Origin of the sequence: Flavobacterium sp. RSP15 (genome assembly GCF_003968755.1) — a bacterium.
Classification (GTDB): domain Bacteria; phylum Bacteroidota; class Bacteroidia; order Flavobacteriales; family Flavobacteriaceae; genus Flavobacterium.
This window is the reverse complement of record NZ_RYDL01000005.1, coordinates 57,672-115,342: the sequence shown is the minus strand read 5'-3', so window position 1 is coordinate 115,342 and position 57,671 is coordinate 57,672. Positions and strand designations below refer to the sequence as shown.

The 57,671-nt window shown below is 34.4% G+C and carries 50 protein-coding genes and 1 pseudogene (2 of these 51 cut by a window edge); 19 read left to right on the top strand and 32 right to left on the bottom strand.

Features of this window, described 5'->3' with window-relative positions; genetic code table 11:
• Positions 1-147, top strand: the end of a protein-coding gene (locus tag EKM00_RS07665; protein ID WP_199734623.1) for an ABC transporter substrate-binding protein. 666 nt of this gene lie to the left of the window's left edge; 147 of the gene's 813 nt are visible here — the last part of the coding sequence; its start codon lies beyond the left edge, outside the window; it ends in the stop codon at positions 145-147.
• Here the strand turns inward: EKM00_RS07665 and EKM00_RS14800 are convergent.
• Positions 142-291 carry a hypothetical protein gene (locus EKM00_RS14800; RefSeq protein WP_199734621.1) on the bottom strand — a complete coding sequence of 50 codons (150 nt, stop codon included), beginning with the start codon at positions 289-291 and terminating at the stop codon, positions 142-144. The genes EKM00_RS07665 and EKM00_RS14800 overlap by 6 nt on opposite strands.
• A 106-nt stretch (positions 292-397) precedes the next feature.
• Between EKM00_RS14800 and EKM00_RS07660 the strand changes: the two genes are divergently transcribed.
• The gene (locus EKM00_RS07660) at positions 398-1,183 is read left to right on the top strand and encodes an alpha/beta fold hydrolase (RefSeq protein WP_126454115.1); all 786 of its coding nucleotides are present in this window, start codon (positions 398-400) and stop codon (positions 1,181-1,183) included.
• A gap of 273 nt (positions 1,184-1,456) precedes the next feature.
• Here EKM00_RS07660 and purU read toward each other — a convergent pair whose 3' ends face one another.
• Positions 1,457-2,311 (bottom strand): formyltetrahydrofolate deformylase, encoded by an 855-nt coding sequence (purU, locus tag EKM00_RS07655; RefSeq protein ID WP_126515786.1) that lies wholly within the window; start codon positions 2,309-2,311, stop codon positions 1,457-1,459.
• Positions 2,312-2,551: 240 nt separating this feature from the next.
• Between purU and EKM00_RS07650 the strand changes: the two genes are divergently transcribed.
• The 3 genes from EKM00_RS07650 (at position 2,552) to EKM00_RS07640 (ending at position 7,945) form a co-directional block, all read left to right on the top strand.
• Entirely contained in the window at positions 2,552-6,004 is a 3,453-nt protein-coding gene (locus EKM00_RS07650; RefSeq protein WP_126515785.1) for a methylmalonyl-CoA mutase family protein, read from the top strand.
• A 406-nt stretch (positions 6,005-6,410) separates the two neighbouring features.
• Positions 6,411-7,283: an alpha/beta hydrolase gene (locus EKM00_RS07645; protein WP_126515784.1), complete on the top strand. Its 873-nt coding sequence runs from the start codon at positions 6,411-6,413 to the stop codon at positions 7,281-7,283.
• A gap of 161 nt (positions 7,284-7,444) precedes the next feature.
• Entirely contained in the window at positions 7,445-7,945 is a 501-nt protein-coding gene (locus EKM00_RS07640; RefSeq protein ID WP_126454057.1) for a hypothetical protein, read from the top strand.
• A gap of 58 nt (positions 7,946-8,003) precedes the next feature.
• Here the strand turns inward: EKM00_RS07640 and EKM00_RS07635 are convergent, their stop codons facing one another.
• A complete protein-coding gene (locus tag EKM00_RS07635; RefSeq protein WP_126454056.1) occupies positions 8,004-8,969 on the bottom strand; it encodes a TerC family protein in 966 nt (321 codons plus the stop codon).
• A gap of 299 nt (positions 8,970-9,268) precedes the next feature.
• On the opposite strand from EKM00_RS07635, the gene EKM00_RS07630 reads away from it, so the two are divergent.
• The 3 genes from EKM00_RS07630 to EKM00_RS07620 all read left to right on the top strand — a co-directional run bounded on the left by EKM00_RS07630 (position 9,269) and on the right by EKM00_RS07620 (position 13,390).
• Positions 9,269-11,458, top strand: coding sequence for a glutamine synthetase III family protein (locus EKM00_RS07630; protein ID WP_126454054.1), 2,190 nt, complete (start codon positions 9,269-9,271; stop codon positions 11,456-11,458).
• Between the two features lie 331 nt (positions 11,459-11,789).
• The gene (locus EKM00_RS07625; RefSeq protein WP_126454052.1) at positions 11,790-12,968 is read left to right on the top strand and encodes an AIR synthase related protein; all 1,179 of its coding nucleotides are present in this window, start codon (positions 11,790-11,792) and stop codon (positions 12,966-12,968) included.
• Between the two features lie 62 nt (positions 12,969-13,030).
• Positions 13,031-13,390, top strand: coding sequence for a hypothetical protein (locus tag EKM00_RS07620; RefSeq protein WP_126454050.1), 360 nt, complete (start codon positions 13,031-13,033; stop codon positions 13,388-13,390).
• Positions 13,391-13,906: 516 nt separating this feature from the next.
• On the opposite strand, the gene EKM00_RS07615 is transcribed toward EKM00_RS07620, so the two are convergent.
• From EKM00_RS07615 to EKM00_RS07605, 3 genes and pseudogenes are all read right to left on the bottom strand, one after another.
• Entirely contained in the window at positions 13,907-15,751 is a 1,845-nt protein-coding gene (locus EKM00_RS07615; RefSeq protein ID WP_126515783.1) for a PLP-dependent transferase, read from the bottom strand.
• A gap of 249 nt (positions 15,752-16,000) precedes the next feature.
• Positions 16,001-16,468 (bottom strand): hypothetical protein, encoded by a 468-nt coding sequence (locus tag EKM00_RS07610; protein ID WP_126454046.1) that lies wholly within the window; start codon positions 16,466-16,468, stop codon positions 16,001-16,003.
• 81 nt (positions 16,469-16,549) lie between these two features.
• Positions 16,550-16,868, bottom strand: a pseudogene (locus EKM00_RS07605) (IS1595 family transposase); the annotation flags it as partial.
• Between the two features lie 295 nt (positions 16,869-17,163).
• Here EKM00_RS07605 and EKM00_RS07600 point away from each other — a divergent pair.
• The 3 genes from EKM00_RS07600 (at position 17,164) to EKM00_RS07585 (ending at position 19,652) form a co-directional block, all read left to right on the top strand.
• On the top strand, positions 17,164-17,556 hold the full coding sequence (locus EKM00_RS07600; protein WP_126454044.1) for a hypothetical protein: 393 nt from the start codon (positions 17,164-17,166) through the stop codon (positions 17,554-17,556).
• A gap of 635 nt (positions 17,557-18,191) precedes the next feature.
• Positions 18,192-18,983 carry a sensor histidine kinase gene (locus EKM00_RS07590; protein ID WP_126454041.1) on the top strand — a complete coding sequence of 264 codons (792 nt, stop codon included), beginning with the start codon at positions 18,192-18,194 and terminating at the stop codon, positions 18,981-18,983.
• Between the two features lie 3 nt (positions 18,984-18,986).
• The gene (locus tag EKM00_RS07585; RefSeq protein ID WP_126454039.1) at positions 18,987-19,652 is read left to right on the top strand and encodes a response regulator transcription factor; all 666 of its coding nucleotides are present in this window, start codon (positions 18,987-18,989) and stop codon (positions 19,650-19,652) included.
• Between the two features lie 153 nt (positions 19,653-19,805).
• Here EKM00_RS07585 and EKM00_RS07580 read toward each other — a convergent pair whose 3' ends face one another.
• Positions 19,806-20,504 carry a DUF547 domain-containing protein gene (locus tag EKM00_RS07580; protein WP_126454037.1) on the bottom strand — a complete coding sequence of 233 codons (699 nt, stop codon included), beginning with the start codon at positions 20,502-20,504 and terminating at the stop codon, positions 19,806-19,808.
• Positions 20,505-20,814: 310 nt separating this feature from the next.
• Between EKM00_RS07580 and EKM00_RS07575 the strand changes: the two genes are divergently transcribed.
• Complete coding sequence (locus tag EKM00_RS07575) at positions 20,815-22,074, top strand: asparagine synthetase B (protein ID WP_126515846.1); 1,260 nt, start codon at positions 20,815-20,817, stop codon at positions 22,072-22,074.
• A 194-nt stretch (positions 22,075-22,268) separates the two neighbouring features.
• On the opposite strand, the gene EKM00_RS07570 is transcribed toward EKM00_RS07575, so the two are convergent.
• From EKM00_RS07570 to EKM00_RS14720, 6 genes are all read right to left on the bottom strand, one after another.
• Positions 22,269-23,072, bottom strand: a complete 804-nt coding sequence (locus EKM00_RS07570; protein WP_126454035.1) for an endonuclease/exonuclease/phosphatase family protein — start codon at positions 23,070-23,072, stop codon at positions 22,269-22,271.
• A 353-nt stretch (positions 23,073-23,425) separates the two neighbouring features.
• The gene (locus EKM00_RS07565; RefSeq protein ID WP_126454033.1) at positions 23,426-23,842 is read right to left on the bottom strand and encodes a hypothetical protein; all 417 of its coding nucleotides are present in this window, start codon (positions 23,840-23,842) and stop codon (positions 23,426-23,428) included.
• A gap of 128 nt (positions 23,843-23,970) precedes the next feature.
• Positions 23,971-24,123, bottom strand: coding sequence for a hypothetical protein (locus EKM00_RS14725; RefSeq protein WP_158614731.1), 153 nt, complete (start codon positions 24,121-24,123; stop codon positions 23,971-23,973).
• A 1,131-nt stretch (positions 24,124-25,254) separates the two neighbouring features.
• A complete protein-coding gene (locus EKM00_RS07560) occupies positions 25,255-25,923 on the bottom strand; it encodes a response regulator transcription factor (RefSeq protein WP_126515782.1) in 669 nt (222 codons plus the stop codon).
• 10 nt (positions 25,924-25,933) lie between these two features.
• A complete protein-coding gene (locus tag EKM00_RS07555; protein WP_126515781.1) occupies positions 25,934-27,658 on the bottom strand; it encodes a tetratricopeptide repeat protein in 1,725 nt (574 codons plus the stop codon).
• Positions 27,659-27,714: 56 nt separating this feature from the next.
• Positions 27,715-27,879, bottom strand: a complete 165-nt coding sequence (locus EKM00_RS14720) for a hypothetical protein (RefSeq protein WP_156063249.1) — start codon at positions 27,877-27,879, stop codon at positions 27,715-27,717.
• A 338-nt stretch (positions 27,880-28,217) separates the two neighbouring features.
• Here EKM00_RS14720 and EKM00_RS07550 point away from each other — a divergent pair, with 338 nt between their 5' ends.
• On the top strand, positions 28,218-29,078 hold the full coding sequence (locus tag EKM00_RS07550; protein WP_126515780.1) for a hypothetical protein: 861 nt from the start codon (positions 28,218-28,220) through the stop codon (positions 29,076-29,078).
• 104 nt (positions 29,079-29,182) lie between these two features.
• Here EKM00_RS07550 and rplT read toward each other — a convergent pair whose 3' ends face one another.
• From rplT to thrS, 4 genes are all read right to left on the bottom strand, one after another.
• Positions 29,183-29,527, bottom strand: coding sequence for a 50S ribosomal protein L20 (gene rplT, locus EKM00_RS07545; RefSeq protein ID WP_126515779.1), 345 nt, complete (start codon positions 29,525-29,527; stop codon positions 29,183-29,185).
• A 171-nt stretch (positions 29,528-29,698) separates the two neighbouring features.
• Positions 29,699-29,896 carry a 50S ribosomal protein L35 gene (gene rpmI, locus EKM00_RS07540; RefSeq protein WP_022827375.1) on the bottom strand — a complete coding sequence of 66 codons (198 nt, stop codon included), beginning with the start codon at positions 29,894-29,896 and terminating at the stop codon, positions 29,699-29,701.
• Positions 29,897-30,034: 138 nt separating this feature from the next.
• Positions 30,035-30,592 carry a translation initiation factor IF-3 gene (infC, locus tag EKM00_RS07535; protein WP_370273076.1) on the bottom strand — a complete coding sequence of 186 codons (558 nt, stop codon included), beginning with the start codon at positions 30,590-30,592 and terminating at the stop codon, positions 30,035-30,037.
• 16 nt (positions 30,593-30,608) lie between these two features.
• Entirely contained in the window at positions 30,609-32,555 is a 1,947-nt protein-coding gene (gene thrS / locus EKM00_RS07530; RefSeq protein WP_126515778.1) for a threonine--tRNA ligase, read from the bottom strand.
• A gap of 430 nt (positions 32,556-32,985) precedes the next feature.
• On the opposite strand from thrS, the gene EKM00_RS07525 reads away from it, so the two are divergent.
• Positions 32,986-33,558 (top strand): FAD-dependent oxidoreductase, encoded by a 573-nt coding sequence (locus tag EKM00_RS07525; protein ID WP_126454022.1) that lies wholly within the window; start codon positions 32,986-32,988, stop codon positions 33,556-33,558.
• Positions 33,559-33,974: 416 nt separating this feature from the next.
• Here EKM00_RS07525 and EKM00_RS07520 read toward each other — a convergent pair whose 3' ends face one another.
• On the bottom strand, positions 33,975-35,036 hold the full coding sequence (locus EKM00_RS07520) for a DUF3810 domain-containing protein (protein ID WP_126515777.1): 1,062 nt from the start codon (positions 35,034-35,036) through the stop codon (positions 33,975-33,977).
• Positions 35,037-35,145: 109 nt separating this feature from the next.
• Between EKM00_RS07520 and EKM00_RS07515 the strand changes: the two genes are divergently transcribed.
• Complete coding sequence (locus EKM00_RS07515; RefSeq protein WP_126515776.1) at positions 35,146-36,609, top strand: aminoacyl-histidine dipeptidase; 1,464 nt, start codon at positions 35,146-35,148, stop codon at positions 36,607-36,609.
• A 354-nt stretch (positions 36,610-36,963) separates the two neighbouring features.
• Here EKM00_RS07515 and EKM00_RS07505 read toward each other — a convergent pair whose 3' ends face one another.
• The 7 genes from EKM00_RS07505 to EKM00_RS07475 all read right to left on the bottom strand — a co-directional run bounded on the left by EKM00_RS07505 (position 36,964) and on the right by EKM00_RS07475 (position 45,578).
• The gene (locus EKM00_RS07505; protein ID WP_126454015.1) at positions 36,964-37,731 is read right to left on the bottom strand and encodes a carboxypeptidase-like regulatory domain-containing protein; all 768 of its coding nucleotides are present in this window, start codon (positions 37,729-37,731) and stop codon (positions 36,964-36,966) included.
• Positions 37,732-37,819: 88 nt separating this feature from the next.
• Positions 37,820-39,742: a DEAD/DEAH box helicase gene (locus EKM00_RS07500; RefSeq protein ID WP_126454013.1), complete on the bottom strand. Its 1,923-nt coding sequence runs from the start codon at positions 39,740-39,742 to the stop codon at positions 37,820-37,822.
• A gap of 204 nt (positions 39,743-39,946) precedes the next feature.
• Positions 39,947-40,525, bottom strand: coding sequence for a non-canonical purine NTP diphosphatase (locus tag EKM00_RS07495; protein ID WP_126454011.1), 579 nt, complete (start codon positions 40,523-40,525; stop codon positions 39,947-39,949).
• A 270-nt stretch (positions 40,526-40,795) separates the two neighbouring features.
• Positions 40,796-41,809 (bottom strand): M28 family metallopeptidase, encoded by a 1,014-nt coding sequence (locus EKM00_RS07490; protein WP_126515775.1) that lies wholly within the window; start codon positions 41,807-41,809, stop codon positions 40,796-40,798.
• Between the two features lie 215 nt (positions 41,810-42,024).
• On the bottom strand, positions 42,025-42,795 hold the full coding sequence (locus tag EKM00_RS07485; RefSeq protein WP_126515774.1) for a dienelactone hydrolase family protein: 771 nt from the start codon (positions 42,793-42,795) through the stop codon (positions 42,025-42,027).
• 111 nt (positions 42,796-42,906) lie between these two features.
• Positions 42,907-45,000, bottom strand: coding sequence for a penicillin acylase family protein (locus tag EKM00_RS07480; protein WP_233592256.1), 2,094 nt, complete (start codon positions 44,998-45,000; stop codon positions 42,907-42,909).
• Positions 45,001-45,125: 125 nt separating this feature from the next.
• Positions 45,126-45,578, bottom strand: a complete 453-nt coding sequence (locus EKM00_RS07475) for an Lrp/AsnC family transcriptional regulator (protein WP_126454003.1) — start codon at positions 45,576-45,578, stop codon at positions 45,126-45,128.
• 230 nt (positions 45,579-45,808) lie between these two features.
• On the opposite strand from EKM00_RS07475, the gene rocD reads away from it, so the two are divergent.
• Positions 45,809-47,092, top strand: coding sequence for an ornithine--oxo-acid transaminase (rocD, locus tag EKM00_RS07470; RefSeq protein ID WP_126454000.1), 1,284 nt, complete (start codon positions 45,809-45,811; stop codon positions 47,090-47,092).
• 11 nt (positions 47,093-47,103) lie between these two features.
• Positions 47,104-48,066 carry an arginase gene (locus EKM00_RS07465; protein WP_126515772.1) on the top strand — a complete coding sequence of 321 codons (963 nt, stop codon included), beginning with the start codon at positions 47,104-47,106 and terminating at the stop codon, positions 48,064-48,066.
• A 371-nt stretch (positions 48,067-48,437) separates the two neighbouring features.
• Here the strand turns inward: EKM00_RS07465 and arsB are convergent, their stop codons facing one another.
• The 7 genes from arsB to EKM00_RS07430 all read right to left on the bottom strand — a co-directional run bounded on the left by arsB (position 48,438) and on the right by EKM00_RS07430 (position 55,675).
• Entirely contained in the window at positions 48,438-49,532 is a 1,095-nt protein-coding gene (arsB, locus tag EKM00_RS07460; RefSeq protein WP_126515771.1) for an ACR3 family arsenite efflux transporter, read from the bottom strand.
• Between the two features lie 2 nt (positions 49,533-49,534).
• Positions 49,535-50,167: an arsenate-mycothiol transferase ArsC gene (locus EKM00_RS07455; protein ID WP_126515770.1), complete on the bottom strand. Its 633-nt coding sequence runs from the start codon at positions 50,165-50,167 to the stop codon at positions 49,535-49,537.
• A gap of 15 nt (positions 50,168-50,182) precedes the next feature.
• Complete coding sequence (locus tag EKM00_RS07450; RefSeq protein WP_126453992.1) at positions 50,183-50,653, bottom strand: DUF6428 family protein; 471 nt, start codon at positions 50,651-50,653, stop codon at positions 50,183-50,185.
• Positions 50,654-50,672: 19 nt separating this feature from the next.
• The gene (locus EKM00_RS07445; RefSeq protein WP_126453990.1) at positions 50,673-51,005 is read right to left on the bottom strand and encodes an ArsR/SmtB family transcription factor; all 333 of its coding nucleotides are present in this window, start codon (positions 51,003-51,005) and stop codon (positions 50,673-50,675) included.
• A gap of 104 nt (positions 51,006-51,109) precedes the next feature.
• Positions 51,110-51,370, bottom strand: coding sequence for a heavy-metal-associated domain-containing protein (locus EKM00_RS07440; RefSeq protein WP_126515769.1), 261 nt, complete (start codon positions 51,368-51,370; stop codon positions 51,110-51,112).
• 761 nt (positions 51,371-52,131) lie between these two features.
• A complete protein-coding gene (locus tag EKM00_RS07435; RefSeq protein WP_126515768.1) occupies positions 52,132-53,031 on the bottom strand; it encodes a hypothetical protein in 900 nt (299 codons plus the stop codon).
• 1,108 nt (positions 53,032-54,139) lie between these two features.
• Positions 54,140-55,675 carry a CHRD domain-containing protein gene (locus EKM00_RS07430; protein ID WP_126515767.1) on the bottom strand — a complete coding sequence of 512 codons (1,536 nt, stop codon included), beginning with the start codon at positions 55,673-55,675 and terminating at the stop codon, positions 54,140-54,142.
• An 855-nt stretch (positions 55,676-56,530) separates the two neighbouring features.
• On the opposite strand from EKM00_RS07430, the gene EKM00_RS07425 reads away from it, so the two are divergent.
• Both EKM00_RS07425 and EKM00_RS07420 read left to right on the top strand, forming a co-directional pair.
• Positions 56,531-57,430, top strand: a complete 900-nt coding sequence (locus EKM00_RS07425) for a MerR family transcriptional regulator (protein WP_199734619.1) — start codon at positions 56,531-56,533, stop codon at positions 57,428-57,430.
• Positions 57,431-57,467: 37 nt separating this feature from the next.
• Positions 57,468-57,671, top strand: partial view of a phytoene desaturase family protein gene (locus EKM00_RS07420; protein WP_126515766.1) — the 5' portion only. 1,272 nt of this gene lie beyond the right edge of the window; only the first 204 of its 1,476 coding nucleotides appear in the window; its start codon is at positions 57,468-57,470; its stop codon lies off the right edge, out of view.

Sequence of the window (57,671 nt, the reverse complement as noted above, 5' to 3'; positions counted from 1 at the left end):
CCTTTCAAAGAGGAAGATGCTTTCGAAATAGGAAGGCACACACACCACGCAAAAACGGTATTTGTAGATGGTGAAATGTTTTCTTGGTATGGAAGCCGATTGCTAAAAGCGTTTGACTATTTTAAAAAAATGCATCAAAAACTATAATTCGCATTCCTCTAAAATCAATTTTTCTGTTGTTACGATCGATTTAGCAGAAGACTTTTCGATAAGGAAATTTAGTTCTGATAATTTTTGGTACTCTTTTTTAAGCTCTTCTATTTCACTTTTCTCTTTCAATAATCCTTTCATGGGTGTAATTTTTGTGCAAACTTACGTTTTACAATCGCAAAAGAAGCATTATTATTTGTTAAGATTGGGATTTAAAATTAATGTGCTATTTTTACAAAAAAAAGACGTGATCAATTATACCATTTATGAAAATAAAAACAGCGACCAATGGGTAACTTTTGTTCACGGTGCTGGTGGGAGTTCGTCTATATGGTTTAAACAAATACGGGATTTTAAGAAACAGCATAACGTTTTATTATTGGATTTACGCGGTCACGGGGAATCAAAACCTACGCTGAAAACTGCTTTCAAACAAAAATATACTTTTTCGGCTTTGGCCAATGATATTTTGGAAGTCTTAGATTTTCTCACAATCAAAAAATCACATTTTGTTGGCATTTCATTGGGTACCATTCTCATCAGACAATTGGCTGAAATGTATCCGGAACGAGTTCAAAGTATGATTCTTGGTGGTGCGATATTGAAAATGAATTTCCGTTCCCAAGTATTGATGCGATTGGGTAATTTGTTTAAATATGTACTGCCTTATTTGGTTCTATATCAGTTTTTTGCCTTTGTCATCATGCCGAAAAAAAGTCACAAACAATCTCGGGTTCTTTTTATCAATGAGGCCAAGAAATTATACCAAAAAGAATTTATCAAATGGTTTAAACTCACCGCCGAAATAAATCCGGTGCTCAAATGGTTCCGTCAGGTTGAGTTAAACATTCCAACGCTTTATGTGATGGGTGAAGAGGATTATATGTTTTTACCATCAGTTAAAAAAGTGGTCGAAAATCATTATAAATCGTCTACGTTGTTTGTAATACAAAACTGTGGACATGTAGTCAATGTGGAACAGCCTAATGTTTTTAACGATGCTGTTCTCTCTTTTATAAACACTGCTAAATAAAAATTGCCTGCATGAAAAATGCAGGCAATTCTTTAACTAACCAAAACCAAAATAATAAATAACCAGTTTATTACCCTACAAAGATCACACTTACAGAGGCGTTTTGCTGTTAAGATTTTGTTATTACTTTGTTGTATATACGTTAAGTTTTTTACTTTATTTCAATGCATACTTTTTGGTCACTCGGCAGCAAGTGACACAATGGACTGTCTTAGGTTTTAATTTTGGAGTTATCTTTTTGTTTTAAGACCGAGGTTTTAAAGGGTAATGAGCCTATAAAAACACGATCGTTTTATTGTCATAAACTATTGTTTTTCTCTCGGCATGCAGTTTTATGGCTCTTGCCAAAACCGTACGTTCCAGATCACGTCCTTTCATGATGAAATTTTCAATAGAATGACTGTGCGTAACTCGGGTAATATCCTGCTCGATAATTGGACCTTCATCCAATTCCTCAGTCACATAATGACTGGTGGTGCCTATGATTTTTACACCTCTCTTGAAAGCTGAGTGATAGGGTTTTGCTCCGGGAAACGCAGGGAGAAAGGAATGATGAATGTTGATGATTTGATTCGGGTATTGCGCAATTAATTTAGGGGTGATAATCTGCATGTAGCGAGCCAAAACAATAAAGTCAATAGTATACTGCTTCAGTAAATCCAGTTGTTTTTGCTCGCCTTCGGCTTTCGTATCTGTGGTAAAAGGTACATAATGAAACGGAATATTAAAACGATCTGCTACGGGTTTTAAATCCTTGTGGTTACTTATTATCAAAGGAATTTCAAGTGGCAATTCACCAGCGCTGTGGCGTCCTAAAATATCATACAAACAATGGTCGTATTTTGAAACAAATAATGCCATTTTTGGTTTTTCATCTTGGGTGTACATTGCCCAGGTCATATTAAACGGTGAAGCCAACTTTGTTTGAAAATCATTTTTAATAGCTTCAATATTCCAATTTTTGAAAGTGAATTCACATTCTAAACGCATGAAAAACACATTCTCATTGGCATCAACGTGTTGGTCAAGGTAAATTATATTGCCATCAATGGAGGCAATATAATTTGTAACTGAAGCAATAATTGCTTTTTGATCTTTGCAATGGATTAGGATTGTAATTTTTTGCATTAGCATTCTGTTTTTAGCTTTGTTTTTTAGTAATAATTAATGTTTTTCAAAACTAAAGGTATTTGTGCTTATAAAAAAGTTAGATAGCGTTGTTTTATGTTTAAAAAAAACAGCCCGATTTTAATCTATTTGTTGTCCTGCATGGCGAAAATTTTATTATTTATTAATAACCAACAGTAACAACGGATAATTTTTAAAATAAAATTGTAAATTGCAGTCTTAAATTATCATATTCATAAAATGGAACAACAAAAACCATATATCCCTAACAATAAAGTAAGAATTGTTACCGCAGCTGCGCTTTTTGACGGTCACGATGCTGCAATCAATATTATGCGTAGAATCATTCAGTCTACAGGCGTTGAGGTAATCCATTTGGGGCACGATCGCAGTGTGGAAGAAGTGGTCAACACCGCGATTCAGGAAGATGCGAATGCTATTGCAATAACTTCCTATCAAGGTGGACACAACGAATATTTCAAATACATGTATGACTTGCTTCAGGAAAAAGGAGCAGGGCAAATCAAGATATTTGGCGGGGGAGGAGGAGTAATCCTGCCTACTGAAATTGCCGAATTGCAAGCGTACGGAATCACCCGTATTTATGCGCCGGATGACGGTCGCGCGATGGGATTACAGGGAATGATAAACGATTTAGTACAACAATCTGATTATCCTGTTGGCGATAAACTGACGGATGAAATCAAATATTTGGAAGAAAAAAATCCTAAAGCAATTGCCAGAATTATTTCATCAGCAGAAAATTTTCCTAATGTTGCGGCTAAAACTTTGGAAGCCATCCAAAAAAAGAACAAGGGTTGTAAAACTCCAGTTCTTGGAATCACAGGAACCGGTGGATCAGGAAAATCCTCTTTAGTGGATGAATTAGTACGTCGTTTTCTGATTGATTTTCCGGAAAAAACAATCGGATTAATCTCTGTGGATCCATCCAAACGGAAAACGGGTGGCGCACTATTAGGTGATAGAATCCGAATGAACGCCATCAATAATCCTCGTGTTTATATGCGTTCTTTGGCCACACGCCAATCAAATCTGGCTTTATCTAAATATGTTGCCGATGCAATCCAAGTGATTAAAGCGGCAAATTATGACATTATAATCCTGGAAACCTCAGGTATAGGACAATCCGATACAGAAATCATGGATCACTCTGATGTATCCTTATATGTAATGACACCGGAATTTGGTGCGGCAACGCAATTGGAAAAAATCGACATGCTTGATTTTGCTGATTTGGTAGCGATAAACAAATTTGATAAACGCGGATCTCTGGATGCATTGAGGGACGTGAAAAAACAATACCAACGCAACCATAATTTATGGGATGCGAATTTAGATTCACTTCCGGTTTTTGGGACGATTGCTTCGCAGTTTAACGATCCGGGAATGAATACGCTGTACAAAGCGATAATGGATAAAGTCCATGAAAAAACGAATTCTGATTTGAAATCAACATTCCAAATCACTCGTGAAATGAGCGAGAAGATTTTCGTTATTCCGCCACACAGAACCCGTTATTTATCTGAAATTGCCGAAAGTAACCGAAAATACGATGATACAGCGGTTAGCCAAGAAGAAGTTGCCCAGAAATTATACGGAATTTTTAAAACGATTGAAACTGTAGCCAAGAAAATACCTGAAATAAACAAAGCAGGAATTAATGACGATTCAGTTTTGCCAACAGCTTTAGAATTTGAAAAACCGGGTGCTGCCGAGGATAAAATATTTTTGAATCTTTTACTGAATCAATTTGATAAATTAAAAATGGATTTGGATCCGTACAACTGGGAAATCATTTTGACTTGGGACGAGAAAGTAAACAAGTACAAGAATCCGGTGTATACGTTCAAAGTTCGGGATAGAGAAATCAAAATGGCTACGCATACCGAGTCCCTTTCCCATTCTCAAATCCCGAAAATTGCATTGCCAAAGTACAAAGCGTGGGGTGATATTTTACGTTGGTGTTTGCAGGAAAATGTTCCTGGAGAATTTCCTTTTACCGCTGGATTGTATCCTTTCAAACGTGAAGGAGAAGATCCTTCCCGTATGTTTGCCGGAGAAGGCGGACCGGAAAGAACGAACAAACGTTTTCATTATGTAAGTGCGGGATTACCGGCAAAACGATTATCAACTGCTTTTGACAGCGTAACTTTATACGGAAATGATCCACATGTACGTCCTGATATTTACGGGAAAATAGGTAATGCCGGAGTTTCGATTTGTTGTTTGGATGATGCCAAGAAATTATATTCTGGTTTTGATTTGGTTCATGCCATGACTTCGGTGAGTATGACAATTAATGGGCCGGCACCTATGTTATTAGGGTTTTTTATGAATGCAGCGATTGACCAACAATGTGAGTTTTACATCAAAGAAAATGGCCTTGAAAAAGAAGTTGAAACAAAAATTAACAAAATATATGCAGTAAAAGGAGTTGAAAGACCACATTATCAAGGGGATTTGCCTCAAGGGAATAATGGTTTAGGATTGATGCTTTTGGGCGTTACCGGAGATCAGGTTTTGTCTTTGGAAGTGTATGACGAAATTAAAGCAAGAACCTTGTCGCAAGTTCGGGGAACTGTTCAAGCTGATATTCTAAAAGAAGATCAGGCGCAAAATACCTGCATTTTCTCTACTGAATTTGCGTTGCGATTAATGGGTGACGTACAGGAATATTTTATTACTAAGAATGTAAGGAACTTTTATTCAGTTTCTATTTCAGGGTATCATATTGCCGAAGCGGGAGCAAATCCAATTACACAATTGGCTTTCACGCTTTCTAATGGGTTCACTTATGTAGAATATTATTTGAGTCGTGGTATGAATATTAACGATTTTGGACCCAACTTATCCTTCTTTTTTTCGAATGGTGTAGATCCTGAATATGCGGTTATTGGTCGTGTGGCACGTAAAATTTGGGCGAAAGCCATGAAAAATAAATATGGCGCAAACGAGCGTGCTCAAATGTTGAAATATCATATTCAGACTTCTGGACGTTCTTTGCACGCACAGGAAATTGATTTCAATGATATTCGCACTACTTTGCAAGCGTTATATGCCATTTACGACAACTGTAATTCCTTGCATACCAATGCGTATGATGAAGCCATTACAACACCTACAGAAGAATCTGTGCGTCGTGCGATGGCAATTCAGTTGATTATCAATAAAGAATTAGGACTGGCCAAAAATGAAAATCCAATTCAAGGTGCTTTCATTATTGAAGAGCTAACGGATTTAGTCGAAGCGGCAGTTTTATTAGAATTTGACCGTATTACAGAACGTGGTGGCGTGCTTGGAGCTATGGAAACCATGTACCAAAGAAGTAAAATTCAAGAAGAAAGTTTGTATTATGAGACTTTGAAACATACAGGTGAATTCCCAATCATTGGTGTGAATACGTTTTTGAGTTCTAAAGGTTCTCCAACGGTAATTCCAGCCGAAGTAATTCGTGCCACAGAGGAAGAAAAACAATACCAAATTGATATGTTGAACCATTTGCACCAATCGAATCAGGATGTAGTGAATGCGCATCTCAATACGCTTCAGGAAGCAGCCATTAAAAACGAAAACTTATTTGAGCATTTATTGGAAGCGACCAAGGTTTGTTCCTTGGGACAAATAACAGCTGCTTTATTTGAAGTAGGTGGACAATACAGAAGAAATATGTAAGCAGAGAACCACTTTTTGCATCGCAAAAAGTGTGTGAATCGCTTATCCCGCTTTTGGGCGGGCGTGATCTAATTTTTTTTTAAAAGACCTTACAGTAATGAGAGGTCTTTTTTTGTTCATGTAATTATTGCGACTTTATTACATTTATTCTAAAGTAGCTGTTGGGTGTAATCCAATGCGTTTAATTTTTTAACCACATAGAAAAATAGATTTTAAAATTATGTAAGTCGTTTCACTTTTTTGGAGAAAATCATAGCTATATGAAGCCAAAAATTGGGCTGTCCAACTCTTTTTTTCTATGTTTCTATGTGGTTCATTTTTTTTGTTAAGATTAATTGAAATTTTCATTAATTACACCCAACGAGTTAAAGTACTATATTTACATTTTACCTTAAAACCGAATAGTATGAAAAAACTTCAAATTGTATTCTTATTTTTTCTTCTTGGTCATACTGTAGTTTCTTATGCAGCAAAAGCCGATACATTACAAATTCCTAGTATGGCAATGAATAAAACGTATAAAGCTGCGGTAGTATTACCAAGTTCGTATACAAAAAGCAAGATTAATTATCCCGTGCTTTATCTGTTGCATGGCGCTTATGGTCATTTTAATGATTGGTTGTCTAAAACTCCAGATAAGAATTTATTGCACAATTTAGCCGATCAGTATAATATCATAATCGTAATGCCGGAAGGAGAAACATTCAGTTTTTATCTTGATAGTCCTGTGAATAAGGGAAGTCAGTTTGAAACCTACATTACAAAAGAAGTAATTCAGAAAGTAGACAATACCTATCGGACAATAAATAACAGAAAAGGACGTGTTATTACGGGACTTTCTATGGGAGGTCACGGAGCATTGTATCTTTCGACAAGACATCCGGAATTATTTTGTGCAGCAGGAAGTATGAGCGGCGCTGTTGATATGGGAAGCATGATTAATTCGGAATCTAAGGAAAGAATTACTAAATTAATGGAACCTGTTTTTGGGACTCAAGGAGCGCCACAGGAAGTATATGCTTCCAATGCGGTTTTGAATATGTTGGATAAAATAAAAAACAACAAAATGGAATTGATTATAGATTGCGGAGTAGATGATTTTTTGATTGAATCCAACAGAGAATTACACCGAAGGCTTGTTTATAATAAAATTGCTCACGATTATACAGAACGGCCAGGAGCCCATACGTGGGAATATTGGGAAAATGCGTTGCCTTTTCATGTATTGTTTTTTAGCAAAATTTTAAACAATAATGGTGTCGCTGTTGCGGAGAAATAATAACTGAATAGTAATAAAATTTTTTAGTTCCTTTTAAGCCCAGGATTATTAGGTATAATTTAAGTTTTTTTTCCATAATTGAAAAGCACTTTTTTTTGAAAACAAAGTTTGGCATAATTCATGAATAGAGTTTTTTAATATAAATTATAAAACGATAACGAATGAAAAAAATTACTTTATTTTTAGTTTTCATCGGGATGATGACACTACAAAGTTGTGAAGTGACAGAACTATATGATACCGTTGATAACGGTCCTCGAACTGAAGTGTATGAAGTTACAACTTCGTTCAACTCCAATAATAATTATAGCAGCTTGGTTGTATTTGATCCGCCAATTTATTCCTCGGATTCCGTTTTAGTATACCATTTGTATGATACAGTAAATGGCGAAGATATTTGGAAATTGATGCCTCAGACGTATTATCTGAATAATGGTGGCGAATTGGATTTTAATTTTGATTATTCCAGGTTTAATGTTAAAATTTTTCTTGCGGCTAATTTTAATCTGAATACTTTAGATTCCAGTTGGACACAAAATCAAACTTTTAGAATAGTAATTATACCGGCAAATTTTGCCTCTACAATAAACAAAAATAATATGGATGCAGTTATGTCCTCATTGAAGGTTAGTAAAAGTGGAATTCAAAAAATAAATTTATAATTCCAGAGAAATCAAAAAAAAGGAAATCGAAAGATTTCCTTTTTTATAGACTTTAAACTTAAGAGACAAACTCTTTGCTGTTTTTTCTAAGTGAAACTACAATTCCCACTATAAGAGCCACCGCTATAAAAGCCAGTGACATCCATTCCGGAATTTCATAATTGTATTTTTTTAGTATGTCATGGGTTAACATTTTCACGCCAACAAAACTTAAAATAGCGATTAGACTGTATTCCAGATAACTAAATTTAGCTAACATATTAGCCAGAAAGAAATACATGGATCGCAATCCCAGAATGGCAAAAATATTAGAACTGAAAACTAAAAAGGGGTCATTAGTAATAGCTAAAATAGCAGGAACACTATCAATGGCAAAAACCACATCCATGACTTCAATAACCACAAGAGCTACAAACAGAGGGGTTGCAGCAGTAATGTGTCTTCTTTTGACAAAGAAATGCTCCTCATCCATATGATTAGATATGGGCATTATTTTTTTTAGGCTTTTATAGACGAATGATTTTTTAGGTTCAAATTTTTCATTTTCATTTCCAAACAACATTTTCATGGCAGTATAGATCAGGAAAGCACCAAAAATATATGTCATCCAAGAAAATTTATTGATTAGCATAACGCCAAAAAAGATCATTAAGCCTCTAAAAAATATTGCCCCTAATATTCCCCAAAATAAAACACGATGCTGGTATTTTTGCGGAATTTTAAAAGCAGAAAAGATTATGGCTATGACAAAGATGTTGTCAATGCTTAATGATAATTCAATTAAATATCCGGTAATGAACTTTATGGATGCTGTTGTGGGAGTTAATTGATCCGGATTTGCAATATAATTATTGTTGTAGAGCCAATAAATAACGCCGGAAAACAGGAATGATAAAGTAACCCATATTGCAGTCCACTTACCCGCTTCTTTTGAACTTATAATATGTGGCGTTTTGTTGAAAACACCTAAATCAAGAGCCAAGAAAATCATTACGGCCACTAAGAAAGAAATCCAGACAATCATATATCATATATTTATAATGTTGCACAAAGATACTTTTAGATCGTGTAACTTCAATAATTATTTAATGGAAAGTTTCCTGTTGTTAATGATTGTCGATTATATTTTTTTACGAAAATATCAGTAAAAATAAATAGGGGTGTTTTAATTGCTAAGTTGTTACTTTAATTAATTTTTTTTATGAATTTGATAAATTTCACGTGAATCCCCATAAAAAATAGAGGTAATATTTTATAAAAGTAATTATTAAATTATATTTGCATCAAAATAATAGGGGGTTTAATAAATTAAAACAAAATTGTATGTCATCATTACGTTTTCAAGCTTTGAAAGAAGCATCAAACAGAGTTCCAGTAAAATTTGAAGAGACTGATAGAAAATCAACTATTTTTGGTTCAAATGTCTTTAATGACAAAGCGATGAAGCAATTTTTAACTTCAGATGCTTTTAAAGGAGTGCGCGATGCAGTTCAACATGGAACTAAAATAGACAGAAAATTAGCGGATTATATCGCAATGGGAATGAAAGAGTGGGCCTTGGCTAAAGGGGTGACTCATTATACGCACTGGTTTCAGCCACTTACAGGAACAACCGCTGAAAAACATGATGCTTTCTTTGAAACTTCATATGATGGCAGCGATCCAGTAGAGAAATTTGGTGGCGCTCAATTAGTACAACAAGAACCGGACGCATCTAGTTTTCCAAATGGTGGAATCAGAAATACATTTGAAGCTAGAGGATATACAGCTTGGGATCCAACATCTCCAGCATTTATTTTTGGAACTACTTTGTGTATTCCAACGGTTTTTATTTCTTATACCGGAGAAGCTTTAGACTATAAAACACCCTTGTTAAGAGCTTTGACCGCTATGGATGACGCTGCTACCGAAGTATGTAAATATTTTGATAAAAATGTAAAAAAGGTAACTGCAACTTTAGGTTGGGAACAAGAATATTTCTTGATTGATAGATCTTTAGCAAATTCTCGTCCTGATCTCATGATGACCGGTAGGACTTTGTTAGGACATACATCGGCTAAGGGGCAACAATTAGATGACCATTATTTTGGATCTATACCTACTCGTGCCTTAATGTATATGAGAGACTTGGAACAAGAATGCATGTTGTTAGGAATTCCTGTGAAAACACGTCATAATGAAGTAGCGCCAAATCAATTTGAATTGGCTCCTATTTTTGAAGAAACAAATCTTGCTGTTGATCATAACTGCTTGTTAATGGATGTGATGCAAAAAGTAGGAGAACGCCATGATTTGAAAGTGTTGTTTCATGAAAAACCTTTCAAGGGAGTGAATGGTTCCGGAAAGCATAATAACTGGTCCTTGGCAACAGATACAGGAGTAAATTTATTGAGTCCTAGTAAGACTCCAATGAGTAATTTACAGTTTCTGACGTTCTTTATCAATACAATAAAAGCAGTAAATGATTATGAATCTTTATTAAGAGGAGCAATTGCAACTGCAAGTAATGATCACAGATTAGGGGCTAATGAAGCACCACCTGCAATTATATCCGTATTTATTGGCGCGCAATTGACTAAAGTTCTGGCAGAATTAGAAGGTGTTACTGCGGGTAAACTATCTCCGGAAGAAAAAACAGACTTAAAACTAAATGTAGTAGGAAAAATTCCAGATGTTCTTTTGGACAATACAGATAGAAATAGAACATCACCATTTGCTTTTACAGGAAATAAATTTGAGTTCAGAGCAGTAGGATCATCAGCAAACTGTTCTAATTCAATGACGACTTTGAATACAATTGTAGCAAAACAATTAAAAGATTTCAAAATTGAAGTAGATGCGCTGATAGAATCTAAAGACATGAAAAAAGATGATGCTATTTTCAATGTTTTGAGAGAGTACATCAAAGTTTCTAAGAAAATCCTTTTTGAAGGAGACGGATATAGTGAAGCATGGGAAATTGAAGCAGGTAAAAGAGGGTTGAGTAACTTTAAAACAACTCCTGAAGCACTAAAAGCAAGAGCTTCTAAGCAAGCTTTAGATTTGTTTTCTGAAATGGGTATCATGAATCATATTGAAGTGGAGGCACGTTATGAAATAGAATTAGAGGAGTATACTAAGAAAATTCAAATTGAAGGTAGAGTTTTAGGAGATCTTTCTCAAAACCATGTTATTCCAACAGCCATTCGCTACCAAAACACTTTGATTGAAAATGTGAAGGGACTAAAAGAGATTTTTGGTGCTGATTTTGAAAAAATTGCAAAAGAACAAATCATTTTAATCAAAGAAATTTCCGGACATATTGAGGGGATCAATTCTAAAGTTCATGAAATGACCGAAGCTAGAAAGAAAGCCAATGCAATTGCTGATGCACATGAAATGGCTCTAGCTTATTGTGATAAAGTAAAACCGTTTTTTGAAGAAATTAGAAGCCACTGCGATAAACTGGAGTTGTTAGTGGATGATGAGATTTGGACACTAACAAAATACAGAGAATTGTTATTTACGAAGTAATCTACTTATTAACATCGAGTGTCATAATAAGTCAAATAATATCTGGATTTACCGGCGCCAAAGGGTAGTATTATTTTTTGACCCATGCATGCTTGATTGGGAGTAATTTATTGCGCCATTGAAATTTAATAAAAATGTCTATCTGTTTCAGGTAGACATTTTTTTGATGTTTTGCACCTTGAAAGGCAAAATTGAAGGGTGTAGACAAATATTCTTAGTATGACAATTTTAGCAAGAAACACTTCTGATGACTCGATAGGCAAAACCCAAAAAAATAATTATCTTTGCCGCACAACTACCTGCATAAAAGCAGACTTCACAACTAGACTACATGAGTTCAGATACTTCAAAAAGATATGCGCTTCGCGGTGTTTCGGCATCTAAAGAAGATGTTCATAATGCGATAAAAAATATTGATAAAGGATTATATCCACAAGCTTTCTGTAAAATTGTCCCTGATTATTTAACTCAAGACGAAGAATATTGTCTGATCATGCATGCTGACGGAGCGGGAACTAAATCCTCTTTGGCCTACATGTATTGGAAAGAAACAGGCGATATTTCTGTTTGGAAAGGCATTGCCCAAGATGCTTTAATCATGAATATTGACGATTTATTGTGCGTGGGTGCAACGGATAATATTCTGCTTTCATCCACCATTGGAAGAAATAAAAATTTGATTACCGCTGAAGTAATTTCAGCAATTATCAACGGAACCGAAGAACTGATTAAAGAACTGGAATCTTTTGGGGTGACCATTCATTCAACAGGCGGAGAAACTGCTGATGTAGGTGATATTGTTCGAACTATTATTGTAGATTCAACAGTAACTGCTCGTATGAAACGCAGCAAAGTAATTGATAATGCTAATATTAAAGCCGGTGATGTAATTGTAGGATTGGCTTCTTTTGGTCAGGCTACTTACGAGAAAAGCTATAATGGCGGAATGGGAAGCAACGGGTTAACATCGGCGCGTCATGATGTTTTCGGGAAATATTTGGCAACCAAATATCCGGAGAGTTTCGATGCTTTAGTTCCTGAAGAATTAATCTATTCTGGACAAGTAAAATTGACTGACGCCGTTGAAAATTCACCAATCGATGCCGGACAATTAGTGCTTTCGCCAACCAGAACGTATGCACCTATCATTAAGAAAATTTTAGACCAATATTCTTCCAATCAAATTCACGGAATGGTGCATTGCAGTGGAGGAGCCCAAACTAAAATTTTACACTTTGTAGAAAATCTACACATTATAAAAAACAATTTATTTCCAGTTCCGCCATTGTTTCAGTTAATTCAAGAACAATCTAAAACGGATTGGAAAGAAATGTACCAAGTTTTCAATTGCGGTCACCGTATGGAAATTTATGTTCCGGAAGCTGTTGCACAAGACATTATTGCGATTTCAAAATCATTTAATGTTGATGCGCAAATCGTAGGTAGAGTAGAAGCTGCTACTTCAAAAAAACTGACTATTACCAGTGAATACGGAACTTTTGAATATTAAAAAGCTTCAATTGAAGTTCATTTTTCAATCTTTCAATTCTTTAATCTTTTAATTTTTTATCTATGTACGAATTGGTTTTTTGGAAATATCTGGAGGGAATTTATCTCAACCATCACGAAGTTTATGAAGCTGTTTCAGAAGAACAAGCTGAAATTGAAGGTCTTGAAGAACTTCCGGTACAAGTCATTTTGAACAGAATTGCTTCTGTATTCTCCAAATGGGAAAAAGTAGACGAGAACAGTTGGAAAAATAACAATGGTGCAGGTGCTTTTCATATCAGGATGACGCCCCAAAGTGTAAAAATTGATTGTTATGGCACTGAAGGAAAAACAATGGATACTTTAGTGAATATAATGGATGAATTCAAATGCTCGCTGTATGATCCCCAAGTTCCGGAGCGATATGATGAAATGAGTGAATAAAATTTTCACGTCTATCGCGGCTATGAGAATCAGTGATGTAAGTAAGTCGAAAGTTTAAAAGTCGTAAAGTCAAAAGAATTAACTTTAAGTAAAACAGCTTTAAATCATATTGTTACATAATTTTATCCTGATTTTAAAATACGACATTATACCATGGTTATTACTTATAACCCAAATTAGTTTTAAATCAGCTTATTTACCGCTGGTGTATTCAGAAGAATTGGCGTTCCATAACCAATTTGCTTCAGTTTTTTTAACTGCGTTTCAGCATCACCTACCACTTAATAGATCATTTTATCAGCATTCAAATACTTTTCTGAAAGCTTTTTTATGGAGCCAATAGTAATTTTGTTTGGTATTAATAACCAAATCTATGACCTATCCCTCCACCGTGGTTTACTTGTAATGGTTGTCTGTTTCTGTAAAAATAATTCAGAAAATTCTATTTTAGTTAATATGGATCATTACTTAGTTTTTTTCTTCAAGGTTAAATAGAAGAATGGTATCGGATCAGAATTAAATTTGGCTGACAAAATCTAAAAAAACTTTTTTGTGAAGTTCTAAATCCATGGTAGGAGAAAGTGCTACACGTACGATGTAATCTTTGTCACCCTCTTTAGTCGTCCCTTGAGTTGATGTTGCCGGAATTGTCCAGTAACATCCTTTTAACTGCCCATAACTCATACAAAACTTACTTTCATTTGGTATTTCTCTAATCATTAAATTTATTAATCTAAGATTTAACTCTCTTTTATTAGCTTCTTTTTCTTCCGTTGTGTTCCCTTTACTGGGAAGGTCTAATGAAAACACAGAGGGGGTAAATCCTTGGTCTGCCAATGCTGACGAAACAAAATTAATTTTCGCCGCTGGTAAAGTTTTTTTTATGAAGTTTACAAATTCATGTGTATTATGATATGCATCCTTTATTCTTTGATTCATAGAAGGCAATTGTTTTGCCAAAATCTCCATTTGAAGATTGGTAGCCTCATTATCGCAAAGTTTTAGATGAAATTCTATTTTTTTCATCAACCCTTCCGTTTTTTTATTTCCCACACAATAGCCCGCAGTACATTGCCCGCCACTTGGAAATTTAGACCCGCTTACATATGAAATGGTCCTAATTGGTGATAATATATCCTCTTCACCTAAAAAGTGTACATTTGGACAAAAGGTTTGATCTAACACAAAAATAGGATCTGTAGCAATTTTACCAGTTGCAGTTTTTCGCTGTTTACTCAAAGTTGCGCTTAATTTGAAAAGATCCGGAACTTCAACTCTGGGATTTGTTGGAATTTCAGCAATTATGATTGGAATAGCATCCTCGTCAGCAATTTTATCTAAAAGAAGCGCAATACTTTCAACCATATCTTTACCACCGTCAACCAGTAAATCCAGTATTTCAACAGAGTCAATGCAAGCAGCAACTCGTCTGGCTTGGTCGTTTGTACCACCGTAACAATTGGGGGGAACAATAATTTTGATCGCCTTTCCTTTATGGTTTTCCTTCGCATCATGAATTAATCCCATGACAACCGCATATTGAATTGATAGTCCACTGGAAGCAATTAGTGCTTTTGTCTTGCTTCCGGTAATGGTCGCTATTGAATCTAAAACCATTGCTTTGTTTGTCTCGATAGTATTCTCTTTTGGTTCTAAAGAAGATTGTGCTGTCAGAATTTTCAGCACAGCAAGACAATTGGCTGGCGTCATTGCAATGGTCTCTCTTCTTCGGACATGCTGAATTTCGGGGATATAACTTTCGTTTTGGTCTCCATTTACAACTAAAATACTTCCAAAGTCAGAATGAACATTGATAAAAAAGTCAATGTTTTTGGTAAAATCAAAAGTGCTAATTTCATCTTGCTGTGTAATGAAAATGGTACTCCCGTCAAACTTGGAAATGGCTGTTTCTTTCTCAATCTTCTTTAAATCAAATGTATAGCCATAAATTTGCTGAAGTACTTCAACATCAAAAAATTCTGGTAATTCACCAGTGTAAATAATTTGAGTGTTTTTGCCATCTAATAAATTTTTCCTTAGTACTGCCAAAATCGGAGTCGTCTTTGAGGAAAAACTAATTACATTTTCTGGTTTTAAATGATGTAAGTGGGCAATCACCCATTCTAATATACAAGATAATGGATGCCCTAATCGAATATAGTCATAAGCAGTGGGTAACTCTCCTAATGCCTTTGATTCAGAATTATTGCTAGTAAATAAGATTTCAAACTGTTCTAAGAATTGAGTTTTCGCCAATTTTTCGTCATAAATATCTAGTCTGTGGGTTGTTAGATTGAGCCAGCCAGTTGGCTTATTTGCTAACACGTCTTTAATATAACGTACTATTTTATTGTCTTTCATAATTTCCATCTTTAGATAAGATGGTAATATACAGTAATTAGATTTATTTAAAAGTGTTACAAGAGGTTTTATTATTACATATCTGTTGTCAGTGTTGTGAAAGTGTCAGTGATAAATCCTCTAGGAGTGTTCTTTTTGGTTAGTCAGTAAATAAATATATGGCATAGAAAATCCACTAAGAATTCATTAACAAAAATTATTTCGTCGGTCTTAAAAAAGATACTATTAAAAAAAATAGGTTACCCGTAATTAAAAAATCCCTAAACGAATGCTCGGAGTGCTTACTCGCACCGGAGTGTTTATTATAGTACGATTTGGTCTTCTCTGGTAGTTGTGTCTGTTATCGTATTGGTAATAATAAAACTGGGCATTGCTATAAAAATAATCGCTGTGGTGATCGTGATTGCAATGTTGGTGATGTTCTGCGTATGCGTCTTTTTTTCCTTGAATGTAGGCGCGATAGGCTTTTTTGTTGTTCTTCTTTAATTGTTTTTCATATTTTTTTTGTTCTTTCCAAAAAGCTTTGTCCTCGCTGTCATTTTGAGCAGTAAACTCCTGCTCATATTTTGCATCATCTGCAGCGCGTTCCTGGTAATAAGTTACCGTAGCTTGTTTTGTATTTTTTTTGGGTTCATCAGTTCTATTGGCTTTTTGTGCATTTACATTTATTGTAAAACCAATAGTGATCAAAATGAATAAGGCTTTAAATGTGTTCATAATTTTTATTTTAGTGATTATTGAGTGCTTTTTTATAGATAGCATTCTCAAGTAAGACAACTCTAAAGCAATTTACCCTACCAAGGGTTCATAATGTTTGTAGCCCAACATACGTTGCATTTCTAATGCCGAAAAACTCTTTTGTGACAGCATCACGAGTTCAATACAGAGCATCCAATATTGAAAAAGACAAATTAGTATTCTCCATAACGGTGCCTGAACGAAGACTGACACGACTACCGCATTTTTTGCATTGAAATTTTAAATCTTTCTTACGAAAGTAATGTTCGGTGTGTTTACACTTTTTACATACAATTTCCATTTCAAGTCGTTTAGCTTTGAATCCCTTATTACGTGTGGCTTAATCAGGGTATTTCTCGAAAAATTCAGGTAGGTTCATAGCTCGTATTCAATAGGTTGATGACTCAAAAACAAGCTATTTTTAGCATTGGTACAAGTGACGGATAGTCATATTAAATTAATACCATTCAGCAAAGCTATTACAAATTAGATTGTCTAGAAACCAAATTCAGGGTTACAAGAACTAAATAAGCGACCTGAGCAATCGGTGCTTATTTTGAAAACGAACATTGTTGCTTTTATAAGTACTAAGTTGGTTTTGTAAAAACAATAAAAAACAGTAATTTAGCTAATAATTTTTTGTTTAAAAAACGTAATCTGCAAACCTAAAAAATATGTCACAAGAAACTACTTCTGGAAGCCCAAAAAAAGGAAAAGTTGTGAATGTCATTCCGTTAAAAACAGCCCAAAGATGGGCAAAACGATGGTCTAAACGAGAAGGGGATTATAACAAACACCATCATTTAAATGCTTTTTTGATCCCTAAAATTGATTTAGTAGAAGTCCTCAAAGAAGGGGTCGATGCAGTTAGAGCGTACATAGGAGTTGATGACGATGGAGTAGAAAAATTATTGATTGTGGGAACAAAATATGATCCGATCACTCAAATTTATGTCGATATGATAACTGAAGACAATGGTGACGCTGGTGCAACGGAAGATGCTATTTATGATTTTACGTCTCCTTGTCCATCTACTTGTGATCCTGAAACTCTAATGCTGCAATAGATGTTAAATGTATTTATATATGTAGGTCTCTTTGTTTTATTTTTGAATTTTGTTTTATTTATCCGGTACTTTTATCATCAGGATAAAGTCTTTAAGATTTTTACAGGATATTTAGGGTTGGTTTTAGTTATCCAAATAATTTCGAATGTCTTGGCAAGAGTTAATATTAATAATCTTTATTTGTCTCATTTTTATTTTGTGGGTCAGTTTATCGCACTCAGTTTTTTTTACAAAGTTTTATTAAAAGAGACGTATCAAAAAAAGATTGTTACAGTGGGTTTGTATGCTGGTTTAGCAGTCATTGGAATTCAATACGTACTCGATCCGAGTTTGTTTTTTAAATTCAATTTATTCGAAATATTCATTACCTCTTTTTTAATAGTTAGCTACGCAACCCTGCATCTTTACAATATATTAAATGAGAAAAAAGAGTATTATTATATAAATATGGGAATTTTACTCTATTTATTTGGAAGTACCATTTTATTTATAGGGGGGAATTTGACAAATATATTGAGACCCGAATACACAAAAATACCTTGGGTATTGAACTCAGGACTCTATATAATCTACCAATTATTCATTTTACAAGAGTGGAAAAAAAGTTTTTTCGAAAAGTAATTAAATAAATATTTATGAAGGCAGAATTAATAAATGAAAGTGATATAATCGAAATAATTATTTATTCCTGTGTTGCTTTTCTTTTGATGGGATTTGTCTTAATCTTGTTTTTCTATTTTTCGAGAAAAAAAATTATCCAGAAAGAATTAGAAAAAAAAGATTTAGAAATCCAGTATCAAAAAGAACTATTGAGTGCCGTAATTATTACACAAGAAGAAGAGCGCAAGCGTATTGCCCAAGATTTACATGACGATATCAGTTCTCAGCTTAATATTGTGTCTTTGAACAGTCATTTGTTAAATACTCCAAATTTGACCAATGATGAGGTAGGGATAATTACCGCAAATATCATCAATCTAACCGCCAAAGCGCTGGATAGTTCCAGGAAAATCGCACACGGTTTGCTACCTCCGGTTTTAGATAAATTTGGATTAGATGCAGGAGTGGGAGAATTATGCTTGGAATGTAGCAGCTCTCAAGTTGTTACAGTGAATTATGAAAATACAACCTTCTTTGATATTAAAGATAATACAAAGCATTTACATGTATTTAGAATCTTGCAAGAGTTGATCAATAATTCCATTAGGCACGGTAAGGCAACTGTCATATCTATTCTTTTTGAGGATAATTACGGACTAAAAAAGTGCTCTTATTCTGACAATGGAATTGGTTTTGATATGAAAAATAAAGACATGCAAAAAGGTCTTGGGATGAAAAATATTGATAGTAGAGTCGCTTTTTTAAACAGCACCATTGTCATTAATTCAGCTGTAAATAAAGGGATTACGGCCACTTTTAATTTTTAAATAATGAATGATGTTATTCAAATAATTTTAGTAGATGATGAAATTCTTTTTAGGAAAGGAATCTCTTTTTTGCTGGAACAGGAAACAAATATTGAGATTGTTTTTGAAGCTTCCAATGGGGATGAATTGATTTCCTTCCTTCGCAGTACTAAAAATCATCCCGATATTATTATCATGGATCTGAAAATGCCAATTTTAAATGGAGTTGAAGCTACTAAGATCATCCACAAAGAATTCCCTGAAATAAAAATTATAGCGCTAACCAGCTATGATTCTAAATCTTTTGTGGCGAATATGATTGATGTTGGTGCTGTTTCCTATTTGATAAAAAATACGACACCACAAGAATTGCTTACCACCGTAAATGAAGTGGCTTTAAAAGGATTTTACTATACGGAATATGTCATGAGAATTATTCAAACCAATATTTTGAGTACTAGAAAAACGAAAAGTAACTTTGATAGTGGCTTTTTGAGCGTACGTGAATTGGAAGTGCTGAAACTTATTTGCTATCAAAAAAGTACCTTAGAAATTGCAGAGCAACTTTTTATAAGTCCAAGAACGGTGGAAGGACATCGAAATAACTTGTTGCTTAAAACAGAATCCAGGAATATTGCAGGATTGGTTGTGTATGCGGTTCAAAATGAAATTATGTCGTTTGAGTATTAATTTGAACCCATTTGCACTAAGAACAATGTAGGATGTACTTTTTTTCTACAAAAAAAGAGAAGATTTTTTAAATTTCAAACAGCTTAAATTCAAATTTTAAGCTAAGGGATTCCTTTATCAGATGCGAATGCATTATGAGATACGGTGCTTTTTTTAGATTCGGTAATACGGCTTGAACTTTAACGAATATCCTTTGAAATCTTTTTTAAAAATAGTTTTCAGCATTTTTTTTATGGATTGTATTCCGCCAAAATCCCGTAAATAGGTAAACAAAAATTGCGATACGATCATTTTTTTTGATTCATGGTCAAATTCAGTTTCAAATTTGATAAAATCAGTGGTGACAATGGCAAGCTGCACTTCAATTTCTTCGCAGTTAAAACAATCAAATGGTGTAGGATTTAAATTTGTAGTTCTTAACGCAAAGTGGATTCGGTAGTCTAGTTTGCTGACGGCTAAGGTTTTTATAAAATCACAATAAAATGGGTTGGTTACATATCCTAATCCCATTTTGAATTTATTTTTTCTTAAAATCCCATGTTCAATATCATTTAACGAGAATATGTGACGTGCAATCTTAATCCTTTTAAGACGATACATAGTGTCGTCTTGTTTTGTTTCATTTAGAATAATGAGATAAAATGCATTATAGATATTAATCCAAAAAGTTTTTTTTAAAGCATCAGTGTCTAGACTCTTTTCGATTTTTGTATGTCTGATATAATAAAGTTGTCTTCTGAGAGAAGTCGTATCTTTTCCTAATTTTGCAGTTGATAGGATTTCTTCTGATAACGCGGCATAATAATTTTTTGAAACAATAGTTTGTGGTGTTTTTTGGTCTCGATTTAGCATTACAGGAGAAAATAATTAAAACATAAAGTGTAAAAAACAACAATAAGTCCTACTAACAAAGAAAACCCAATTTTTTTTAAAATAGTTTTAAAATTAAAATGGTTATTGTTTTCCTTTGAATTTAGTGCTAAATTTTTCATTTAATGTAGATTAGGTTATAGTTACAAATTTATAGATACTAATTCGTCTGGCTATAGGTGTTTTTACGTGGTTTTATTTAAATTAGATTGGTGCATTCATTTTAAAGTTAAATTATTCTCATTTGAACGGCTTCCTTTCTATCTTTGAAATATAAAAAGGCAATACAATGATGTACAAGCGATTTATATATATTCTGATTTTTCTACTATCAATTTCCGCAAAAGCTTCTTTTATTTTGTTGCCAATGGATGAAACCACGCAACAAAATCATTTGAAGGCGTATGGAATTACATTTTGGTGTTTGGAAAAAAATTACAAAGTCAGCTGGCTACTCAACTACCGTGGCGGTTCTTTTTTAGTGCCTGATGGGCAGGAAATACGCAAAGAGTGCCAGATTAGGGGAGTGAGTTTTGAAATAATCTCTGATGAGGAAGAAGTGATACTCTTAAATGAAATCTCCAGTCCATCCCAGAATATGGAATCCGTTATTTTAGAGAAAGCACCAAAGATTGCCGTGTATACACCAAAAGGGAAACAACCGTGGGATGATGCGGTTACGCTGGTCTTGACCTATGCTGAAATTCCTTTTACAGCTATATATGATCAGGAAGTGTTGGGAGACCAATTGTTGCTTTACGACTGGTTGCACTTGCATCACGAAGATTTTACCGGGCAATACGGTAAGTTTTATGGGGCGTATAAAAATGTACCTTGGTATATTGAACAAAAGAAAGAAGCTGAAATACTGGCAACAAAATTAGGGTTTTCAAAAGTATCTGACGAAAAGGGAGCTGTGGCTAAAAAGATTAGAGACTTTGTAATAGGAGGTGGGTTTATGTTTGCCATGTGCTCTGCAACAGATAGTTTTGATATTGCTCTTGCTGCGGATGGAGTAGATATTTGCGAAGCTATGTTTGATGGGGATGTGAGTGAAGGGAATTACCAATCGAAGATGAATTACGGTAATTCTTTTGCTTTCAAAGATTTTATCTTAGAGCGAAGACCTGAACAATATGAGTTCTCTGATATTGATATGACTTCTAAACGAAGAATTCCCATGGAAAAAGATTATTTTACCTTAATGGAATTTTCGGCAAAATGGGATCCTATTCCCACTATGTTGTGTCAAAATCACACACAACTTGTTAAAGGATTTATGGGACAAACCACATCATTTGATGCGGTACTTGTAAAATCGAATGTTTTAGTCATGGGGACCTGCGAGCTTAATGGCGAAGCCCGTTACATTCATGGGCAGAAGGGGAAAGGGATGTTCACTTTTTATGGGGGTCATGATCCGGAGGATTTTCAGCATCAGGTAGGCGATCCCCCTACAGTTTTGGACTTGCATGCAAATTCACCCGGATACCGTTTGATTTTGAACAATGTTTTGTTCCCTGCAGCTAAAAAGAAAAAATTAAAGACATAAGTAAGTCGAAAGTTTAAAAGTCGTAAAGTCAAAAGAATTAACTTTAAGTAAAACAGCTTTAAATAAGATTGTTATGTAATTTTATGTGCTAAAAGATAAATGATTAAACGCTTCCATCTTCATTTTCCTTGTCTAAATATTTCTGAATAACATCAATTGCATTAGTCATAACAGCACTTAATGCGGTGTGGATATCAATTCAAAGAAAATTCAAACCAAATAGGAACGTGATCGGATATTTTTCGGGCTTCTTTTAGTGTACTAAAATTTTTATAAAAAGGAATAATACCGGAATTTAGAAGTGTAGTTTTAGAAGTTTTGTAATACATATTATCAAATTCAGAAGCGAGACAAATCTCTTTTTTGCATTCTTGTTTCAATGAGGTTTTTTGGTTTACTAAAATAGATTGAAATCCCATTTTTTTCAACGAATTGAAAACCGAATGTGATTGCGGACAGTTGAAGTCTCCTGCAAAAATTAAATTCAAGGTGGGATATTCATCAGGTAAAAATTTGAAATATTTAATCTCGGATTCGGGTTGCATTTTTTTAGTAATAGCATGAAAATTGACTAGCGTGAATTGTTTATTTTTATATTGAAAAGTGCAAAAATAGGGCTCTCTTTCAATCTCTAGCTGGTATTTTTTTTCGAGCCAAGCTTTTCCTATTTTCTTTACTTTGCTCGATTTCCAAATGAAGGCATATCTTTCGGTTTTATAGGCACTGCTGCTGGTGGGGTCACTGATCACATACTCCCATTTAGCTCCTTTTCGGTTGAGCTCATCCGCTAATCGTGCTACTGCCTGTGCGCCGCCATATCCGGCAACCACTTCCTGAATGGCAATTATGTCATAATCTTTCAGCGTTTTTGCAATATAAGTAATGGTTTCTTCGGATTTCGATTTTCCAAAATTGGCTATGTTCCAGGAAAGGATTTTGGTTTGAGCGAAAGTAAAAGTGGCTAGGAAGAGGAACAGTATGGAAAATAGGAGTTTCATTTAATTAGGAGAATAGTAGTATCACTTTTTACGGATAGAATTAGAGTAGCTCAAACGTATGATAATTAAATGGAATTTGAGGAATTTTTCGAGTCTTATGGATTGTTTAATATTGTTTTCTGATGTATTTTATTTTGGTTATATCGACAAAGAAGAAATTTCATTACTTATACTTGTTATATGATTCTGCTTTTTCGAGAAAAAGTTTAATTATCTGCACAAGAAGCAGTATGTTACATATAGCGGGTAGTCAACGATAATTACAGTTTTAATATTTGATTTTTTTTGAGATTCATATAATTTTTTTTAAAGTTTGGCGTAAACAGTCAAATGACCATAGTTAGGAACTAAAGCTAATTCTTGTTGTTATTTATTTTATAGTTGTAGATCCCTTTTTGGACTTCATTGATACTGTTGATAGTCTCCAGTTTTAATTTTGCCAATATTTTTTCTTCTATAATTTCACCATTTTTCAAACGGATTTTTATGCTATAGCTTTTGTGTTCATTCATTTTTAAAAAAATAAATACAATCAAAAAAAAAGGAATCAGTAAGATTAGGTCTATTTGCAGGTACAAATAGGAAAGAAAACCCAAGGATAATGATACCAAAATAATTACAAGAGTATAACTTGGCCTCATTTTATTTACTTTTACGTACGTTTTGTCTAACTCAGAAAATAATATTTTTTTTATTTTTTGTGTTTTATAAGTCAAAACTATTCCGTTTTCTGTTACCGTTATTTTTCTGAAATTGTTATTGTAAATCATTTGTTTAATTATAATTTATATTCTTGTCAACTTTTAGAATTTATGGTGCAACACGTACTTTAATGACTTAGGTCAAAAGGTCATAATACAGGATTTATTTCGTACTGTAAATACTTTTACAAAGCAAATCACTTCCCTTCATAAGCCCCAACAGTTTCCAGTAATTCCTTTTCAAATTGATAAATGTCATCAATTGACTGAATGTGATGTTTTATTTCGATTTTGTCTTTTAACTGAATGATTTTATCCGCTAGGGATTTTAGTTGAATGGTTAATTCCATAGTATTTTGTTGCTAATTGGTTTCAAAATTACTTCCGTAAAAGATAACTTCTTTACGGTTTTCCTCATTTGGATTGTTTTTTCCAAATTTTTTATACTAAATAAATAATAAATATTCCGCCGATACTCAGTACAACTATTTGTATTGAAAACAACAGGATGTATTTTATAATTATAATTTTTTCCATTGATTCTTTTTTTTACGTTCCGATGTGTAAATAACTTTACCTTTTCGTTGTCTTGAAGAGGTTTTTAGCTTTTCTTGAGGTATAGCAATCCCAATTGGACTTTGTATTGGATTTGCAAGAGGTATTTGATTTTTTCTTTTTAACGAATCAGTTTGCCTATTTGTTTTTTTGTCTATAGCTGTATCCGTTTGTTTTGGTACTACTAACACATCGTCATCATATTTTATATATGTCTGGTTGTGAAGTATTTGTCGGTGTTGAGGTTGTTTTTTTGGTTCTGATTTGCAAGAGGTTAGGATGCAAAATGACAGTATAAAAAAGATGGGTTTTTTTATTTGGTTTTTGAACTCTCGATAGTTGTCCTTTGTCAAGATCCTTCCTTCGGAATATCGAGCGAATACTAATTTGGTTATTGTAAACTGGAGCATTTGTTTCATTTGATTTTTTATAAACCAAATCTAGCAACTTTTGAAATCTATTTTTTACGGGAAACCGTAAAGACATCATTTTTATTAAAATCAGGCTATGATTTACCAATACAATGGTCAAAAGAAGAAGTTAATTTAAGCTAATTTCGCAAACTTAAGTAGCAAGAAAGATATATTGTCGCAATTATTAAAAAGATTTTTTGCCACAGATTGTAAGGATTAAAAAGATTTTTAAAATTACATAACGAATTAATCTGTGCTAATCTGTGAAATCTGTGGCAAAGAAATTTAGTACTTTATTAAAATACGACATTAAATTTTAGTCATCACTTATCTTTGGTACAACCGTAAAAAATATATCAATTCTACCGCTATGTTTTAGGATTTAATCACCGTGTCAAAAATCTTTGGAGCGCTGTAAATGACCTTAGCAATTGATTGTTTTTGATGCTTTTAAATTGCAGTAATAACGTTATTGGAATATTTTTTTTAGTTTTTAATAGTCTGAAATGCGAATTAGACTAATCCTAAATCTTTAGTGATGGCTATAAGATGTACGTTATTGTTTGCTTTGAAATATATTTTAAGCCTATTGATGCGTTTTTCAAGACTACTGGTGCCACTAGGAATAACTCCGGAATTTTTAAATTCCGAGGCAATATCCTCCAGGGTTAATCCATTGGATAAAGATTTTAAAAGTAAAATATCATAGGCTTCAATTTCAAAAAGGGATTTGTTTCTTAAAGCATGGCGTACTTCCTCAGATGGATGAAGGTTCTTATTATTATAAATATTTTGTATCGTTTTCTTGAGTTCCGGAATACTGTCTCTTCCTTTTGATACATAGGCATTTATTCCTAAATTAGTATACAGTGATTTTATTCTAAAGGATTTGTCTTCTATCGAAAACACAATGGTTTTAAGTTCAGGCTGTTCTTTTTTTACGGCTTCAATGAGTTCCTCACCAGAGGATAATCGATCCTGACGGTGATCGGGTTTAAATGATAAATCACTAATCAACAAGTCATAGGGAACTTTGTCATGAAGGGCTCTTTTTATTTTTAGGAAAGCTTCATCACAGTATTTGGCATGGTGAATTTCTAAAATAGAAAGCTCTCCTAGTGCTTGAATTATTGCGATGCTTATAGTGTCTAAATCTTCGGCAACTAAAACTTTATGGAACATATGGACTAGATTATATTGGAAAAATAAAACGGACTCTAAATCCTTTGTTGGATTTACTGTCAAAATTAAGGGTTCCTTTTATGGCATGAATACGGTTTTCCACATTTTGAAGTCCATTTTTTGAAGTTAATTCTTCAAGCGTGGCTCCAATACCATTATCAGTGTAATCGACTTGTAATTTATTTTGATTTTTTTTGAAAGTTAATACAACTAAACTGCATTGACTGTGCTTTTTCATGTTGACCAGTAACTCTTGTAACACTCGGTAAAGCGTTATTTTTTTAGTACTGTTTACAGCGTTCCACTGAATTGTATCCATTCCATTGGTTAATATATTGATTTCATTTGTTTGAAAACCGGACATCATTTCTTTTAAACTAGTTTCAAACAGTGCTCCCGCTTCAATGGCGCTGTTTTCCCTTGAAATGTTTCGTGTCCGGGAATAAATAGTGTCCAGGCTGGTCAGTAAAACTTCTTTATTTTGTGCGGTGGATAAATCTTGCGTTTCTGCAAATGCCATGGTTTGATACACATCGTTAGCTAGTTCGTCATGTAGTCTTTTTGAAATTCGAATTTCAGTAGTGTATGAAATTTTTACCTTTTCTCTCCGGTTTTTAGCCATAAGAAAATTTGCTGCGGAAATGCTTATTATTACGGTGAATACGATTACAAAGGATAAAATTAGATTTCTATTTTTTTGCTTTTCTAATAAAAGTGCATTTTCTATTTTTTGTGTTTTTAGTTCTAAATTTTCATTTTTATCTTTTTTAGAATCATATTTTATTTTTGCAAATTGATTTTTTGATTTTTGTCGGGCTTTATTGATGCTGTCATTGATATGGAGGTGAAGAATGGAAAATTTTTTTGCTTCCTTCCCAACGCTATTTCGTATTAATAACGCGATTGCTTTCAATCGATCATCAACATTGTTAATTTTTGTTGCTTTTTCGTAAGCTAATTGTGCATATTTATAAGATAATACAGGATTGGGTTTTTTATAGAACTCAGCAATATTAAGATAACTGGTGGTAATTCCAAAGTCATCTTTTATTTTTTTTCTTATGATTAAAGCGGTATTCAGATAATGAAGACTTCTTGCATCACCCATTTTGAAATAGCAATAGCCCAAATTATCAAGAACCCTGGCATTATTTTCCTCATCGTTTGAAATGTTTGTATGGAGAGTTAATGGCAACAAAAGCTGCAGTGCGCTTTTGTAATCATTTTTGCCTATATACGCTACGGCAATATTATTTGTAAGGATTGTTTTTTGTGATTCATCCGGGATTTGATTGAGTGCTTTATTATAGTACAGTATTGCATTGTCATAGTCATAGAGTCGCTCGTAATTAATACCTAATATGTTATATACAGCACATTTGTAGTAGCGATTTGTTGTTTTTTGGAATAATGAAATAGCCTCAGTAGCCGTGGTTTCACTACTCATATAATCCCCTTGTATTTGCTGAATTACAGCCATTTTTAATAAGGAATAAATTATTTTTTCAGTATCCGTTCCTTCATTACAAACTAATTTTGATTCGTTGTAGTAATAAAAAGCACTATCATAAACCTGGTTTTCAAAATGTTTTTCTGCTCGTAAAAAATGCTGTTGGTAGTGCGGGTTGCTTTTGATTTGTGTTGCAATGGTACTTTCTTTTTTGCAAGATATAAATCCTGTAAATAATAGGATGAGTGAAATTAAAAACGGGGAATTCAACTTTTTAAGTTTCATACCCCGAAAATACACAAATTAATTTTAGATATGGATGTAATTCTATATTTGTATTTTTATTTTGGAGGAGGAATTTTAGTTTGTCCATTCGCACCTCCTCCTGTATCATCAGCGGATACTTGTTGTTTGTTATCTGGAGTGGTTTGTACTTCGTCATTGGTACAGGAAACCATTGCAATTCCGGCAATGATTAAACACGATACTAGTAGTATTCTTTTCATTTTTTTTTGAATTAAAATTAAATATGGGTTGGTCAGTCCGATTTCGAAATTGAATTGTTATCAGGATTAGCCTACCATAAAAGATTAGCTTTTTTGGGAAGTAAGTGTGCTGAAAACAGAATAGGACCATCTATACTTCCCGAATAGACCGACCAGGCTGTTTTGTAACACTTTTTTTAAGAACTAGTTTTGTACATTTGTCTTGATTGCAATTCAAGACAGCAAAGAATTCTTAAGCAAAGGAATGAGGATAGTGCAGTTTGTTCTCAAAGGAATTCCGGTAATTCCGGTAATTCTGATAGTTTCCGACTAATGCTTATAAATACCAAAATAGGAGTATGAATAAAATTACTTTTGAGGAGTATAAACGTGCCATTAAAGCAGAATATCAAGTCTCTAAAATGGATGAAGTGTCGGGAATATTATTAAATCCAACCCCTGCACAATTGCGGAATCTATGCTTGATAAAATTGGGTAATGGCCTGTCTAATGCAGATGAAAATGTATTTAAAATGTTTTTTGATGCTAAAGCGGAGGATACTTTGAGACGGGTAATTGAAAATTTTGATCTCGGAAAATTTAAACCCATTATATCCTTTCTAAAAGGACAGAAAGATTCTGATACTGCGGCTAGAATAGAATTAGCAGCCATTTTGGTAGATTTTATTCCAAGGCCTTATAATACGTATTTACTCCATGGTAAGAGTAGCGAAAGAGATGCTCAAGAAAGTGTTAAAGCGTTTCAAAAAAAGAGAATGACCGATGTTGGTATTCAATTAGTGATCCCTACTAATAATGTTCTAGCAGGAATCTCTCAATATACGCATTGGAGAAAATCAGGAATTATTCTTGCTATTTTGATGGCATTATTTTTTATGGGATATACTGTAAAAGGAGTTTTTTTTGCAAAGAAGGACTGTATGAAATGGGCGGGGAATTATTATGTAGCAGTAGATTGCTTGAATGACTATGGACAGTTTGGAATTAGTAGTTCCATTGATGAGGAGGTGATGAAATTAAAGAAAGTAGATTGTAGTAGTACGTTGCAATTCTTTAATAAAGAGACACCTATCGTGTGGTATTGTAAGCGTGATGGAGTGATAGAACTTTTCAATATGGCAGGATTTCACCCAGTAACGGGAAAACCACTAAAGCCTATTACCAAGTACATTATCAAAAAGTATAATTTAATGCAATGATGGTGCAGAAGCAGTTAAGCTGAACCGTATGTAAAAAAAAAAACCCAATCTTTCGGATTGGGTTTTTTATATAAGTAAGTAATCTAAATTGAGTTATAAAACGTTTATTTTACTTTATTAAGTACTGCTTTGAAAGCTGCTGGGTGATTCATTGCTAAATCAGCAAGCACTTTACGGTTCAATTCGATTCCGTTAGCTTTTACTTTACCCATGAATTGTGAATAAGACATTCCTTCCAATCTAGCTCCAGCGTTGATACGTTGAATCCATAATGCACGCCAATTTCTTTTGTTCACTTTTCTGTCACGGTAAGCGTAGCACATTGCTTTCTCTACCGCATTCTTAGCAACTGTCCAAACGTTTTTACGTCTACCAAAGAAACCTTTGGCTTGCTTCATTATTTTTTTTCTTCTTGCTCTTTTTGCAACTGAATTTACCGATCTTGGCATAATTTTTATTGTTTTTTTGTAGCAGGCGGCTTGAATTAAATCAAAAGCGCTTAATGGCCGTACTCCAAGGTTATTTTAAATTGTTTTAACCTAAAGACTATTTAGTCAAAAGTTTTTAAAGTCGAATGTCCAAAGGCTTTAAGACCTTTGACTTTGCAACTTTAAGACTTATTAAATAATTCTTAATTGTTGTTTGATGCTTTTCATATCTGTTTTGTGAACTAGCGCAGAGTGAGTCAATGCTAATTTACGTTTTTTAGACTTTTTAGTCAAAATGTGACTTTTAAAAGCATGCTTTCTTTTAATCTTTCCAGAACCAGTAACTTTAAAACGTTTCTTGGCGCTAGATTTGGTTTTCATTTTAGGCATTTTTTCCTAGTGTTTTAATTTATTCGTACTTACTTATTTTTTCCTCTCCCCAGCCCTCCCCAAAGGGGAGGGTGACGAGAAGTTATGTTTGTTTCTCTTTTTTTTGTTCCCTTCCTTCGGAGGGGTTAGGGGAGGATATTACTTTTTCTTTTTAGGAGCGATGAACATGATCATTCTCTTTCCTTCCAGAACAGGCATGGCTTCTACTTTTCCAAATTCTTCAAGATCTGTTGCCAATCTCAACAATAAGATTTGACCTTGGTCCTTGTATATGATTGAACGCCCTTTGAAGAAAACGAATGCTTTCAATTTGGCTCCTTCTTTCAAGAATTTTTCTGCATTCTTTCTCTTAAACTCATAATCATGCTCATCGGTCTGTGGGCCAAAACGGATTTCTTTCACAACAACTTGTGTAGATTTCGCTTTTAGGATCTTATCACGTTTCTTTTGCTCGTAAACAAATTTCTTGTAATCCATGATTTTGCACACCGGTGGTTCTGCATTTGGAGAAATCTCAACAAGATCCAATTCAAATTGATCCGCTAATCTTAGAGCTTCCGAAAGTTTAAAAACTCCCGGCTCAATGTTCTCTCCTACAAGTCTTACTTCTTGTACACCACGAATAAGACTGTTTATTCTGTGTGCATCTTTTTTTTCTACGCGAGGTTGGTAACCTCTGTTGCTTCTTATTGCTATGACTTTATAATTTAAGTTAAACTGTAAATACTTTTAATGTTTTATTGATCTCTTCATTTACAATAGCAACAAATTCGTCTATTGTAACGCTGATATTTCCCTTTCCTTCTTGTCCGTGACGACGGATAGAGATGGTTCCGTTTCTCTCTTCTTCCTCGCCTACGATCAACATAAACGGGGTTTTTTGCATTTCGGCATCTCTGATTTTCTTCCCGATTGTCTCGTTTCTATTATCTATGAGGGCGCGAATTTCGTGATTTTCTAGCAAATCTAAAACTTTTTTCGCATATATTTCATATTTCTCGCTCAAAGACAATATTATAGCTTGTTCCGGCATTAACCAAAGAGGGAAATTTCCTGCAGTATGTTCTAATAAAATAGCAATAAATCGTTCCATTGATCCAAAAGGAGCTCTGTGAATCATCACCGGTCTGTGTAATTCATTGTCAGATCCTTTGTAGGTCAAATCAAAACGTTCCGGCAGGTTATAATCTACTTGAATGGTTCCTAATTGCCATTGTCTTCCCAAAGCATCTTTTACCATGAAATCCAATTTTGGACCATAGAAAGCGGCTTCACCATATTCAACGACGGTGTTCAGCCCTTTATCTGCAGCAGCATTAATAATCGCATTTTCTGCTTTTTCCCAATTTTCATCACTACCGATATACTTATCTCTGTTTTCTTTGTCTCTCAAAGAAATCTGAGCGGTAAAGTTTTCGAATCCTAATGAACCAAATACATACAATACCAAGTCAATTACTTTCTTGAATTCTTCATCCAGTTGTTCCGGTGTACAAAAAATATGGGCGTCATCCTGAGTAAATCCTCTTACACGGGTTAATCCGTGTAATTCACCACTTTGTTCGTACCTATAAACGGTTCCAAATTCAGCATAACGTTTTGGTAAATCTTTGTAGGACCATGGTCTTACATTATAAATTTCGCAGTGATGGGGACAGTTCATAGGTTTCAATAAAAACTCTTCACCTTCAGCAGGAGTGCTTATAGGTTGAAAACTATCAGCACCATACTTAGCATAGTGTCCTGAAGTGACATACAATTCCTTCTGACCTATATGTGGCGTAATTACTTGCTCATAACCCGCTTTCTTCTGTGCTTTTTTTAAAAACTGTTCTAAACGATCTCTCAATGCAGCTCCTTTTGGCAACCATAACGGTAAGCCTGCTCCAACTTTTTGTGAAAAAGCAAATAACTCTAATTCCTTTCCTAGTTTTCTATGGTCGCGACGCTTTGCCTCTTCTAGTAATAAAAGGTATTCCGTAAGATCCTTTTGTTTCGGAAACGAAGTTCCGTAAACCCGGGTCAACTGTTTGTTTTTTTCATCACCGCGCCAGTAGGCACCGGCAACACTCATTATTTTCATCGCTTTGATGATTCCAGTATTTGGAATATGACCACCGCGGCATAAGTCAGTAAACGTATCATGATCGCAAAACGTAATCGTTCCGTCCTCAAGATTGGTTATCATTTCTGTTTTATAAACGTTGTCTTTGTATAATTCTAAAGCGGCTTTTTTAGATACAGGACGCAGCTTGAATTCATGTTTTCCTCTTGCTATTTCAAGAACACGATCCTCAATTTTCTTAAAATCCGCGTCCGTTATTTTTTGATCTTCAAAATCCACATCATAATAAAATCCATTAGATATTGCTGGTCCGAGCGTTAATTTGATTCCTGGGTACATTTCCTCCAGAACCTGTGCCATAACATGCGAAGTAGAGTGCCAGAATGCTTTTTTTCCGCCCTCGTCATTCCAGGTATACAAGATAAGACTGCCGTCTGTCGTCAAAGGAGTTGTGGTTTCAATAGTTGTATCATCAAAAGAAGCCGAAATCACATTTCTGGCAAATCCTTCACTAATGCTTTTAGCAACATCCATCGGTGTTACCCCTGAAGCAAACTCTTTAACTGACCCGTCGGGCAAAGTAATCTTAATCATTGTTTATTATTTTAAGAATGCAAATATAGCGCATTGCAGAAATACACACAATATATAAGTAAGGTTTGTTGCTATATGGGTGTAAATACAAAATCATAACGGATTATAAACGAATGAAAAGCAATCATTTATTTTGGGGGAGTTGTCTGCTTTTTTAGTTCGTTTCGTTCGTTTTCTACTATCTATTGCACGCTTTTCTTTCGTAAAACAAAGGAAAAGCCTTTTCACATTTATCAAAACTCAATTACACGATTAGTTTTCTGACGGACTTTAAAAAAATAAAATCCTGATCTTGCGGAATAAAATCCAATTTTGAAAATGTTTAATTTGACTCTTTACCATTTACTTCTCACCCTTCACTTTGTCAATTCACATTTTAAAACGTTGTATCTTTGATTCTTTAGCACCTTTAAAAAATATTTCAATAAAAATGAACATCCCAAACTCACCTTTACCCAGAATAGTTATTATAGGCGGTGGCTTTGCCGGAATTGCGTTAGCTAAAAAACTCAAAAATAAGAAAGTCCAAGTTGTCCTTTTAGATAAACACAATTACCATACTTTCCAACCACTGCTGTATCAAGTTGCTACAGGCGGTCTTGAAGCTGGTTCTATTGCTTCCATGGAATCCGAAACCTATCCGCAAGGACATCCCATGATGGCGCAACCTGCGATGCAGCAAGGGAAATTATTGGGCGAAAACTTAATAAAATTAATTGAAAATAAACCCATGGAAGCTTTTGAATACAATGATAAAGGTTCTATGGCAACCATAGGAAGGAATAAAGCGGTAGTCGATTTGCCTGGATACCATTTCAGCGGCGTTTTTGCCTGGTTTGTCTGGATGTTTGTCCACTTGTTTTCACTGATTGGTTTCAAAAATAAAGCCGTCGTATTCCTGAATTGGGTCTACAACTACATTCGTTTTGATCAGGAAGAAAGACTAATCATAAGACCTTACAAAAAGAAAAGTTTTATAATTTTCGCAAGTGACGAGGTTTAATTGTGTAAAGTCTTAAAGTCAAATGTTGAAGGTCTTTTTAAGTTTATTGTCTTTCGACTTTAACCTTTTTGCTTTCATTAGTCTGCAATAAAAATCAAATTAAGTACTTTAAATTAGTGCTTTAAATTCTCTTTTTTCTTTGTAAATATTTAAATCTGTCTCAAAAATTAGTATTAAAAACCCGTTGGGTGTAATTATTTAAAACGTCAGTTCGAGTGTTTTTTGTGTAGTAAAACGGAACAAAAAATGTATCGAGAACAGTTTTTAATACTAATTTTCTAGTTCTCGATATAATCCCGCCCAAAAGCGGGATCACTCGAACTGACGAAAATTATCATCAAAAATTAATTGCACCCAACGGGTTATTGAAAGGATAATCATTTTACTTTAAGACTTTTGACTTTCAAACTTTAGGACTAAAAATCCTTTTCTTTGTAATAATTTACCATCAAATTTATAAATTTACTATAGCCCTCGATGCCGTCTTTTTGCTGGTTTGCTTTCAGGAATTGATCATAAAAAGCATGGAATCCTTTGTCGATAATCGTGTCGTATTGCTTCCAGAAATGCTCACTTTCTTTGTAGTTTTTAATAATACCGGGATGAACAGTGTTTAATAATTGTTTAAAAACCACCTCGTCTCGGGCCTTCCAGTTGCTTAAACAATATCGCAAAGCCATGCTGTACCCTGAATATTGAATATACAAATCATCATTTTTGACCGAAGCTAAATACCCAATAAAATTGCATTCACTTTCGCTTGCAAAGCCTATTTGGTGTGCCATTTCATGATTAGTAGTCATGGGGAAACTGTACATTGGACCCAGGTAATTAACCTGTGCTTCATTGGTAAACGGATTCAAATAGCCTCCAAAACCCATGTAGGTCAAGGGCAAACTAATTAGCGATTTTTTAGTGCTTAGCTTTGAATAGGCGAAGTAAGGATGTTCCGCTTCCAGGTTTTTATATCCATTCATACTCATTTCAAAAACCTGTTCTTGAGAGTACGGGAATACCACTTTCAAGCTGTCATTTTTTGTGAGTTGGTTTTGAACGGCATTGGTTTTGGCAATTATTTTTTTGGTGAAAGCCAATAAATCAGCATCTGAATAGTCTTTTTGAATTTCCATTTTTTCAAAAAGCGGTTCTCGGTAATAATTCAGTGCCCAAAGTACATGAAACAAAAAGTAAAAAACCGAAACAAAGCTCAGTATACTCAAAAGGGTGTCTTTCCAATTGGATTTCCATGTTTTTCGTTTGTTCCAAAGCCATTTGAAAACAAATAAAATAACTATGAAATAGAGACAATCGCCTATGGAAAATGGAATTTCTCCCAGAATGGTTCTCGAGAACAACGAAAGTATCGGGTAGAGACCATTGCTATACCATTCTTCTACCTGTTCCGGATAGAAGGAAATAATTTGTAAAAGCAGTATTTGGATAAATAGAAAGGAGGAAAGGAAATATTTTGTTTTCAATGGTTGAATTTTGGAAATGTAAATATAATTACAATATCAATTACTACCGTAAGGAATTTAAACTTTGTAACTTTGGGACTTGTAAATGTTAAACCTCAAACACAAATAAATGAGTCAAGAAATAAGAAGTCTGGAACCAAAAGCACTTTGGAACAAGTTTGCCGATTTGAATGCCGTGCCTCGTCCTTCTAAAAAGGAAGATCGTGTGATTGCGTTCATAAAAAAATTTGGCGAAAGCCTTGGATTAGAGACTTTTGAAGATGAAATTCGCAACGTAATTATCCGAAAACCGGCAACTGCTGGTATGGAAAACCGAAAAGCTATCGTACTTCAAGGACATTTGGATATGGTGCACCAAAAAAATGCTGATACTGTTTTTGATTTTGATACCCAAGGAATCGATATGTATGTAGATGGAGATTGGGTTCGTGCTCGAGGAACAACGCTTGGTGCTGATAACGGTCTTGGAGTTGCTGCGATTATGGCAATTTTAGAAAGTACTGATATTCCGCATCCTGCAATAGAAGCTTTGTTTACTATTGACGAAGAAACAGGAATGACAGGAGCACTGAACTTAAAAGGAGGTATTCTGGAAGGTCAAATTCTTTTAAATATGGATACGGAAGAAGATGATGAAATAGATATTGGTTGTGCAGGAGGAATTGATGTGACGGCCACTGCAGAGTATGATGAAGAGGCCACTCCCGAAGGTTCTGTGGGGTATATAATTACTGTAAAAGGCCTGAAAGGCGGCCACTCCGGAATGGATATTCATAAAGGGTTAGGTAATGCCAATAAAATTATGAACCGATTGTTATTTGATGGTTTTGATAATTTTGGTTTGCAAATCTCCGAAATAAAAGGAGGAAGTTTACGCAATGCAATTCCGCGTGAAAGTCAAGCTAAAGTAATTATTGCCGAAGTGTATGATGAAGCTTTTGTTTTTGACATGCAGCAAATTGTAAACGAAATCAAAACGGAACTTAAAACTACAGAGCCAAATTTAGAAGTTGTTTTTGAAAAAATGGAGGCAGCTCCTGCTAGAGTAATGCCGACAATTGCTCAGTTTTATTTTGTACGATCTATGTATACGGCGCACAACGGAGTGTACAGCATGAGTGCTGATTTTGCAGATTTAGTAGAAACATCGAATAATATTGCCAAAGTAATTGTAGGTGATGGACAACTTTCAGTACAATGTTTAACACGTTCTTCTGTTGAAACGGCTAAATTTGATTTGGCCAATGCGTTGCGTTCCGCTTTTGAACTAATGGGTTGTGAAGTAGAATTTTCAGGTGCATATCCTGGTTGGACACCAAATTCAGAATCTGAAATTTTGGATGTTTTGGTGCCAATATACGAAAAACAAAACGGTGAAAAACCAAAAGTAGTGGCGTGTCACGCAGGATTAGAATGTGGAATTCTAGGGACAAATTATCCGGATATAGACATGATTTCCTTTGGGCCAACCATTCACGGAGCGCATTCCCCTGATGAAAGAGCTAGTATTTCTTCTTCTCAGAAATTTTGGAAATTTGTTTTGGAAATTTTAGCTACTATTCCAGTCAAATAAAACAAAGTGTTCAGTAATCAGTTTTTAGTATTCAGTCTATTTGTAACTGAATACTAAAAACTGCTCACTGCTCACTAATAATTAGTCTCTTTTGGGAGTGTTTTTCTTGTCTCTTTTTTCTTCTTTCTTTTCTTTAGCCGTTTTTAAAGGCTCTTTCTTTGCGGTTTTCTTCGCGTCTTGACTTTTTGCCATGATATGGGTATTTGGGTTTTGTTTTTAATTCTTGATAAAGGTAAATGTATATAATATTTTTGATTTGTTTGAAATATTACTTTAAAAAAGCCCCAATTTCTTTAAGAATTGAGGAATGATTTAATTTATGGAAATGGCAAAATTTCAATATAAGAGTATGTTTTATTTTATCTTTAAAACTTTATATTCTTCATAACAGCCACTGATAGCATCCATGATTTGTAGGTCGTTTGCTGTTTTTATAAACGATTCAGAGTAGTTGCAGCGTTGCAAAATTTCAGGAATTTCATTTTTGTCAATACCTAAAAGTACCGCAATAGTTTCTCTGTCGAATTTTGATTCCAATAGATTTCGAACGGTATCATCCTTTTTTAATTCTTTTAGTTTCTTGAGTTCTTTGGGGTTGTTACCAAAGAAATTATAGAGCATATCTGCTGGATTAAAGATGGAGCCCAATACTCTTCCAAATGCATTTGGGGAATATTGACCCGCTTCGTATCCTTGTGTTAATCCGGAAATACTGTAGCGGTAATTTTCACTGATAGGAATAATTTTAGTATCTACTTCAAGATATCCGGTTAGATTAAAAGGTCTTATAACTATTTCTTCAAGAGCGATTGCTTTTTCTGTTAGCTGTATTTTGGTGCTTTTATTTTTTATCCAGTCATTAGTAACCCGGACACGAAGAGATTGGAATCCGAGACTGGTAATGTGAAGTGTGTCATTTAGTTGTACATCGATTTCAAAATGGCCTCTTGAATCGGTTGTCGCTCCTCTGACTTTATTAATATTAATGATGTTTACACTAGACAATGGTTCTCTAGTTGTGTTACTGATGATGACACCATCAACTTTTTGGGAAGGTTTCTTAACTTGCGCAAAAGCAGGTACAGATAGTACTAAAAAAAAGAAAACTACAAAATATTTCATAAACTGATTTAAGACTTTAAAAGTAATAAAACAGGATTAAATATTTTGTAGTTTCAGTATATAATTATAAGAATATTAACAATGAATGTTAGTCTCTTCTTGGTCTTCTTGGTCTTGGTGTGTCACCAAAGCTTTCAGAACGTCTTGGTGCTCTGTCAGAACCTTCTGTTCGGGGTCTGTCAGATGAAAAACCACCTTCTCTTCTTGCTCCGAAACCACCTTCTCTAGGAGCAGAATTTCTGTCACTTCTAAATCCACCAGAACCTTCTCTTCTTGGAGCAAAACTACCTTCTCTTCTTGGAGCTGAACTTCTTTCGCCACCAGAACGACCTCCGCCAAAACTTCCGCCAGAACTTCTTCCATTGTGATCACGTCTTCCGCCACCATCATTCTTAGAAATTTCTACATTGATTCTGCGTCCTTCTAATTGTACGTTATTCAATACTTCCATTACTTTATCGGTATGTTCCGGATCTGTGTTAAAGAAAGAGAATCCTTCTTTTACATCAACTTTGAAAACGTCATCACGACCTAAGTCCAATGTTTCTTTCAAGTAATCCTTCAATGACATCCAGTCAAAGTTATCTCTGGAACCTATGTTCACAAAATATCGTGTTGCACCACCATTGTTATTTTCTCTCGGAGCACCATCTCTATCGTCGCGCTCACGTCTTTCAGAACCGGAAGCTTGATTAGAAATATCTCTGGTTTTCTTGTAATAATTGATAAAACGATTAAATTCAACCGATACCATTTTCTTGATTAATTCCTCTTTTGATAAACCTTCAAGAACGCTATTAATTGCAGGAAGATAGTTGTCAATTTCGTGATCAACTTCGGTATCTTTAATTTTATTAGCTAAGTGTAATAATTGGATTTCGCAGATTTCAATTCCAGAAGGAATCGTTTTTTCTTCGAATTTTTGTTTGATGATTCTTTCAATTGAAGAAATCTTACGCAATTCACTTTTAGTTACGATTACGATAGAAGTTCCTAATTTACCAGCACGGCCAGTACGACCTGAACGGTGGTTGTAGGTTTCAATTTCATCTGGTAATTGGTAATTTACTACGTGAGTAATGTTATCAACGTCAATTCCACGTGCAGCAACATCAGTAGCTACAAGCATTTGGATTTGTCTTCCTCTAAAAGATTTCATTACACCATCACGTTGCGCTTGAGATAAATCTCCGTGCAATGCAGCAGCACTGTATCCGTCTTCAACTAATTTTTCAGCAACAGCTTGCGTATCTCTTTTGGTACGACAAAATACTACTGAGAAAATATCTGGATTAGCATCGGCTAAACGTTTCAAAGCTTCGTAACGATCACGAGCATTTACAAGGTAAAATTCATGCGATACTGTTGCAGAACCTGAATTTTTAGCTCCAACTGTAATTTCAATTGGGTCTTTCATGAATTGTTTTCCAATTCGTGCTACTTCGGCAGGCATTGTAGCTGAAAACAACCAAGTGCTTTTTTCGTCTGGCGTAGTAGACAGGATGTTTACGATATCTTCGTAAAAACCCATGTTCAACATTTCGTCAGCTTCGTCAAGAATACAATAGTTGATTTGAGAGATGTTTACCAAACCTCTATTAATCATATCTTGCATTCTTCCTGGAGTTGCTACAATAATTTGCGCGCCTCTCTTTATGTCTCTCGCTTGATCTGTAATGCTAGCTCCACCGTAAACTGCTACCACATTAATACCTTTTTCGTATTTAGAGTAGTTTTTAATTTCGTTGGTAATCTGCAAACAAAGTTCGCGTGTTGGAGATAAAATTAATGCTTGAGTATTTCTGTTGTTGGCATCAATTTTCTGAATAACTGGAAATCCAAATGCTGCCGTTTTCCCTGTCCCTGTCTGAGCCAACGCAACCATATCTGTGTCTTTTTCCAATAATAGGGGAATCGCTTTCTCCTGTACTTCGGTCGGATTTTCAAATCCTAGATCTAAAATCGCCTTCAGTAACGATTCACTCAATCCTAATTGTTCAAATTTATTCATATGTATTTTTAAAATAGGGTGCAAAATTACTGTTTATAATTCATATAAACTAATGCTATTTTAAGATTTTACAATTTATTATAATTTGATTATCAGAATGTTATCGTTTTGTTTGAAAATTAATCGTTTTGATTTGGTGTATTTAGTGTGAAATTTTTATTTGGAATTCAAATTTTTGTTATAAAAATAGTACAATTGAATCGTTTATTTATTCATCTTTAGAAAATGAATCAGTTGTTGTGTTGCTTTTCCTCTATGGCTTATTTTGTTTTTTATATCTAATGATAATTCGGCAAAAGTTTCCTGATAGCCATCAGGTTGAAAGATCGGATCGTAACCAAAACCTTGATTACCAGTTTTCTTTAAGGTTATTTCACCACCAGCAATTCCGGTAAACAGATGTTGTTTCCCGTTTAGATTTAGTGCTATAACTGTCTTGAATTGTGCTTTTCTATCCTCTTTATCCAAAAGGGCATCTAATAATTTAGTCATATTATCATTTGCATCGCGTTGCTCGCCTGCATATCTGGCAGAATAAACGCCGGGTGCTCCATTTAAGGAATGGACTTCGAGTCCAGTATCGTCTGCAAAACAATCGCATCCATATTTTTCAGTGATGTAATTTGCTTTCTGAATGGCATTGCCTTCAATCGTATCGCTTGTTTCCGGTATGTCTTCAAGACAACCGATACTTTCTAAACTTACAATGGTTATGGTTTTAGGAAGCATGCTTTGTAATTCGAAAATTTTATTTTTATTGCTGGAAGCGAAAACGAGTTGCATTTTTTTAGTTTAGGTTGTCAAATATACATTTTTTAAAAACAGTGTTGTCCGGTAAAATTATTTAGATAGAATTTGAAGTTTTTTATTGGATAGCAAATGAATTAATAAATGAGACAATCCGTTCCTTGTGGGTTTGCACAAGGGATAGCAGTGGAAATCCTTTTATATTTTGTCAGGGTTTTTAATCCTGACAAGATATAAAAGATTGTAACGAATAGCCCGACCACGCTGTAACGCTAGTGAAAGCGTGGATGTGCCCAAATACAAACTTTATTTTTTATCTACTATAGGTCTTTCGGCGCGGTTTGCCAGTTCCCAGGCGGTTACAAATGCAAACTGGGCTCTTTTAGTCAAGGCATCATATTCAATTTTGTCCGGACTATCAGTAGGTTTGTGGTAATCAGCATGGACGCCATTAAAAAAGAAAACAGAAGGCACACCGTTTTTGGCAAAATTATAATGGTCAGAACGTTCGTAAAAATGATTTGGATCTTCTGGGTCATTGAATTTGTAATCCAAAACAAGATTGGTGTATTTAGCATTTGCAATGGTACAAATGTTATCCAGATCAGTTGATAATCGATTGGCTCCAATGACGTATACGTAATTATTGCTGCTGGCATGGGCATCATCGCGACGGCCTATCATGTCAATATTGATATTGGTTATGGTATTGGCTAATGGGAATAGAGGATTTTCAGAATAATATCGGGAACCATGTAGACCATGTTCTTCGCCGGTAACATGGAGAAATAGGATGGAGCGTTTTGGACCATGACCTGCTTTTTTAGCGATTTGGAATGCTTGTGCAATTTCTAATAATGCAACAGTTCCGGAACCATCATCATCAGCGCCGTTATAAATTTCTCCGTTTTTTGTCCCTACGTGGTCGTAATGGGCAGAAATGACCAAGACCTCATTTGGTTTTTCAGAACCCTCAATATAGGCCCAAATGTTTTCAGAATCCGGTAAGTTTTCATTGCGTTTTGCATTTAGGAAGGCGGCAGGAATTTTTTGGTAATAGTCAGAAGCGTCTGTAGGAAAGGAAATTGCATTTTCCTTATATTGATCAATGAGGTAAATCCCCGCTTTTTTTTGCCCGGCAGATCCTGTTTCACGGCCTTCCATTTCGTCTGAAGCAACAATATAAAGGTGCGTTTTTAGTTCGCTAGCGGTTATTGTATTCATGTATTTTGTAGGATCAACGCGAGCAACGCTAGATTCTTGAGAAGCACAGCTGATGGTTAGAAAAACCATGAAGGATAATAAAGAGATTTTTTTCATTTTTTTTACTGTTGATTAATAAAGGCGTATCGGGCAAAAAAAGGGATACTATAATAAGGAATAGAATAAAGTTAATAAAAAATAACAGGCAGCTTTTTAGGAAAGAAATGGCTCTTCGCCTAAATTAGTGGAATTGTATTTTTAGACAATTTAATTTATAAAACTAACAAAAAAACGGAACTTTTACTGTTTTTGGAAAAATTATATTTTCTAAATTATTTTAAAACTTCTTTTAAGAAAGAATTCATGCGCTCCCAAGAACGTGTAGCGGCTTTTTCGTTATACGCTGCTCCTTTTGAATTATCATTGCCAGCTTCAATTTCAGTAAAAGCATGTACGGAATTTGCATAATAAATCATTTCCCATTCTGCTTTTGTATCTCTCATTTCTTGTTGAAAGGCCGATACTTCCGTTGCTGGCACATAGGTGTCGTCAGCGCCATGTAAAACCAGGATTTCAGCCGTGATTGGATTATTTACCCTTGCGGCATCATGTCCTAAACCTCCGTGAAAAGAAACCGCACCTTGAATTTTCATTCCTGCTCTTGCAGCTTCAAGTGCTCCTGTTCCTCCAAAACAATAGCCTATTACTACGATATTGGCAGGATTTGCGCCTTCTTTTACTAATTGGTCTAAAGCAAGTTGAATACGTCTTTGATAATCAGCCACATTGTTTTTGTAAAAACCAGCTTGCTTTCCGGCTTCTTGTGTGGTTACGGGATAATTCCCTTGGCCATAAATATCAGCTACAAATGCATAATAGCCCATGCTTGAAAGTTTCTCAGCAGATTGTTTTGAATGTGTATCGATTCCTTTCCAAGCAGGAAGGATTAAAATTCCGGGTTTAGTTTTGCTTCCTTTTTTTGGTGCAATAAACAAGCCATTTAATTGTTGGTTTCCATCCGTGTATTTGACGGATTTTAATTGTGCAAATGTGTCATTGGAAAACAAAAAGAATCCTAAAAAGGCAAAGAAAATATTTTTCATATTAGATGTTTTTATTTTTACAAATGTCTCAATCAATTTATCCTAAAACTAAGGTTTTGATTTTTTAATTGATGACGTAATTTTTAATTCTTATGGCGTACAGACAAGCGATTACTCGCCGGGATGATATGTTTTTTCGGCATTTTTCTGGACATCCTCTATATAAAATAATACGTCTTTGAATTGTCCTTTTCGGTACATTTCAGCTTGATCGTAAAAATGTTTCGATTTTGAATCACCGCTATTTCCTCCCGCAAGTAACGATTTGGCTTTTATTTTTGGTCCAAATTCCACCGCACACACAAAACTATTTCCGTTAAATCCATAGCGTTTTTTGGTGTCTTTTTGATAATTGCTTTTAAAAGCAGGTAAACTTCCCCAAAGCGCTGGTCCATAACTAATAGGTAAACTTTCCAAAGCATCACTATAAACCAGATTTATGTCGCCTGATGTTCTCTGGAAACGATTGATTTCGCCCCAAGGAATTTGCCAAGTACCAAATTTTATTTTCAATTCGTTTATCACCATTTGCAATTGTGGAATCAGTTGATCTGGAAACGCATTTTTAGCAAAATCACGGGTATTTTCTACTTGGTCCTTTTGGCCCTGATCAATATATACTTTTTGAATAATGGGGTCTAATTTATAAGCCCATTCCACAGCTAAGGTGGTAGCCACAGAATTTTCCTGGGCGTAATAATCCCAGTTTTTCAATAAGGTTATCGGTTCTGACAGTTCTGTATAAAGCGGATCTTCGGGACTGATGTTTTTCTCAAAACTGGAAATTAAGGATGGAATTAACACTTCGAGAGCCGTTAGTTTCGTGTCGTAACCGTCAGCAATCACTTTGTCTAGTGTATATTTATTGCCTTTGTTCAATAATCGTACAGCATTTAATCCTCTGAAACTTTCTCCGTCTGGAGCCATATAAGGCAAGTGATTTTCTTCTTTTGGACTATAATCTCCTGCCACGGTATATGGTGTAGAATTACAGTTTTGTAACCAGCCGTTTATAGGATTGTAAGAATGTACTGTTTCTGAAACTTCATGTAATCCTTTCCATTGTGTAGACGGTGTCGTACCGTCCATTACTTTTGACCAATTTAGGTTTTTGTCCCGAATGGGAACAAAATTCCCATGCCAGTAGGCAATGTTTCCTTCTTTATCGGCATAAACAGTATTGTTTGAGGTATTGGCTTTCAAATCCATTGCAGTTTTATAGTCCTCAAAACTTTTTGATTTTGTTCGTATCCAACTTTGTTCCAGACTTTTCATCGAACGGTTATTGGATTTTAAGCTAATCCATTTCCCGTCTCTTTTGGCCATGATTGGACCGTGATTGGTATAATAAGTATTGAATGTTTTAGGAATCAATTTTCCATTTTCCAGATACTTGATGGTTATTTTTTTCTCGACAACCGGAACTAATTTGGTATCGTATTCGTAAAATAGTTTGTTGTTTTTGGTCACGATTTTCTCGGCATACATATCCGCAACATCAACACTTGAGGAGGTATGCATCCAGCCACAGTTTTCGTTAAATCCTTGGTAAATAAAAAATTGTCCCCAAGTAACGGCTCCATACGCATTCAGCCCTTCTTGACTACTCATCTGTATTTCTGGCCTGAAATAAAAAGTGGTATGCGGATTAATGTATAAAATGGCATTCCCAGACGCTGTTTTTGAAGGTGCAATTGCAAATCCGTTAGAACCCGTTTGTACGTCTTTTTCTCGTTCTATATAGGCTACTTTATCGGTGTTTCCCGAATAAAAAGCTTTCAATTCTCCAGTAGAAAGATCAGCTGTGCTTATGGCTCCAATACTTCCGTCAGTCCAAAGCAATGGAAACCACGGCTCAAAATGAGTTAATAAAGCGGGTTTTACTTCGGGGTGATTGTATAGATAAAAGTTGATCCCGTCCGCATAACTGTTTAATAATTTTTTTAACCAAGGCGCTGCTTTTTTATAATCGTTTTTTGCATCTTCGGTATCGATTAAAAGTTTAATTTCTAAATCATTGTACAAAACGGACTGTCCTTTGATTTCGGAAAGACGGCCCAGTTTTTCAATGTAATTCATTTCTACCCGTTTGAAATCGTCTTCACATTGGGCGTACAGCATTCCAAAAACGGCATCTGCATCCGTTTTGCCATACACATGCGCAATTCCCCAGTTGTCTCTGATAATAGTGACTTGTTGCGACATTTTTTTTAGTCTTTCTAGTTCTTGGTTTGATATCTTTTGTGAAAACAGGGAGCAACTAAAACAAAAAATTAAAACTGCAAGGGGTAAATGGTTCTTGAAATACGTCATTATTATTGAATTTTAAATTAGAGACTTACGTTTCGTTTAAATGCACACCCCAGTTCAATTATGGAATCTGTTTTGGCAATACCCGGAATAGTGTCTATTTTTTCATACAGAACTTTACGCATGTGCTCATGATTTTTGGCAATTATTTTTATATAAAGGGTAAAAGATCCGGTGATATAATAGCATTCCGTTATTTCTGGAATGTTTTTCAGTTCCTCAATAATCCGGTCAGAATCTTGGTCTTTATTCAAGGTAATTCCTGTGAATGATCCCCAATCATATCCAATTTTCTTTTCATTGATGACCGGTTTTATTCCGATAAGTATTCCTTGTTCTGTTAATCTGTTCATGCGCTGATGCACCATTGTATTTGATATTTTTAGATTGGCTGCAATAGCAGAATACGCCATTCTTCCGTCTTTCTCTAATTCTTTGATAATGTTGATATCAAACTCGTCTAGTATATCCATGTTGGTTTACTTATAAATGATGCTTTTGTGTTTGTATAAAAGTACTTATTTTTATTTATATGGGAATAGTTCTATTATTTGAATTTTATATTTAAAAAATGACTTTTTTTCATGTAAATTAAGTAATTTATTTAGAATAATACTTTTAAAAAAGTCAAAATATTTATTTTTATTGTCAATTTAAAAAAAATCTGTAGTTTTGTACTTTGTAATATCAAAATAGGAATATCATGACACACACAGAACAAAACCTTTCTTCAAAATCGGAAGCGTTAATAGCTAAAGAAAATCAATACGGAGCACACAATTATCATCCTTTACCTGTGGTTTTAGAAAGAGGCGAAGGGGTTTATGTCTGGGATGTAGACGGAAAAAAATATTATGATTTTTTATCGGCCTATTCTGCCGTAAACCAAGGGCATTGTCATCCAAAAATTGTGGATGCAATGATAAAACAAGCACAAACATTGACCTTAACTTCACGTGCTTTTCATAATGATCAACTAGGACCTTTTGAGGAATATGTGACTAAGTATTTTGGTTTTGATAAAGTGTTACCCATGAATACAGGTGCTGAAGCAGTGGAAACTGCTTTAAAATTATGTAGAAAATGGGCCTATGAGGTAAAAGGAATTCCTGAAAATCAAGCACAAATCATTGTTTGTGAAAACAATTTTCACGGAAGAACAACAACAATCATTTCATTTTCGAATGATGAGAGTGCCCGTAAAAACTTTGGACCATTCACTGCTGGATTTATTAAAATTCCGTACGATGATGTTGACGCCCTAGAAAACGTATTAAAATCAATCCCAAATATTGCTGGATTTTTAGTGGAACCAATTCAAGGAGAAGCGGGAGTGTATGTTCCTGCCGAAGGATATTTAGCAAAAACGAAAGCGCTTTGTGAAGCACATAACGTTCTATTTATCGCGGATGAAGTGCAAACAGGAATTGCACGCACGGGAAGATTATTAGCAACTTGCGGAAATTGTGACTGTAAAAAAGGATGTGAAGGCAGACCGGAAGTAAAACCAGATATCCTTATTCTAGGAAAAGCTATTTCGGGCGGTGTGTACCCAGTTTCGGCAGTTTTAGCGAATGATCCCATTATGAATGTGATTAAACCAGGACAACACGGGTCCACTTTTGGAGGAAATCCTGTTGCAGCGGCTGTGGCTATTGCTGCACTGGAAGTAGTAAAAGAGGAAAATTTAGCACAAAATGCGGCGTACTTAGGAGAAGTTTTAAGAACAGGACTTAATGAGATTGCTTCCAGAAATCCATTAATTACGTTGGTCAGAGGAAAAGGATTACTGAACGCCATAGTTATCAACAGTGACGAAGAATCTGATTTGGCCTGGAATATTTGTATGAAATTTAGAGATTATGGATTATTGGCAAAACCAACACACGGCAACAAAATTCGATTTGCACCACCATTAGTAATTTCAGAACCTCAAATACAGGAATGTTTGGGTATAATTGAGCGAGCTCTAAACGATTTCAAATAATCTTAAGTACAATGGGAAAATCAATAAAATTAATAAAGAACAGATCCGATATAGGTGCTGGTACTCGAGGATCCGACTTAGGGATTGATGCTATCGAAATTGCGGCAATCAATCAAAACAGTGATTATTTTAATCAGTTTGAGTTTGAAGATGTCAAAACGCACAACGAATCCATATATGATAAAAACCGAAGTTCTTCGGCTAAACGAATTGAGCATGTAGTGGAGCAATGCACCAGAGTTTGTAATGCAGTACAGAAAAATTTAGCAGGAAATTATTTTCCAATTGTTTTATCAGGTGATCATTCTTCGGCATTAGGAACATTAAGTGGTATAAAAGCGGCTTTTCCGGAACAAAATATCGGGGTGTTTTGGATTGATGCCCATGCGGATTTACATTCCCCTTACACTTCGCCATCCGGTAATATTCATGGAATGCCCCTATCTGCGGCTCTTGCGGATGATAATTTGAGTTCCCAGAATAACGAAGTGCCGCTAGAAACCCAACAGCACTGGGAAGACATGAAAAATATAGGTTGTAAGGGACCGAAAGTTTTGGCAGAAAACCTGGTATATTTTGGCGTTCGGGATACCGAAGAAGAGGAGGATAAGCAAATTGAAAAATTGCAAATCAAAAATTATAAAGTTGATGAAGTGCGGTATCGCGGTTTACGAAAGTGTGTCGCGGAAGCATTAACTAAACTATCGCATTGTGAAGTGCTATATGTTTCTTTTGATGTGGATTCTATGGATTGTGATATGATTTCTTACGGGACCGGAACACCGGTTTCCAAAGGTTTTGATCAGTATGAAGTAATAGCGATCATCAAACAAATTGTTCAAACCAAAAAAGTGGTTTGCATCGAATTTGTCGAGATTAACCCATTATTAGACACCAAAGGAAATAAAATGGCAGAAACTGCTTTTGAAGTTTTAGAAGCCATTACATCAGAACTAGTTATTTCTGCAGAATAATTTTTTTTTAGCGTGTATAAAAAAGCCCAAAATCAGTTTTAGATTTTTGGCATCAGCCAGCCGGGCAATGAATTGTGTTAGGCAGGATAAAAAAGCGTTAGGCTATCCCCAGCATGTTGCCCGGCACCACCACATTTTTTTTATTCAGGGAGAAAAACGTTTAATTTATTGCGTTTTAAATAGTGTCAACAAGATAATCCGCTTTGTCCGCCACCAGTGATAATGACCTCTTTAATTTCATTCATTCTGTTTTGAATCTGGATTAAATTCTATTTTGGTTTTTTAGATCACCACAGATTTACTGTTTTAAAACAAGTTTAAAATAAAGAGAGGCTTTAATAAAATAGTTGAGTTCTTTAGTAGCGGAACACTTAAGAGGTTTCAGTTTTTGGGTCTAATTCGGGTTTTGTATAATATTTTTTTCTAAACCAAAAAGCGACGTTTACCAATGCAATTAGCGCCGGAACTTCGACCAGTGGGCCAATAACGCCGGCAAATGCTTGTCCGCTGTTGATTCCAAAAACGCCAATTGCAACTGCAATAGCCAATTCAAAATTGTTTCCGGTTGCCGTAAAAGCGATTGCGGTAGATTTAGAATAATCAGCACCAAAATACTTTCCGAGAAAAAAACTGATCACAAACATTAAGGTGAAATAAATGACAAGAGGAATAGCTATCCGAACTACATCCAGGGGGATTTGCACAATTAATGCACCCTTCAGACTAAACATTAATATGATGGTAAATAACAAGGCCACTAAAGTAATAGGAGAAATAAAAGGTATATACTTGTTTTGAAACCAAGTTTCGCCTTTGAGTTTTATAAGGCCATACCGGCTGATTATTCCCAAAGCAAATGGAATTCCTAAATAAATACCTACGCTTTCTGCAATTTGACCAATACTGATTGTCACATCAAAACCGGTATAACCAAAATACGGTGGCAAAATGGTTATGAAAACATACGCATATACGCTGTAAAGTAATACCTGAAAAACACTATTCAAAGCGATTAATCCAGCGGCATATTCTCTATTACCGTCGGCCAGATCATTCCAAACCACTACCATCGCAATGCATCGGGCTAATCCAATCAAGATGACTCCAATCATATATTCCGGATATCCATTAAGGAAAAGTAGAGCTAATGAAAACATGAGGATTGGGCCTACCACCCAATTCAGGAACAGGGAAGCACCCAATACTTTGGTATTTTGGAATACGTCCCCCATTTTACTATAATTCACTTTAGCTAATGGCGGATACATCATTAAGATTAAACCAATGGCGAGTGGGATATTAGTTGTTCCGCTGGAAAAAGCGTTAATAAAATTTCCACTGGAAGGGATGAAATTCCCTATAGCGACACCAAGTGCCATTGCAAGGAAGATCCAGAGGGTTAAAAATCGATCAAGGAAACCTAGTTTTTTTCTTTCTGCTGCGGGAAAACAAGTAGATGCTGACATATTTATAATTTTATTTGGGAGAAGACATAAAACAGTTCGGTGGCAATCTGTAAACTTCGCTCCTGATATTTTTCGGCTTGTTGCGGAGTGTTGTCAAATGCTTTTGGATCTTCAAAAGTAATTGGGATACGTTTTTCAGCACCAGCGATAAAAGGACAGCCTCCATCTGCTTGAGAGCAAGTCATAATCGCTGCAAATTCATTTTTCGGATTAAAATCATCATCGTAGGTCTTGGAAAAACCAATAATAGGAGGCTCATTTTCTCCATATTTTATGGTGTAAATGGGATTATTTCCTGCTGTGATTGCTTTGATTTTGAATCCTGATTGTACTAAAGTTTGGGCAACCATAGGAAATAAAGCAGTTGCTTCGGTCCCACCAGAATAGCAAAATACATTTTTTACATTGAAATGTGCTGCGGCAGTTTGTGCCCAAACTTGTGCCAGATGACTTCTTCTGGAATTGTGTGTGCAAATCAAATTTAATCTGATCTCTTGTTGATGGGCTACTTTTGTCTGAATAAAGTCAATTAGCGGTTGCAAAATAATTTTGCGTTCAACTGAAATATCTTCAAAACCAAAGGCAGCTATTTGTGTTTCTATTTCTGGAAATATGTTTGTTTTGATTAATGTCATATCTTAGTTTTAAAATTAGCAACAGCCACCACCAGGGGTGCAAGTATTGGTTTGACTTGGGATTTCGGATAATTTTACTTTTTGTTTCTCGGAGGGAATTCCGCATTGATCCTCTGCCAAACAAGCCGTTTGCTTGTTGATTAAGGTAAATGCTGTTCCGTTGAAACGAATGTCGTATTTCCCAATAGTTTCTGATTGGAATTCGACTTCGACTTCATAATCATCAATGCCCAGTATTTTTTCTGAAAGCGAAATGATTTCTAAAAGTTTTTTTGGTTTTAGGCGGTGATCAAAGTCATTGGCATCCCATAATTGAAAATTTACCACAGTTTCTTTTCTAACTTTTCCACCGCAGTCAATAAATTTTTTAGTGATCAAACCCACTTCTGTTACATGAAAATGTTCAGGAACAAAGGTTCCGTTTGGTAATACAAAAGCAACATTGTCTAATGTGATCAACTCTTTTTTAATTTCGGATAGTTTCATTATTTTTGTAATTTAAAAATTAACAGCATTGATTTTTCTTGTTTTCTAAATAAGTATTGATGTGCTGAAAAAAGCCTTTTATTTTATTAAAGCCTTCTTCGTTTAGGCAATAACAAATTGCATTTCCTTCAAAATTGCCTTTTATAAGTCCGGCATTTTTAAGTTCCTTCAAGTGCTGCGAAACCGTAGGCTGGGCTAGAGGCAGTTCGTTTACAATATCACCACACACACAACTATTTACCTTGATGAGGTGTTGAATAATAGCAATACGTGCAGGATGGCCTATGGCTTTGGCTAAAGTTGCCAATTCGTTTTGCTCGTCTGTGAAATGGTCTGATTTAGTAATTCCCATCGTTATATATTTATATTGCAATATTACGATATAGATTTAAAACAAACAAACTAAATTGATTTTTTTTTTAAATAGTGTTAATTTTTAAAAGCTACCTATGAAAATTAAAGTTCAAATACTTCTTTTGGAATGGCGTGAAATCCAACTGATCGGACCTGATATTCAATTGCACTTACGGGAATCATCTTGGAGGTATGTACTGTAAATTCTCTCGGAAAAAGATTAGTATTCAAAAGGACGTCTTTTACTCCGTCTAATTTTAGCAGACATGCTTTAATTTCTAATAAATCCAAATATTTGATCGCATTGGTGCCAAAAATTTTACCATGATTTCCCGGAATTATATTGTCAGTGAGTATGCTCATGATTTTTTTTTAAGATTTGTTTTTTTTTTAGGTACTTAAGTAGTTTAAAGTTAGTTATTTATAGGATATAAAACCAATAAATAATCATTTTTTAAATTTTAAAAAAGCAATAGTCTTAGTAAGAAAAAACACGAATGCGACGAAACGGTTTGGAAAAGGATATTGCTACTCTAGTGTTAAATAAATTACGTTAGATAAGTAACAATCATTGTATAAGGTCGTGTATTATAATTAGACAAAGATGATGCAACAGATTGACTTTAAACTATTTTTACAATAGTGCTCCTTTTGACTTTATGACGTTTAAACTTTCGACTTACTTAAGTAGTACAAAAGGTATATTGGCACAATTATTAAAAAGAGTTTTTGTCACATCTTATGAAGTTTTGAAACGATTTTTAAAGCTACATGACTAATTAATGGGTATTAATTTATGAAATCAGTGACAAAGTAATCTAGTTTTAATCTCTTGAGAGTTAATTCCTCGAAGCTCTGCTTCTTTTTTTTGCCACAGATTCAAAGATTAAAAAGATTTTTGAAAATCTTTGAATCTGTGGTAGTTATTTAGTTAATACCACTGGTGCTATACCCCGAGGTAGTTTATTTATCAAAATCGGGGCATTGAAACAGCCTGTTTTTGAGTTAGATTAATGGTGTTTTATAAACGCAGTTGTGGTTTTTGAGGTATTAGATTTCAATTTATAATAAACTTTTTATTTTATCGCTTTAATGCTGTCTTGCATGGAAGCTGTTAGCGTATTTTAGACATTATCTTTCAAGGTATCTCTTTCGTATTTATTGTGGATTATAATTATTATTAGTCCAAAAAGAACTCCTACAACAATTAAAACGATATTGATTAATCCGCTTACGCCAAAAGACATTCGGATTAAAATGGTCGAAATTATAAATCCGGAGTTTCGCATGATTTTATGAAATTGGTCTGTGTAGAAAAAAGAAATTAAAAGCAACACCACATCTACTAAAATTAATACCGTGAAAAATTGATCAAAAAAGAGAGTATTGATGCTTTCTTGCGAAGGCAGGTGCGTGGGCGAATTGGAGATTTCTGAAGACCAAATTATTAAGGTATTAAAAGCCATGATGAAAAATAAGGGTACCAAAAAAAGGGCTATTAATTTTTTCTTTTTAACGAAACTTTGAATAACAGGTTTCAGTTCTATTTTCTCTTCTAATTTTTGTTTTCCATACTTTTGAAATTGAAATATTAAATAGAAAAGAATTAGTGATGCCACTATATCATAGGTAAATTTAAGGTCATCTTTAATTTCAAACCAATTGGATGAAAGTTCTAGAGACGATAAATCTTTAAATAATTTGCGAATAATAATAAGGGTAATAATTTCATACTGCTTCGTTATGTAGGTTGTAAACGATTTGGGTAAGTAATAAATTAACAAATAGACCTCATAGATAAGTATAAAAGAAAAGGGTGTGTAAATTGCTGCTATAGGATTAGTCAGTAACGGTGAATTTGATTCAATAAATATAAGATTGAATTTATTCAAATAGATGATAATAAGGTGAATAAAGAAACTCAATAATGCAATGTTGAGAATAATTTTTTCGACCTTTATTCGCGTTTCCTCGGAAAGAAGGGCTTGAAATATGCGAGATAGGATTTGTTTGTTAGTACTCATCTGTATTTATTTGGTTGTTAACGTTAGTTTAGTAAAAAAATATCGTTTTTTTTACTAACAAAGATAGTATATTAGTGTTTTTGAAACAGGATTTTTCGTATTTTAATCATATAATATAATATGTAAACTACTCATGAACAGTAGGTTGGTTTTTTTTAATACAAGAGGCAATAGTTCGATTGAATTAAATGTGATTTATACCCATATTTATAGGTTTCTTAAAACTTATTTTTGAACTTCAAATCTTAAAATATGATGTTTTACCAGATGTTTGTTTTTTATATTTAGGAATCCTTTAATTAATTCTTTTTCAATTTCTCTTAAAAAAATCAATCGTTCTATTTTAGAATAAAGTAGTGGCTTTTTCAACATATCTGGGTGTAGTATTTCTATGAAAACCGTTAATCACTCCTTAATTTACTCGGATGTCTAATCCGGCATATTGCGCCATGATGATTGATTCATTTTTTTGGCTACTGCTGCGGTCGGTTGTCCTAAATGATACGGAGCCACTGCACATAATTTGGGTATTTTAACCGCTATCACATTGGCAATTCAACCGCCAAAACAAAATCCTACCACAACTATACGTCCATTACGATCTTTATGTGATTTTAGGTAATTATGCTACAATAAAATCTTCTAGCATTTTTTCAGGGGTAGTTTTTTTTGTAATTTCCTGCCTGAATCATTATTTCCTGATTATGCTTAGTGTTAGTATGTTATCTTTACAAGTCAAAGTCGGAGACATTTGTCCGTCGTAAACGGGGAAACTCTTCAAAAAACGAGGGTCAAAGTGGAACACAATTGGCCAGCTTAGTTCGAGTTAAAATTTGGAATGCGAATAGAATTAATTCTGTATTTTTTAATGTCACAAGGAAATTTGGTGTCATTCAATTCGCACTAGTATTTAAAAATCTATTTGTCAAAAATTAAATTGTAATTTGTCACTAGTCTTTTAGCATAGGGATTAGCATTTACTTACGAGGTTTTCTACATTTTTTGGAGGAAAGTTATTGATGTGACTAATTATTGTACGGTTGGATAATATTAATAAATAAAGCCAGTACATATGAACTGGCTTTATTGTTATAATTTTGTGTACTATTTAATTGGTAATCGTTATCGTGCCTGTCATTGAAGAATGAAACTCACAGATGTAATATAAGGTGTTTGGTGCATTAGTGGGTACTGTAAACGAGATTACACCACTGGAAGCGCCATTATTGGTAACTCCGGTGTTAAAAGCATTTGTAGTACCAGTTGTTTGGACGGTCTTTATTAAAAAAGGATGTCCAGGTGCATTCACAGTAAAACTGTAGGTTTTACCTCTTTGTAAATTCAAACCTGGATTATTCCCATTAGTCAAACCCCCACCATTGAATACGTAAGATGAAGATCCTATATTGGTTATGTCGTAATTTACTATATTCGAACTACCTGCATTAGCTCCAACATTACCTTGAGCGATTATGGTTGTTAGATTGCTAGCACTTTGATGAACATTTATGTATCCATTAAAATTTAGTAGCTCGTCGTAGGTAATGGTGGTTCCATTATTGAGTTTATTCACACTGGTCTCACTCTTTCCAGTAGCACCAATGATGGAAGTAAGATCAATAGCTATAGCTCCTCCTTGGGCAACAGTATTGACGTGGATGTGTGCGGGAGAACTAACTCCTGCAGTTGTACCAGTTAGAGAAACGCTTACTAAAGTTTCACCACTCACCCTTTTTGTGAATTTCGCAGTCCCGCTTATGGCGTTATTAGAAACGGAATTTAAAGCGTAGGTTTTACTAGTGCTAGTAAGTTCATTTTTACCAATATCACCTTGTGCAATTAATGTTGATAAAGCGGTAGCACTTTCATGCACATTTATATAACCATTAAAATTCAAAAGCTCATCATAAGTTATAGAAACTCCAGTATTGAGTTTGTTTACACTAGTTTCACTTTTTCCGGTAGATCCAGTTATTGCTGTAAGATCTACTACTACACCCCCGGTTTGAGCTATAGTATTGAGGTGAATATGTGCAATAGAACTAACCCCTGTAGTTGTTCCTGCTATCGCAATACTTACTAAAGCTTTACCGTTTACCCTTTTTGTAAATTTCGCAGTACCACTTATGGCGTTATTAGAAACGGCACTTAGGTTGTAGGTTTTACTAGTATTTGTTAATTCATTAACACCAATGTCGCCTTGCGCTATCAATGTTGCAAGATCTGTTCCGCTAAGGTGAATGTTAATGTAACCATCTAAATTAATTAATTGATCGTAAGTAATTGGCGAGCCATTTTTTAAAGCTGTTACAGTCGTTTCACTTTTACCGGTACTTCCATTAACGGAAGTTAGATCAAGTAAAATAGCTCCGCTTTCTGCTGCTGTGCCAGAGTGGATGTGTGCAGGATGATTTCCACCAGAATTAGCGCCAGTTAATTGAACAGTAATTAGAGTAGTATTATCATTTTTTTTTGAAAATGTAACGGTTCCGCTGATAGCAGGGTTTGATTTAGCGAACAAATTGAATTGTTTAGATTCTCCCGTGAGTTGTGGTAGAGTATTGTCATCACTACAACTAATAAAAGATGACGTACTAATTAAAATCAGACACATTAAAGAAAAAAATTTACTACAAGCTTTCATAGTGTTTTTTGTTTAGTTTATTTACACAAAGATTAAACAAAATATTTAAAATTATTTCTTTATTTTTATAAATTTGTGATTTATTTAACATAACAATAATAAATAGATATCATTTATTTTAACTGAATTTAGAACTGCGCAAATTAGAGTTGCCAACTTGTTCAAAATTGTAAAGAAATTATTGTCTAATTTTTCTGGGATTAGCCTCTCGTTGTATTAAATAGGACCTTTTTTGCCAGTGTCTTTGCTCCAAAAAATTCGTGGAGCTTTTTGTAGATGTTATTCGGTATCCGTGATTTTTTTATTCGCTAAACGGATCTATGTACTTAACAAAGACCTTATTTTAGACCCGCTGTTGTAATTGCCATAGAAACTGTCCTTAGATTGAGATATTTGTTTGTGACTTAAAAGCCCACGCCTAAAAATAAATTTATAAAATAACAGAGATCATTCTTGAGTAAAGCGGCAAAAAAAATCAAAATTTTACGCAGCTCACCTTGTGTTTAAAAAAATAAATGGCGCTGTGGTTATTTCTAAAGCTTTTTTGAGTGCTGTTTTTCTGTTGAAAATAGTTAAAATTCAGAAAGCACTTGTAAGTGTAGCGCTAAATAAGAAGAAAACTGTGGTTTATCATTATTTTTATAAGGGATTAATTATTTGCTGTTCAAGGTTTAATCCAAAAAATCAAGAGCCTATTAGTTTTATAATCAGCTAGTAGGGTTCAAGAAATAGTCAGTTTCAGTAGTCTGCCGTTTTATAGAATCTTGGGGTGTTCTTAGTTTAAAAAAAGTTTAGGTGCGATCATAAGACTTTATAATTAAATTTATTTTACATTTGTTCAATAAATTTCGATAAATGATAAACAATGTAAAAAATGTGTTCAGTATAAAAGATCTTGAAAATCTGTCAGGTATAAAAGCGCACACCATACGGATATGGGAAAAAAGATATAATATTTTGCAACCCATGCGTACCGACACTAATATTAGATTGTATGATTTAGTGAGTTTGCAAAAACTGTTAAATATTACATTGTTGCACGATTATGGATATAAAATTTCAAAAATAGCAACCTATCCTCAAGAAAAAATACCATCATTAGTCCGTGAAATAATTTCGAGCAAAACAGCAAAAAGTCATGCCATAAGCGAATTTAAAATGGCCATGATGAATTTTGATCAGGAGCTGTTTTTTAATACCTACAATTGGTTAATTGCAGAAAAATCATTTAAGGAAGTATTTCACCAAGTCTTTATACCATTAATGAATGAACTGGGATTATTATGGCAATCGGACACGATAACTCCAGCCCACGAGCATTTTATCAGCTACCTAATCAAGCAAAAATTATTAGTTAATACCGAAAAACTTCAAGTTTTAAAACAAACTAAATTAGATAAAGTTTTTGTACTATCACTCCCTATGAATGAAATTCACGAATTAGGTCTAATGTACCTGAATTATGAAATTTTATTGCGTGGCTACAAAACGATTTATTTAGGCGAAAGTATGCCTATTGAAAATTTGAAAGACTTGAAAAAACATTTTGATTCCATCATTTTTGTTTCTTACCTGACTGTACAACCAGAAAGAGATCAACTTGATGGATACATTCAGAAAATGTCCGATGAGCTGGTGGATGATACGACTGAATTATGGTATATTGGTCGTATGATTGAGTTTATAAAAAGAGATGAACTTTCAGATCGAATTACGCTTTTTAGTTCAATAACTGAATTAGTAGATTGGATTTAGTTGTTTTGTTTAAACATTTTGTATATTTGCTAAACAAATGAAGAATATAAAAAAAATTACAATTATAGGTTCCGGATTCTCGGCTCTTGCTGCATCTTGTTATTTGGCAAAAAGTGGTCACGATGTGACCGTATATGAGAAAAATGAAACAATTGGAGGGAGAGCACGACAATTAAAGAAGGAAGGTTTCACCTTCGACATGGGACCAAGTTGGTACTGGATGCCAGACGTATTCGATCGC

What these genes read in the sequence shown, in the direction of transcription:
- EKM00_RS14800 (WP_199734621.1), bottom strand. Translation starts at nt 291, where the DNA reads ATGAAAGGATTATTGAAAGAGAAAAGTGAAATAGAAGAGCTTAAAAAA.
- purU (WP_126515786.1), bottom strand. Translation starts at nt 2,311, where the DNA reads ATGCAAAAAATTACAATCCTAATCCATTGCAAAGATCAAAAAGCAATT.
- EKM00_RS07650 (WP_126515785.1), top strand. Translation starts at nt 2,552, where the DNA reads ATGGAACAACAAAAACCATATATCCCTAACAATAAAGTAAGAATTGTT.
- EKM00_RS07645 (WP_126515784.1), top strand. Translation starts at nt 6,411, where the DNA reads ATGAAAAAACTTCAAATTGTATTCTTATTTTTTCTTCTTGGTCATACT.
- EKM00_RS07640 (WP_126454057.1), top strand. Translation starts at nt 7,445, where the DNA reads ATGAAAAAAATTACTTTATTTTTAGTTTTCATCGGGATGATGACACTA.
- EKM00_RS07635 (WP_126454056.1), bottom strand. Translation starts at nt 8,969, where the DNA reads ATGATTGTCTGGATTTCTTTCTTAGTGGCCGTAATGATTTTCTTGGCT.
- EKM00_RS07630 (WP_126454054.1), top strand. Translation starts at nt 9,269, where the DNA reads ATGTCATCATTACGTTTTCAAGCTTTGAAAGAAGCATCAAACAGAGTT.
- EKM00_RS07625 (WP_126454052.1), top strand. Translation starts at nt 11,790, where the DNA reads ATGAGTTCAGATACTTCAAAAAGATATGCGCTTCGCGGTGTTTCGGCA.
- EKM00_RS07620 (WP_126454050.1), top strand. Translation starts at nt 13,031, where the DNA reads ATGTACGAATTGGTTTTTTGGAAATATCTGGAGGGAATTTATCTCAAC.
- EKM00_RS07615 (WP_126515783.1), bottom strand. Translation starts at nt 15,751, where the DNA reads ATGAAAGACAATAAAATAGTACGTTATATTAAAGACGTGTTAGCAAAT.
- EKM00_RS07610 (WP_126454046.1), bottom strand. Translation starts at nt 16,468, where the DNA reads ATGAACACATTTAAAGCCTTATTCATTTTGATCACTATTGGTTTTACA.
- EKM00_RS07600 (WP_126454044.1), top strand. Translation starts at nt 17,164, where the DNA reads ATGTCACAAGAAACTACTTCTGGAAGCCCAAAAAAAGGAAAAGTTGTG.
- EKM00_RS07590 (WP_126454041.1), top strand. Translation starts at nt 18,192, where the DNA reads ATGAAGGCAGAATTAATAAATGAAAGTGATATAATCGAAATAATTATT.
- EKM00_RS07585 (WP_126454039.1), top strand. Translation starts at nt 18,987, where the DNA reads ATGAATGATGTTATTCAAATAATTTTAGTAGATGATGAAATTCTTTTT.
- EKM00_RS07580 (WP_126454037.1), bottom strand. Translation starts at nt 20,504, where the DNA reads ATGCTAAATCGAGACCAAAAAACACCACAAACTATTGTTTCAAAAAAT.
- EKM00_RS07575 (WP_126515846.1), top strand. Translation starts at nt 20,815, where the DNA reads ATGTACAAGCGATTTATATATATTCTGATTTTTCTACTATCAATTTCC.
- EKM00_RS07570 (WP_126454035.1), bottom strand. Translation starts at nt 23,072, where the DNA reads ATGAAACTCCTATTTTCCATACTGTTCCTCTTCCTAGCCACTTTTACT.
- EKM00_RS07565 (WP_126454033.1), bottom strand. Translation starts at nt 23,842, where the DNA reads ATGATTTACAATAACAATTTCAGAAAAATAACGGTAACAGAAAACGGA.
- EKM00_RS14725 (WP_158614731.1), bottom strand. Translation starts at nt 24,123, where the DNA reads ATGGAATTAACCATTCAACTAAAATCCCTAGCGGATAAAATCATTCAG.
- EKM00_RS07560 (WP_126515782.1), bottom strand. Translation starts at nt 25,923, where the DNA reads ATGTTCCATAAAGTTTTAGTTGCCGAAGATTTAGACACTATAAGCATC.
- EKM00_RS07555 (WP_126515781.1), bottom strand. Translation starts at nt 27,658, where the DNA reads ATGAAACTTAAAAAGTTGAATTCCCCGTTTTTAATTTCACTCATCCTA.
- EKM00_RS14720 (WP_156063249.1), bottom strand. Translation starts at nt 27,879, where the DNA reads ATGAAAAGAATACTACTAGTATCGTGTTTAATCATTGCCGGAATTGCA.
- EKM00_RS07550 (WP_126515780.1), top strand. Translation starts at nt 28,218, where the DNA reads ATGAATAAAATTACTTTTGAGGAGTATAAACGTGCCATTAAAGCAGAA.
- rplT (WP_126515779.1), bottom strand. Translation starts at nt 29,527, where the DNA reads ATGCCAAGATCGGTAAATTCAGTTGCAAAAAGAGCAAGAAGAAAAAAA.
- rpmI (WP_022827375.1), bottom strand. Translation starts at nt 29,896, where the DNA reads ATGCCTAAAATGAAAACCAAATCTAGCGCCAAGAAACGTTTTAAAGTT.
- thrS (WP_126515778.1), bottom strand. Translation starts at nt 32,555, where the DNA reads ATGATTAAGATTACTTTGCCCGACGGGTCAGTTAAAGAGTTTGCTTCA.
- EKM00_RS07525 (WP_126454022.1), top strand. Translation starts at nt 32,986, where the DNA reads ATGAACATCCCAAACTCACCTTTACCCAGAATAGTTATTATAGGCGGT.
- EKM00_RS07515 (WP_126515776.1), top strand. Translation starts at nt 35,146, where the DNA reads ATGAGTCAAGAAATAAGAAGTCTGGAACCAAAAGCACTTTGGAACAAG.
- EKM00_RS07505 (WP_126454015.1), bottom strand. Translation starts at nt 37,731, where the DNA reads ATGAAATATTTTGTAGTTTTCTTTTTTTTAGTACTATCTGTACCTGCT.
- EKM00_RS07500 (WP_126454013.1), bottom strand. Translation starts at nt 39,742, where the DNA reads ATGAATAAATTTGAACAATTAGGATTGAGTGAATCGTTACTGAAGGCG.
- EKM00_RS07495 (WP_126454011.1), bottom strand. Translation starts at nt 40,525, where the DNA reads ATGCAACTCGTTTTCGCTTCCAGCAATAAAAATAAAATTTTCGAATTA.
- EKM00_RS07490 (WP_126515775.1), bottom strand. Translation starts at nt 41,809, where the DNA reads ATGAAAAAAATCTCTTTATTATCCTTCATGGTTTTTCTAACCATCAGC.
- EKM00_RS07485 (WP_126515774.1), bottom strand. Translation starts at nt 42,795, where the DNA reads ATGAAAAATATTTTCTTTGCCTTTTTAGGATTCTTTTTGTTTTCCAAT.
- EKM00_RS07480 (WP_233592256.1), bottom strand. Translation starts at nt 45,000, where the DNA reads ATGTCGCAACAAGTCACTATTATCAGAGACAACTGGGGAATTGCGCAT.
- EKM00_RS07475 (WP_126454003.1), bottom strand. Translation starts at nt 45,578, where the DNA reads ATGGATATACTAGACGAGTTTGATATCAACATTATCAAAGAATTAGAG.
- rocD (WP_126454000.1), top strand. Translation starts at nt 45,809, where the DNA reads ATGACACACACAGAACAAAACCTTTCTTCAAAATCGGAAGCGTTAATA.
- EKM00_RS07465 (WP_126515772.1), top strand. Translation starts at nt 47,104, where the DNA reads ATGGGAAAATCAATAAAATTAATAAAGAACAGATCCGATATAGGTGCT.
- arsB (WP_126515771.1), bottom strand. Translation starts at nt 49,532, where the DNA reads ATGTCAGCATCTACTTGTTTTCCCGCAGCAGAAAGAAAAAAACTAGGT.
- EKM00_RS07455 (WP_126515770.1), bottom strand. Translation starts at nt 50,167, where the DNA reads ATGACATTAATCAAAACAAACATATTTCCAGAAATAGAAACACAAATA.
- EKM00_RS07450 (WP_126453992.1), bottom strand. Translation starts at nt 50,653, where the DNA reads ATGAAACTATCCGAAATTAAAAAAGAGTTGATCACATTAGACAATGTT.
- EKM00_RS07445 (WP_126453990.1), bottom strand. Translation starts at nt 51,005, where the DNA reads ATGGGAATTACTAAATCAGACCATTTCACAGACGAGCAAAACGAATTG.
- EKM00_RS07440 (WP_126515769.1), bottom strand. Translation starts at nt 51,370, where the DNA reads ATGAGCATACTCACTGACAATATAATTCCGGGAAATCATGGTAAAATT.
- EKM00_RS07435 (WP_126515768.1), bottom strand. Translation starts at nt 53,031, where the DNA reads ATGAGTACTAACAAACAAATCCTATCTCGCATATTTCAAGCCCTTCTT.
- EKM00_RS07430 (WP_126515767.1), bottom strand. Translation starts at nt 55,675, where the DNA reads ATGAAAGCTTGTAGTAAATTTTTTTCTTTAATGTGTCTGATTTTAATT.
- EKM00_RS07425 (WP_199734619.1), top strand. Translation starts at nt 56,531, where the DNA reads ATGATAAACAATGTAAAAAATGTGTTCAGTATAAAAGATCTTGAAAAT.